This window comes from Kitasatospora phosalacinea (genome assembly GCF_030268885.1).
Taxonomy (GTDB): domain Bacteria; phylum Actinomycetota; class Actinomycetes; order Streptomycetales; family Streptomycetaceae; genus Kitasatospora; species Kitasatospora phosalacinea_C.
The window spans coordinates 339,053-395,861 of the sequence record NZ_BSSA01000001.1 but is presented as its reverse complement, the minus strand read 5'-3'; the positions used below and the strand labels follow the sequence as shown (position 1 = coordinate 395,861).

The window sequence follows — 56,809 nt, the reverse complement described above, 5'->3', positions numbered from 1 at the left end:
CACGGTGGCGTCGACCAGGACGGCCGCGGCCATGCCCACGCCGATCATCTTGACCGTGATGTCGGGGTCGATCGCGAAGCCGGTGAACACCGCCACCATGATCGCCGCCGCGCTGCTGATCACCCGCCCGGTGGAGGACAGGCCGCGCACCACGCTGCCGCGCGGGTCGCCGGTGGCCAGCCAGTCCTCGCGGACCCGGGAGAGCAGGAACACCTCGTAGTCCATCGACAGGCCGAACAGGACGGTGAACATCAGGATCGGCACCCAGCTGGAGACCGGCACCGCGTGCGGCAGCCCCATCAGCCGCGCGCCCGCGTCGTGCTGGAAGACCGCCGTCATCACCCCGTACGCGGCCGCCACCGACAGCAGGTTCATCAGCGCGGCCTTCACCGCGATCACCGGTGCCCGGAACAGCACCGTCAGCAGGATCAGCGAGAGCACCACCACGAACGGGACGACCACCCACAGCCGCTGCGAGAGCCGGTCGGAGATGTCGGAGAAGGCCGCGACCTGGCCGGTGACCTGCACCCCGGCCGGGAGTTCGGCCGCGCGCAGCCGCTTCAGCAGCTTCGCGGTGGCCGCGTCCTGCGGGCCGGTGCGGGGCTGGACGCTGATCACGGCGGCGTCGCCCGCCGCGTTGACCCGGGCCGGCTGCACCGCGGCGATCCCCGGATCGGCCGCCAACTTCTGCACCAGCGACGGGAGTTCGGACTTCGGTAGCCGGTCCAGGTCGACCGCCAGCAGCAGCGGCCCGTTCGCGCCGGGGCCGTACGCCTCGGCGACCAGGTCGTACGCCTTGCGGGTGGTGTTGCCGGACGCCTGGCTGCCCGCGTCCTGCGGCCAGGTCCGCATGCCCAGCACCGGGGCCGCCAGGCCCAGCAGCACCACCAGCGAGAGCACCGCGGCGGCGACCGGGCGGCGGCCCACCAGCCGGGCCCAGCGCTCGGTGCGGGTCGCGGCGGGCACCCGTGCGCGCTCGGGGGCTGCGGGTGCGGCGGCCGCACGGCGTTCGGCGCGGCGCAGCAGGCGCGGGCCGGAGAGCGCAGCCAGTGCGGGCACCAGGGTCAGGGCGGCCGCCATCACGGCGCCGACGGTGGCGAAGGTCGCGTAGCCGAACGAGGCGTAGGTGGACAGGCCCGCCAGCTTCAGGCCGAGCAGCGACACCAGCACCGTCGCCCCGGCGACCACCACCGAGGCGCCCGCGGTGGCGTTCGCCTCGGCCGCGGCGGCCCGGGCGTCCAGGCCCCGGCGCAGCCCCTCCACGTGCCGGGAGACCAGCAGCAGCGCGTAGTCGATGCCCACGCCCAGGCCGACCATCGAGGCCACCGTCGGCGCGATCCCGCTGATGTCGGTGACGGCCGACATCAGGGTGATCAGCCCCGTCCCGGCGCCGAGCCCGGCCAGCGCGACCAGCAGCGGCAGGCCGGCCGCGACGACCGAGCCCAGCGAGACCACCAGGATCACCAGCGCGGCGCCCATGCCGATCGCCTCGGCCGTCCCGTTCGGGGCGCTGAAGTGCTCCGGCAGCTCGCCGCCGAACTCGACCTGGTACCCGGCGTCGGTGGCGGCCCGGGTGGCGGCCTGCAGCGCGTCCATCCCCTCGACCCGCTTGATCGCGGTCACCTTGACGTCGTACCCGACCGTCAGCAGCGCGGTGTCCCCGGTCCGGGAGGGTATCGGCTCGCTCACCGACAGCGCGTGCGGCACCTTCGCCAGGCTCCCGCGCAGCGCGGCCAGCGCCTCGGCGGGCAGTGCCCGGCCCCCGCGGTCGTGGACCACCACCCGGGCGCTGGTGCCGGAGGTCTCCGGGAAGCGCGCGTTCAGCAGGTCCATGCCCGCGGTGGACGGGGTGCCGGGGATGCGGTAGTTGTCGCGCGGCTCGCCGCCGAACGCCTGCGCCAGGCCGAGGACGGCGACGATCAGCAGCACCCAGGCCGCGACGGTGCGCCAGGGCCGGGCCGCCGCGGCCCCGCCGAGGCGGCCGAGGAGTGTGGACATTGCAGAAGCCTTCCGTGCAGCGGTCGATCCGATGTCGAACCCCAGTGTGGGAGACGGCTCTTGGAGCCCACTTGGCGGCCCGCTCCGAGCCCGGGCCCGGGCGGCGCGGCAGGGACCGGAACGGCGGGAGACGGAACGGCGGGCGGGGCCAGGACCACGAGGCGGGGCCAGGACGGCGGGCGGGGCCAGGACGACGGGGCGGGGCCAGGACGGCGGGGCGGGGTCAGGACGACGGGGCGGGGTCAGGACGACGGGGGCGGAAGGCGGGAGCGGGGTCAGGACGGCGGGTGTCCGGCTCCGAGGGCGGCCAGGGCGGCGCGGGCCTCGGCCTCCCAGCCGGGGGCCTCCCAGCGGCGGGCGACCTCGGCGGCCTGCCGGAAGTGTCCGGCGGCCTCGTCGGTGCGGCCGAGGTGACGGGCGAGTTCGCCGAGGGTGAGGGCCACCGGGCGGATCGCCACCGAGGTGGAGGCCGCACCGGCCACCAGGTGCGCCAACGGGCGCATCTGCTCCAGGAGCCGGGCGGCCTCCTCGGTCTCGTCCAGGGCGATGACCAGGTCGGCGCGCAGTTGCAGGAACAGCGAGCGGAAGTAGTCGGCCTGGATGCCCTGGTACTCGCCGCGGGCCCGCCGGACCTCCGCCGGGTCGTGCCCGGCGGCGTGCAGGGCGAGCGCGGTGACGTCGGCGATCAGCGGCCCGTACTGGGCGTGGTGCTCCCGGATCAGCGGCAGCATCTCGCCGAGGCGGCCCTGCCGGTGCGCGACCACGATCCGGATCAGCGCGCCCAGGCCGTCCGCGTGCAGCGAGCCGCGTTCGCGCAGGCCGGTCAGGGCCTGCTCGTAGAGGGCGACGGCCTCCTCGACGCGGTCGGCGGCGAGCTCCAGCATGCCGCGCTGGAACAGCACCACGTCGACGAACTCGGCCAGCCCGTAGCGGCGGGCGATCTCCTCCCCGGCCGCCATGTGGCGGCGCAGCGCGGGCAGGTCGGCGCGCACGGCGGCGGCGGTGGCGGCCAGGTGCTCGGCGTGCCAGCGGTAGGCGGGCAGGTCGTGCTCGGCGGCGAGGGCGGCGAGTTCGGCGGCCAGCTCGGCCCGGTCGACGGGCGCCAGCTCGTGGTCGCAGGCCCGGGCCTCGGCGGCGAGGGCCAGGCACAGCAGCCGCGGGTCGCCCTCGGCACGGGCGATCGCGACGGCCTCCCGCCCGGCGGCGATCGCCTCGGTCGAGCCCGCGCAGTCGAGTTCCTGGGTCAGCGCGTCGAGCAGTCGGCAGCGGGTGGCGGGCGGCAGGTCGGTGCGGCGCAGCAGCCGGGTCAGCTGGTCGACGGCCTCCTGGTCGAGGGCGCCGTACGGGTGGGTGACCCACGGGGTGGGTTCGGTCCAGGCCGTCCAGGCGGCGACCAGGAGTTCCTCCCGGCCGCTCTCCCGGGCGAGTCGGAGCGCGCGGGCCTTGGTGCGGGTGGCGGCGGTGACCTGCCCGGCCCGGACCTGGGCGCGCAGCAGGGCGCCGAGCAGCTCGATCCGGCGGGCGGGCCGGTCCTCGCCTGGCTGTTCGGCGGCGCGCTCCAGGTTGTCGACGGCCTGCCGGAGCAGGTTGACGGCGCTGGCGTGGGCGTAGCGCCGTTCGGCGTCCTCGGCGGCGCGGACGCAGTGGTCGACCGCGAGGGCGGCCGTGGCGGTGGTCGCGGCCTGGGTGAAGTGGTGGGCCAGCGCGGTGAGTTCGCCGGGGCGCAGGTCGCGCAGGGCGTGCCCGATCCGGCCGTGCAGCCGGGCTCGGCGCAGTCCGCCGAGGTCCGCGTACAGGGTGTCGCGGACCAGCACGTGGGCGAACCGGACGGTGCCGGGCCGGGGTTCGAGCAGCAGGCCGCCCGCGACGGCCGCCTCGACCGCCTCGGTGGCGGTGTCCTCGTCCTGCTCCCCGGCCCGCAGCAGCAGGTCGACCTCGCTCTCCCGGCCCGCGACGGCAGCCAGCCGCAGCAGGTCGACGGCGGGCGCGGGCAGCCGCTCGAAGCGGCGGCGCAGCACCTCCCGGACGCCCTGCGGGACCTGCCGCAGGGCCGTCGACTCGTCGCCCAGCGCGAGGAGTTGGGCGCTCTCGGCGAGGTAGAACGGGTTGCCGCCGGTCCGCTCGGCCAGCGCCCGGACGGTCTCCGGCCGCACCGGGGCGGCGCACACCGCCTCGATCAGCTGCCCGGCCTCGGGTTCGGCGAGCCCGCCGAGCGGCATCCTGAGCGGCGACCTCCGGGCCAACTTGGCCAGCACGTCGGCGAGTTCGCCCTCGCCCGGGCGCAGCGCGGCCACCACCAGCAGTCCGCCGGACGCCTCCGGCACGGACTGGTCGGCGGCCAACTCGCCCAGCAGCTCCCGGGTTTCCGGGTCGGCGGCGTGCAGGTCGTCCAGCAGGACGGCGAGCGGTGCCGTCCGGGCGGCGGCGTGCAGCCGGGCGACCACCGCGCGGTGCATCCGGAACCGGCCCCACCCGGCCTCCTGACGGTCGGTCAGTTCCGGGTCGGCGAGCAGCGGGGCCAGCAGCGGATCGGCCGCGACGGCGGGCTCGTACCGGGCGAGGTCGCGCAGCGCCTCCGTCCACGCCCAGGCCGCCGGGGCCCCCGCGCTCTCCGGGCACCGCCCGGTCACCACCCGCCAGCCCCCGGCGCCCAGCTGCTCCCGCAACCGCCCCAGCAGGGTCGACTTCCCGGCCCCCGCCTCCCCGCTCACCAACGCGAACCCGGCCCCGCCCCGCGCCCGGCCGGCCGCTCCCGACAGCGCCGCCAGCTCGTCCTGCCGCCCCACGAACACCTGCACCCGCCCGGCGCCGGGGCGGCCGACCAGCGGGAGTACGGACCCGGCGGGGGCGGAGGGGGCGGCGTCCGGGGACGCGGGGTCGGCCGCCCCGCCGGGCACCCGGGCCCCGGCCGCGACAGCACCGGCCCCGACGGGCGGCGACACCGCCCCGGCGACCTCGCCGTCCCGGGGCGCGGACCTCCCGGGCGGCGGAGCGGCACCGGCGGCGGGGCCCGCCGGGTCTCCGGCGTCCCGGGGCGCGTTCCGGCCCCGGCGCCCGGGCGGCCCGCCGGTGGTGTCCGCCGCTCCCCCGCCGGTGGCGCCCGTCGGCCGGGGCGGGGTGCGGCGGGGGGCCAGCTCCTCGGTGCGCTGCTGCAGGATCGCGGATTCGACGGCGGTGAGCAGCGGGCCGGGGTCGAGGCCGAGTTCGGCGGCGAAGTAGCCGCGGGCGCGGCGGACGGCGGCCAGCGCCTCGGCCTGGCGGCCACCGTGCCAGAGGGCGAGGACGAGCAGCCGCCAGGCCTCCTCGCGCAGGGGGTGGTCCTCGACCAGGGCGGCGGCGTCCCGGGCGGCGGTGCGGGCGTCTCCGGCGGCGAGGTCGGCCTCGACGGCGGACTCCCGTGCGGCGGTGCGGAGTTCCTCCAGCCGGGCGACCTCGGGGGCGGCCCAGGGACGGTCGGCGAACTCGCCGTACGCCGGGCCCTGCCAGAGGCCGAGCGCCTGCCGCAGCCGCTCCGAGCCCTCCGGGTGCGGGTCGGCGAGGAGGTCCTCGAACTCCTGCGCGTCGGTGCGGACGCCGCGCAGCGCGTAACCGCCCGCCTCGCTGACCAGCAGGCGGGCCTCCTGCCGGGGGCCGCGTCCGGGCTCCAGCAGGCGGCGCAGGTTGGAGACGTACGCCTGGAGGGAGGTCGCGGCCTTGGCGGGCGGGCGGCCGTCCCACAGGTCCTCGATGAGCCGGTCGGCGGGGACGGCCGCCCCGCGGGCGACCAGGAGCTGGGCGAGCACGCCGCGCTGGCGCGGGCCTCCCAACCGGGTGGCGGCCCCCGCCACGTGCGCCGTCAGCGTCCCGAGCACAGTGATCCGCACCATCGTGGGGTCGAGCCTATGCGATGCCCGCGCGCAACCGCCGCCCACCTGCGTTCCAAGTGGATTCCAAGCGGACCGCAAACCGTTGGACGCACCGGGCGCGGCACTGCCAGCCTGGCCCTGTGGGAACCTACGTGTCGATCTGCGGCTGGGTGGACTGCTGCGAGGACGAGCAGCTGCGGCTGCTCCGGGGGATCGCCGCGGCGGAACGGGCCGGGGAACGCGACTACCGGGGCGGGTGGACCTTCCCGACCGAACAGCCGATGTGGGGCAGGGTGGCGTTCTTCGCCGCCGACGGGCGCGCCGGGTACGAGGACCGGGTCCGGGAGGTGCTGGAGCGGGTCGCGGCCCTCCCGGCGGTCGACCAGGACGACCGGGTGCGCGGCCTGTTCCGGGTCAGCCACGAGGTGGACGGCGCGACGGAGTGGCGGCTGCGCCGCGGCGAGCTGCTGTGCGTACCGGCCCCGCCGGAGTACGACTACCTGGACGAGTGAGGCCGCCCCCGGCCGCGGTCCCGGCGCCGACGGTCAGCCGACGGCGCTGCCGGAGGCCAGGCGGACGGCGCTGAGCGGGACGAAGCCGCCGGTGCCGCCGCCGGTGCCGCCGTCGCCGAGGCGGCGCAGCATGGCGACGGCGATGCGCTGGGACTGGGCCTTGGCGCGTTCGGTGACGGGCCCGGCGTGGCGGCCGTCGAGGGTGGCGCGCCAGAGCTGGACCCAGCGCCCGAAGTGGGCGGCGGTGAGCGGGGCGGCGGCGTGCAGCGCGGCGTGCGGGGCGAGCGCGTTGCCGCGGTAGGAGGCGGTGCGCAGCAGGGCGCTCTCCCAGAAGTCGGTGATCCGGGGGAGGTGGGCCTCCAGGTCGAGGCGGGCGACCTCGGTGAAGTGCGGGCCGATCAGCGGGTCGGCGAAGGCGGCGCGGTAGAAGAGCCGGAGGGCCCGCTCCAGGTCGGTCCGGCTGGTGATGTCCGGCAGTGCCACGGCGGTGTCCTCTCGTGCTGTCCGCTACGGTCGCCGCCCCGCTCCGTCACCTGCTGTCACGGCTGGTGTCGCGCTGCTGCGCCCGTCCGGCCAGGGTACGTCGGGGCGGGGTCCGCGGGCAGGGCCGTTGGTCCCGTCGGCGGGCCCCACCTGGCAGGATGCTGGTCATGAGCTTCCTCCCCGCAGAAGACCGCTACGCCTCGATGTCCTTCCGCCGCGCCGGACGCAGCGGCGTGCAGCTGCCCGCCGTCTCGCTCGGCCTGTGGCACAACTTCGGTGACACCCAGCCGCTGGAGGTGCAGCGCGCGGTGCTGCGCCGGGCCTTCGACCGGGGGGTGACGCACTTCGACCTGGCGAACAACTACGGCCCGCCGTACGGCAGCGCGGAGCGCAACTTCGGCTACCTGTTCGCCCAGGACTTCCGCCCGTTCCGGGACGAGCTGTTCATCGCCTCGAAGGCGGGCTGGGACATGTGGCCGGGCCCGTACGGGGACGGCGGCAGCCGCAAGTACCTGCTGGCCAGCCTGGACCAGTCGCTGAGCCGGATGGGCCTGGACTACGTCGACGTCTTCTACTCGCACCGGTGGGACCCGACCACCCCGCTGGAGGAGACGATGGGCGCGCTGGACACGGCGGTGCGCTCGGGCCGCGCGCTGTACGCGGCGATCTCCAACTACCCGGCGGAGCAGCACCGGGAGGCGGTGGCGATCCTGCGCGAGCTGGGCACGCCGTGCCTGCTGAACCAGGCGAGCTACTCGATCCTGAACCGGGAGCCGGAGCAGGGGCTGCTGGACGCGGTGGGCGAGACGCAGACCGCGCTGATCGCCTACTCGCCGCTGGCGCAGGGCCTGTTGACCGACCGCTACCTGTCGGGCGGTGTCCCGGCGGGTTCGCGGATGTCGGTGGGCCACTTCCTGAAGGAGGAGGCGCTGACGGAGGCGAAGCTGGAGCAGCTGCGGGCGCTGGCGAAGGTCGCGGAGGGCCGCGGGCAGAGCCTGGCGCAGCTGGCGCTGTCCTGGGTGCTGCGGGACGAGCGGGTGGTGTCGGTGATCATCGGCGCGTCGAGCGTGCAGCAGCTGGACCAGAACCTGGACGCGCTGGCGGCCGGTCCGCTGTCCGCGGAGGAGCTGGCGGAGATCGACCGGCTCAGCAAGTGACGCGGTAGCAGCCGGGAACGGGCGGGCGGCCGGGGAGGGTTCGGCCGCCCGCCCGGTCCCGGGGCGTCAGGGGTGCAGCTTCGGCAGGACGGTCTCGGCGACCCGGTACGCCTCCTCCAGCAGCGGGTTGCCGGAGAGGATGAAGGTGTCCACGCCCAACTCCTGGAACTCGCGCAGCCGTTCGACGACCTGGTCGGTGGAGCCGACCACCGCGGTGCCGGGGCCGGGACGGAACAGGCTCATCCCGGGCCACAGGTTGGGGTGGGTCTCCAACTCCCGTGCGCGGGCCGGTACGCGGCCGCCGTGCTGGCGGAACTGGCGCTGCCAGCCGATGCCGTCCTCCTCGGCCCGGCCGCCGAGCTGGCGGGCGTAGGTGGCCTCGCTGGTGACGTCGAGGAGGCGGTCGGCGGCGGCCCAGGCCTGCTCCTCGGTGTCGCGGACGATCAGGTGCAGGCGCAGCCCGAGCCGCAGGGTGCGGCCGTGGGCGGCGGCGCGTTCGCGGACGCGCTCCAGCTTCTCCTTGAGCAGGTGCGGGGGTTCGCCCCAGGTGAGGTAGACGTCGACGTGCTCGGCGGCGACCTCGATGCCCGCCGGGGAGGAGCCGCCGAACCAGAGCGGGATGTGGCCCTCGCGCAGCGGCGGCAGGTCGCGCAGCGAGGCCCCGGCGTTCTTCAGCTGGTAGAACTCGCCCTCGTGGTCGAAGACCTCGCCGCTGGTGAGGCGCTTGACCAGGCTCCAGTACTCGGCGGACAGCCGGTAGCGGTCGTCGTGCTCGACGTGCAGGCCGTACTCGCGCAGCTGGTTGGTGGAGCCGTTGACCACGTTGAAGCGGAGTCGGCCGGGGCCGTGCAGGTGCTCGAAGGAGAGCGCCATCTTGGCCAGCAGGGTGGGCGAGACCAGGCCGGGGTGGACGGCCAGCAGGGGCTGGAAGCCGGGGCCGGTGGCGGCGGCCAGTGCGGAGCCGAGCGTCCACACGTCGTACTGGTCGGTGGCGAGCAGCGCGCCGGTGTAGCCGAGCCGCTCCACGGTGGCGGCGAGGTGCTGGAGGTAGCCGAGGTCGACCGGGCGGCGGCCCTCGGGCTCCCAGGGGTAGTGGCCCTCGCGGGGGATCAGGTACCAGAGGACTTCGGTGGCCATGGTGCTCAGGCTTCCTTGCTGGCGCGGGAGATGGCGGCGGCGACCGGCTGCTCCAGCTCGGGCAGGTGGATGTCGGCGACGGTGACGGCGCGGTCGATGAAGCCGACCCGGTGGAAGATGTCGGCGGCTTCCTGCTGCTCGGCGACGAACTCGGCGGTGGCGGGCTCCAGTTGCCAGGGCAGGGCGGCCAGCGCGGTGTGCCAGTCGGCGGCCTCGCCGCCCTGGTCCTCGGCGGCGATGGCGGCGGCCTCGGCCGGGTGGGCGGCGGCCCAGTGGTCGGCGCGCTGCAGGGCGGTGACGATGGCGGCGACCACCTCGGGCCGCTGGACGGCGAGTTCGCGGCGGGTGAAGAACACCGAGCGGTCGGTGATGACGTCGCCGGTGCGGACCAGTTCGCGGAACTCGCCGGTGCGGCGGGCGGCGGCGAGTTCGGCGCCCTGGGCGATCCAGCCGGCGATGGCGCCGCTGCGCAGCCGCTCGGCCTCGTCCCCGGCGGGGCGTTCGGCGGTGATGTCGTCGCGGTAGGAGAGGCCGTGCCGGTCCAGGGCCTTGGCGAGCAGGTGGGTCTGCCAGGAGCCGATGCCGAGCACCACGGTGGTGCCCTTGAGGTCGGCGATCGAGTGCACCGGCCCGTCGGCGGCGACCAGCAGCGCGCCGTGGTCGGGGCGGGGCGCGGAGACGGCGGTGTAGACGATGTCGTGGCCCGCGGCCTGGGCGGTGATCGGCGGGGTGGAGCCGGTGCCGCCGAAGTCGATGGTGCCGTCGGCCAGGTAGGGGCCGGTCTTGGTGCCGTCCGTGTAGTGGTGGAACTCGGCGCTCTCGCCGAGCGGGGCCAACTCCTGCTGCAGGTAGTCGAGTCGGGCCAGGTGGTAGAGGGAGGGGTTGGAGCGGTGCACACCGACGGTGACGGTCATGGCGGTCGCTTTCCTTTCAGGGGTGGCTAGTTGACGTGCTGTGGTGCGGAGTCCCGGTGCACGCCGAGGTCGGCGAGCAGGCGGCGGCGCAGTGCGGCGAACTCGGGGTCGGCGGCGTCCCGGGGACGTTCGACGGTGACGGTCTCGTCGCGGACCAGCGCGCCGTCGCGCAGCACGGCGACCCGGTCGGCGAGCCGGATCGCCTCGTCCACGTCGTGGGTGACCAGCAGGACGGCGGGCCGGTGCTTGCGGCACAGTTCGCCGACCAGGTCCTGCATGCGCAGCCGGGTGAGGGCGTCCAGGGCGGCGAACGGCTCGTCCAGCAGCAGGAGTTCGGGCTCCCGGACGAGGGCGCGGGCCAGGGCGGCGCGCTGGGCCTCGCCGCCGGAGAGGGTGCCGGGCCAGGCGTCGGCGTGGTCGGCGAGGCCGACCTCGGCCAGCGCCCGGCGGCCGGTCTCCCGGGTGGCGGCACCGCGCGGCAGGCCGACGGTGACGTTGCCGAGGACGCGCTTGGACGGGATCAGCCGGGGTTCCTGGAAGACCACGGTCCGCGAGGGCGGGACGAGGACGGTGCCCTGGTCGGCGCGGTCGAGGGCGCCGAGGATCCGCAGCAGGGTGGTCTTGCCGGTGCCGGAGGCGCCGAGCAGGGCGAGGAACTCGCCGCGGGCGATGTCCAGGTCGATGCCGTCCAGGACGGCGCGGGTGCCGAACACCCGGCGCAGGCCGCGCAGGTGGACCGCGGGGGCGGTGGTGGCGGGGGCGGTGGTGGCGGGGGTGCTCATCGTCCGGCCACCTGCCGTCCGGTGACGGGCCGCCAGGGCATCAGGACGCGTTCCAGGACGCGGACCGCGCCGTCGGCGGCCAGGCCGAGCAGGCCGTAGATCAGGATGCAGACGGCGAGCACGTCGGTGCGGGAGAAGTTCTGCGCCTGGGCCATCAGGTAGCCGATCCCCTCGGTGGAGTTGATCTCCTCGGCGGCGATCAGCGCGATCACGCTGAGCGTCATCGACAGCCGCAGCCCGGAGAGCAGGGCGGGCAGCGCGCCGGGCAGCACGACCTCGCGGACCACCGCCCAGCGGGAGAGGCCGAAGCTGCGCATCGCCTCGACGAGCTTGCGGTCGGTGTTGCGGACGCCCCCGGAGGCGGAGACGTACATCGGGAAGGAGGTGGCCACGCCGATCAGCGCGATCTTCGCCGTCTCGGTGATGCCGAACCAGACCATGAACAGCGGTACCAGCGCCAGGAACGGGACGGTGCGCAGGACCTGGACCGCGGAGTCGAGCAGTTCCTCGCCGAGCCGGAAGAAGCCGGTGACCACGCCGAGCACCAGGCCGGTGCCGGCGCCGAACAGCAGGCCGAGGGCGGCCCGGGTCAGCGAGGTGGAGAGCGCGTCGGCGAGCTGCCCGTTGCCCCACAGCTCCTTCACCGCCTGCAGGACCTGGCCGGGCGAGGCGAGCACGTCGGGGGTGAGCGCGCCGGTCGCGGAGGAGACCTGCCAGGCGGCGAGCAGGGCGATCGGGCCCAGGGCGCGCAGGGCGAGCGAGAGGCCGCGCGGCCGGGCGGTGGTGGCGCGGGCCCGGGGGGCGACCAGTCCGGCCGCCCGGGCCGCCTCGGTGGTGGTGGTCACTGTCCGCTCCCGGGAAGGGAGTTGACGTCGATCAGGTAGGGCTTGACGTCGACCAGGGTCTTGGTGACGCCCTGGTCGGCGTAGAACTTGGCGACCACGGCGAACCGGGCGGCGTCGGCGTCGGTGATCGGGGAGTCGACGGCGCGCTGCTTGCCGAACTCGACGGCGATCTCCTTCTCCGCGGGGGTGACGGCGGTCGGCCCGGCGTCGGTGAACACGTTGAGGTAGGCGGCCGGGTCGGCCTTCTCCTTGGCGCCGTTCTCGTGCAGGTAGCCGTAGAACGCCTTCACCACCTCGGGGTGCTTCTCGGCGAAGGTCGAACGCACCGCCCATACCGCGTAGTTGTCGCTGCCGACGGCCTTGCCGTTGGCCAGGAAGTGGGAGTTCGCGTTGGCGATGGCGGGGATCGAGAAGGTGCCCCAGGTCGCCCAGGCGTCGACCTGCCCGGAGTTGAAGACGCCGGAGGTCTGGTCGGCCCGCAGGTAGACCCGCTGGACCTGGTCGGCCGGGATGCCGTTCTTCTCCAGCGCCTTCAGCAGCAGGTACTCGGAGGTGCCGCCCTGCGAGACGGCGACCTTCCTGCCGACCAGGTCCTTGATCTCCTTGATCGGCGAGTCGTTCTTCACCAGGATGCCCTCGCCCGCCTCGTCCGGCTCGGTCTGCGCGAACAGCTTGAAGCCGGGCTTCTGGGCGAGCGCGGCGACGGCCGAGGTGATCGAGCCCTGGGCGACGTCCAGCTGGTCGGCGTTGAGGGCCTGCGCGGCGGGGGCGAACGGGCCGGCGCTGCCCGTCCACACCACCTTGGCGTGCACGGCGGCCAGCGCCTTGTCCAGCGAGCCGTCCTTCTTGCCCCTGGCGAGGAAGCCGGAGTTGCCGGGGTCGGGCACCCGCAGCACCACCTCGGCGCCGCCCTTGCCGTCGGCGGAGGCCGCGGTCTCCTTAGCGGAGGAGCAGGCGGTCAGGGCGAGCGCGGCGACGGCGGTCAGTGCGGTGGCGGCGAGCAGCGGGCGGCGGACGGTGGTGCGCATGGGGTTCTCCAACAGTGGGGGTCGTCAGGAGCGGGCGGCGAGCAGGGCGCGGGCGGCGGCCAGCGGGGCGGGGTCGGCCCAGGCGTGGACGTCGACCCGGTCGGCGAGGAAGCCGTGGGCGTGCAGGAACTGCTCCTGCCGGGCGAGGAGTTCGAGGCGGTCGGCCGAGAGGTCCGGGTGCAGGGTGCGGTGGCTGCCCGCCGCGTACGCACCGGCGACGCCCTCCGGGCCGGCTCCGGTCTCGGCGCCGAGGATCCGGGCCACGTCCTCGGGCCGGTCGGCCGCCCAGTCGGCGGCGCGCAGCAGCACCGCCAGGAAGCGCGCCACCAACTCGGGCTGATCGTCGAGGAGTTGCTGGTGCACGGTGATCGGGCGGGGCGTCCCGTTGTTCACCCGGTGGCGGCGGTCCGCCAGGGCGTCCAACTCCACGGCGGGTACGGCCCCGTGGCGGCGCGCGGCCTCCACGGCGAGCGCCCCCTTCACGTACACGGCGTCCACCCGGCCCTCGGCCAGCGCGGCCAGTTCGGCCTCCCACTGGCCGCCGCCGGGGGCGGCCTCGATGTCCACCCACCGGACGTCGTCCGGGGTCAGCCCGGCGGAGGCCAGTGCGCCGTGGTGCCCGGCCAGGGCCATCGCCCGCCAGAAGTCGATCGCGATCGGGTGCCGGGGCACCGCGAGCCGCAGACCGCGCAGCTGCTCGGCGGCGGTGATGCCGCTGCCCTCCCGGACGAGCACCGTCTGGCGCTCCTCGATCCAGGTCAGGCCGATCAGCCTGGTCCGCTCGCCGCGCGAACGGGCCCACAGCGCCGGGACGTTGCCGCCCTCCCGGAACAGGCCGGTCAGCGCGTGCGTGTAGTGGTGGTCGGCGGCGACCTCCGGCGGGACGTCCTGCAGCGAGCGCACCGCGATGCCCTCGGCCGCGAACTCCTCGGCCAGCCAGCCGCGGTCGGCGGCGATGCCGGTCGCGGTCGGCACGGGGCAGCGGGTGAACCACAGGGTGTCGGGGTACGGGGGCGCGACGGGGGGCGTGCTCATGGCGGGGCTCCGGGAATCGGCAGGAGGCGCGCGGGCACCGTGCCACATGGTGGGAACGGCCGCGCGGGAGAAGGAGGTTCGCGAAGGGGTCAGCGACAACAGGAGGAGTGGCACCGGTGCGTCTTCACGGTGGACTCCCTCCTGCTCGAACCGGCTGACGGACCGAGCGTTCCACCTGACCGGGGGCCGAAGCAAGCCTTGCCAGATGATGGGATCACCTGTTCACGGCAGGTCGGACAGCCGCAACACTGCCGACACACTGCCGCAGCGATCACTCCCATATCCTGGAAACAGCACCGAAGTTGACCACCGAAGTCGACCACCGACGCCGACCCTCGACGAGCTGAACCGGAGAAGCGCGATGCCCGCCCCCGGAACCCTCCCCGCCCCGCCCGGCGGCGCCCAGGCGGTCCACCGGGCGCTCGGCCTGCTGCACTGCTTCCACGACAACGGGCCCGACCTCAGCGCCTCCGAACTCGCCCGCCGGATGGGCCTGTCCGTCTCCACCGCGCACCGCCTGGCCCGCACCCTGGTCGCCACCGGCTTCCTCGACCAGGACGAGCGCACCGCCCGCTACCGGCTCGGCCCGGCCGTCGCCGAACTCGGCCAACTCACCTTCCACCAGCGCGGACTGCACCTCGCCGCCCCCGAACTCGCCCAGCTCGCCCAGCGCACCGGCGCCACCGCCGACCTGGCCATCCGCTCCGGCCCGCACGCCGTCATCCTGGTCGGCGGCTCCGTCCTGCCCTCCACCGGCCTCGGCCTGCGCCGCCCGCTGCACTCCACGGCCCTCGGCAAGGTCCTGCTGACCTGGCCCTCCCCCACCGACCCGCCGCTGCAGGGGCCGCTGCCCGCCCACACCCCGCGCACCCTCACCGATCCGGCCGCCCTGGACGCCGAACTCGCCCTCACCCGCGAACGCGGCTACGCCCTCAACGACGGCGAGTCCGCCCCCGGCGTCCGCACCCTGGCCGTCCCCGTCCTCGACCGGACCCCCACCGCCCGCTTCGCCCTCGCCGTCCGCTCCACCCCGGCCCACCTCACCGACGGGGCCCTGCCCCGCGCCCTCGCCCACGCGCGGTCCTGCGCACGGGCCCTGGCGGTCCTGCTGCTGCCCCCGGACCAGCGCTGACGAGCCGCGGAGCGCACCGACGGGGGCGCGGGGAACCGCGCGAGCGGCCCCCACGCACGGCAAGGTCGCGACGGGGCGTCAACTGACCACCCTCGTCGCGACCTTGCCGGTGTTCATCCTCCGCTGCGCGCAGTTACCCGCGCCCCTGGCCTCACGCCGCGGGCGCGTACTTGTAGCCGACGCGGCGGACGGTGACGATCGTGTCGCGGTAGGCCGCGCCGAGCTTGCGGCGCAGGCGGGCGACGTGGACGTCGACGGTGCGGCCGTCACCGACGTGGCCGTAGCCCCAGACGGTGTGGACGAGCTGGTCGCGGGTGTGCACGCGGTGCGGGTGCTCGGTGAGGTGGGCGAGGAGTTCGAACTCGAGGTAGGTGAGGTCGAGCAGCGAGCCGTCGACGTACGCGTTGCGGCGGTCCAGGTCGACGGAGATGCCGCTGTCCGCGGGGCGGGTGAACGGCCGGGCGGCCGGGGCCTCGGCGACGGGCGCGACGGGCACGGCGGGGGCCGGGGCCTCGGCGGGCACCAGCACCAGGTAGCCGACCAGCGGGGAGTTGGCCGCCCCGAGCTGGGCGAGCAGCCCCTGCGGGAGGACGGAGTGCGGGAGGGCGGCGACCACGGCGGCGCCGTCCTGGAGCCCGGCGAGCAGGCTCTCCGGGGCCGGGGCGACGGACGCGACGGGCGCGGCGGCCGGAACGACCGGTCGGGGCGCGGCGGCCCGCCGGTGCTCGGCGGTGGCGGCGGTCGCGGGGGCGAGGTTGGGCAGGGAGCGGACCGCGCGCAGGTGCGGGGTCGCGGTGGCGGTGGCGGTGGCGTACGACATGTGAGGGCTCTTTCGCGCGTGACGGTCGGTGGGTGGTCGTCGTCTGCGCTTCCGGCGCACGGGGGTTGACGGTGGGTCAGATCCGGGGCCGGGAGGCGCGGGTCGCGCGCCGACAGGTCTGGTCGAAGTGGTGGTTCCGGCGCGAGGGCCAGAAGGGTTCGAGGAGGGTGCGGGTCTGCACGGTTGCTCTCCGGAGCGCGGGTCGACGGGGACGCACGGAGCCGCCGCCCTCCCGGCGGGTACGCGGGTACGGGGAGGGGTGGCGGTGCGTCAGCGACAGCAGGCGCTGTAGATCCGGCCGTGGTCGATGTACCGGCGGACGGTGAGCACGGGGAGGGCGGCGATGCGGACCGTGGCGGTCATGGTGCGGCTCCTCCCCCTGGGTTTCTCCGGCCCGCGGCGGAACGGCGGCGGGCACGGGTACGAGACTTCCACGCCCGGTGCCCGGAAGGCAACCCACTGGAGGGTCACATCCGCAGGCCGAGACAGAAAACGTCCACGATCCGGACGCCACCGCCCCGACCTGCGGAAACGGAAAAAATATCGGAGGCAGAACTACCGACAGAACGAGGGCAGAGCGAGGGCAGAGCGACGGCAGGACCGGCGGCGGAACCGTCCGGAGCGGAACTGCCGGGGCGTCAGAGCCGCACGCCCGCCCGGACGGCCGCGTGCTCGACCAGCCGGATCAGCAGCTCCTTGCCGTCCTCGCGCCGCCGGGCGTCGCACAGCAGCACCGGCACCGCGGCCGGCAGGTCCAGCGCGGCGCGGACGTCGTCGGGGGCGTACACCTCGGTGCCCTCGAAGCAGTTGACGGCGACCACGAACGGGATGCCGCGCTGCTCGAAGTAGTCGACCGAGGGGAAGGAGTCGGCGAGGCGGCGGGTGTCGGCGAGCACGACGGCGCCGAGGGTGCCGCGGGCGAGCTCGTCCCAGACGAACCAGAACCGGTCCTGGCCGGGGGTGCCGAACAGGTAGAGCGCGAGGCCGGGCCTGAGGTCGATCCGGCCGAAGTCCATGGCGACGGTGGTGGTGCGCTTGGCCTCCACCCCGGCGGTGTCGTCGACCGGCCGGCCGATCTCGCTGAGCGACTCCTCGGTGCGCAGCGGGCGGATCTCGCTGACCGCGCCGACCAGGGTGGTCTTGCCCGCGCCGAAGCCTCCGGCGATCAGGATCTTGACCGCACTGGAGCCCCAGGGGGCCTTGCGGAGAGGGGAGGTTGACGGTGCGTCAGAGTGCACGGAGGCCATTGATCACGTCTCGCAGCAGGCGCTCGTCCGGTTGGTGGGCGAGCTGGACGGGTCGGGTGACGCTGATCAGTTCGGCGTCGTGGAGGTCGCCGAGCAGGACCCGCACCACGCTCACCGGAAGGTCGGTGTAGGACCCCAGCTCGGCGACGCTGAGCGGCTCTTCGCGGCAGAGTTCGAGGATCGCGTGGTGTTCCGGGTCGAGCGCGAGGTCGGGGCCGCCGCCGGGGCCGGCCAGGGCCGGCACCGCGGCGGTGACGAGGGAGATGAGGTCGAAGAGGCCGTCGTCGACCGGGCGGGCGCGTCCCCTGGTCATCGAGAACAGCCGGACCACCGGCCCGGCGTCGTCGTCGAACCAGCGGTCGTCCACCGGGGTGCGGGGCGCGAACAGGTCGGCCGGCGGCTCGTCGGCCGGCTCGCCGTCCGCGGACGCACCGCTGAGGTCGGCCGGGGCGGGGGCCTCGGTCGGCTCGGTCGGATCGGGCTCGCTCATCGGATGGGTCATCTCCCGGGCAGGGTGGTATCGGTCCTCGGTTCGGCGGCCAGGTGCTCGCCGACGCGCTTGACCAACAGTGCCATTTCGTAGGCTATTTGGCCCACATCGGATTCGGCGTCGCTGAGCACGGCCAGGCAGCTGCCGTCACCGGCCGCGGTGATGAACAGGAAGGCCTCGTCCAGCTCGACCATGGTCTGCCGGACGCCGCCGACCTGGAAGTGCCGTCCGGCGCCCTTGGCGAGGCTGTGGAAGCCCGCGGCGACCGCGGCCAGGTGCTCGGCGTCCTCGCGGCCGAGGCCGCTGGAGACGCCGGTGGCGAGGCCGTCGCTGGACAGGATCACCGCATGCCGAAGGGTCGCCACCCGGCCGACCAGGTCGTTGAGGAGCCAGTCGAGGTCCCCGGACGGCGGTGTTGTTGCGGTCATGATTCGGTTCCTTCTGCTGGTGCGGGCGGTGCGGTCGGCGTCTGGTGCGCCGGCGGGACGGAGCGGGCGGGGGGCAGCGCGTGCGGCACCGGTGCGGAGGGCAGTGCGACCCGCAGTCGGGGCGACTGCCCGGGCAGCAACGGCCGTACGGGCGTGGGCCGTTCGGCGGCCTCGTCGGTGCCGGACGGGTCGGGCTCGGAGCGCACCACGGTGAGCGAGGCGGGCTGCAGCCGGTCGCCGCGGCCGCGGGCGAAGCCGCGCTGGAAGGAGGCGAACGCGGAACGGGCCTCCTCGGGGCTGCGTTCGCGGGCCGGTTCGGCGGGCTCCGGCTCGGCGCCGGGCCGCAGTTGGGGCGCCAGGCTGGCCTGCCGGACGCGCTTGGGCAGCAGCCCTCCGGCCACCGGGGTCAGCGCGGGCCCTGCGGCGGGCGTCCCGGCAGCGGCGGGCGTCCCGGCAGCGGCGGGCTCTGCGGCGGCCGGCAGCGCCGGGGCGGCGTCCTCCTCGGGGCGGCGGTGCCGTCCGGTGCCCCCGGTGCCCGTGGCGGGCTGCTGGGCGGCGCCGGGGCGGCGGCGGGGCAGGCCGCCGGGGGTGGCGGCGGGCTCGGCCGTGGCGGGGCGGGGCCCGCCGAGCGCGGCGGCGGCCGGTGCGGCCACGGCCGGTGCGGCGTGGGCGCCCTGGCGGCGGCCCGGTCCGGCGCCGGGGCGGGTGAGGCCGCCGCGGGCGATGCTGCTGGCGGGCGCGGCGGGCTGCCGGTGGCTGCCGGTGTCCTCGCCGCTCTGCCGGGGGGCGTCGGGGGCGGTCTCGACGGTCTCGGCGAGCAGTTCGCGCGGGATCAGCACGACGGCGGAGGTGCCGCCGTAGGGGCTGGGCCGCAGGTGCACCCGGATGCCGTGGCGGCGGGCGAGCCGGGAGACCACGAACAGGCCGAGCCGGTCGGTGTCGGCGAGGTCGAACTCCTGCTCGACGGCGAGGCGTTGGTTGATCTCCTCCAGGTGCTGCTCGCTCAGGCCCAGGCCGCGGTCGTCGATCTCCAGGCAGAAGCCGTGCGCGACCACCTCGCCCTGGACGGTGACCTGGGTCTGCGGCGGGGAGAACACCGTGGCGTTCTCGACGAGTTCGGCGATCAGGTGGGTGACGTCGGCGACGGCGGAGCCGAGCAGGCCGGTGCCGGGGAAGGGCCGCACCTGCACCCGGGCGTAGTCCTCGACCTCGCCGACGGCGGCGCGCACCACGTCGACCATCCGGACCGGCTTGCGCCAGGCGCGGCCGGGCGAGCCGCCGGAGAGGATGATCAGGCCCTCGGCGTGGCGGCGCATGCGGGTGGTGAGGTGGTCGAGCCGGAAGAGGTCCTCCAGCTCGCGGGGGTTCTCGGTGCGGCGCTCCATGGTGTCGAGCAGGGTGAGCTGGCGGTGCAGCAGGACCTGGCTGCGGCGGGCGAGGTTGACGAAGACGGCGGAGACGCCGCGGCGCAGTTCGGCCTGTTCGACGGCGGCCTCGACGGCGACCCGCTGGACCTCGTTGAAGGCCCGGCCGACCTGGCCGATCTCCCCGGCGCCGAAGTCGAGTTGGGGCACTTCGGCGACCACGTCGACGGCCTCGCCGCGGCGCAGCCGGAGCATCACGGAGGGCAGCCGGGTGGCGGACAGGTCGGCGGCGGCGTTGCGCAGGCCGACGAGTTCGCGCACCAGGCGGCGGCCGGTGCGGTAGGAGATGACGATCGACAGGATGACGGCGGCGAGGCCGATCAGACCGGCGGTGCCGCCGCGGACCAGCGCGTCGACCGCGTTGTCGCGGGCCTGCTTGCCGAGGTTGTCGGCGAGCCGGGAGTTGACGGCGTCGATGTCGGCGAGGACCTTGTCGGCGGTCTCGCCCCAGGAGTCGACCGGTCCGCCGCGCACCTCCAGGGCCCGGTCGGCGGCCTTGTCGAAGCCGTTCTCGGCGGCGGTGAGCCAGCTCCAGTCCTGGCCCATCCGCAGCGCGTTGTAGGTCTCCCGGTCCTCGCCGTCGAGTTCGGCGACGTAGATCCGGAACAGGGCCTGCTGGGCGTTCATGGCGTCCAGTGCGACCTGCTGCTTGCGGGGGTCCCGGGCGCCGGCCTCGGTGCCGGCGCGCAGGGCGCGCATCGCGGCGGTCTCCTGGGAGAGGTACTCGCCGGCCCGGGAGAGCTCGACCAGGATGGTGCCCTGGCGGGGCAGCGAGCCGGACTGCTTGGCGATGAAGGAGGAGCGGAACGCGAACACCGGGGTGATCAGGTCGCTGTAGTCCCGGAGCGCGCCGTCCCAGCTCTGCTTCTGCTGGCCGATCTGGCTGCGGATGGCGCCGAGCTGGTCGGCGACGGAGAGCAGGTCCTGGTAGCGGGCGCGCTGGTCGGCGTCGAGCTTGTCGGCGTCGTGGCTGGCGCCCTGGTAGCGCAGCAGTTGCAGGTCGCGGTCGGTGGTGGTGCGGGCCTTGGCGTAGGCGGCGGCGTAGTCGGCGTCGGCGGGGGCGGCCAGCCGCAGGACGGCGGCGGTGCGCTCCTGCTGGAGGTCGTAGGCGTACTGGTCGGCCGGGTTGCCGAAGGCAGTGTACGTGGAGCTGAGGTCGAGCTGTCCCCACACGTCGCCGGTGGTGACGAGGGTGGCGTAGACCCACAGACCGCTGAGCGCCGCGATGGGCACCAGGAGCAGCGCGACGATCCTCGCGCGGATCGAGCTGCGGCGCAGGCGCATACGGGTCCTTAGTGGTCCTCGGGGGAGGGGCCCCGGGACGCGGGTGGGCGGGCGCGGGTGGGTGCGCGTGGGCAGGGGAGGGTAGGGGCAGGGGCGGGCACGGCGGGGGTCGAGATCCGCGAGCCTACTACTTCCTGACCACCCGTTCGTAGGGTGAAAGTGCATCGTGATCGGCTGTTGTCCGGATCGTCCTTTAATTTCCGGGCCGGGTTCTGTCATGGCCCCGACCTGCGGCACTGCGGCCGGTGCGGGGCGTCGCCGCTCGGTGACTCTGGGCAGCGCCGCGCCGATCGGGTAGCTTCGCCGGTACCGCTCCGGCCGTGCGGGCCGGAGACGGGGAACGGCGGGATCGGGGGGACCGTGCGAGAGTTCAGCAGCCCCGCGCTGGTCGGTGCGCCGACCGGCGGGCTGGCCGACTCGGTGTTCGACCGGGCGGAGCGGGAGCCGCAGCTGGTGCAGTTGTCCCGGCGGACGGGCGACGGCGGCTGGGAGCCGGTGACGGCGCTCCGGTTCCGGGACGAGGTGCTCGCCCTGGCGAAGGGCCTGCTGACCCGCGGGGTGCGCTACGGCGACCGGGTCGCGGTGATGTCGGCGACCCGCTGGGAGTGGACGCTGTTCGACTACGCGCTCTGGGCGGTCGGCGCCGTCCCGGTGCCGGTGTACCCGACCGCCGCGCCGGACCAGGTGCGCTGGATCCTGGCGGAGACCTCGGCGGTGGCCTGCGTGGTCGAGGACGAGGACCAGGCGATGACGGTGGGCGCGGTGTGCGACGCGCTGCCGGAGCTCACCGGCATCTGGCAGCTGGACCGGGGCTGCGTGGCGCAGTTGGCCGCGGACGGCGCGGGCGTGCCGGACGCGCTGGTGCACCGTCAGCGGCTGGGGGTGTCGCCGGACTCGCTGGCGAGCATCGTCTACACCTCGGGCACCACCGGCCGCCCCAAGGGCTGCCTGCTGACGCACGGGAACCTCGCCGCGGTGGCGGACGCCATGCTGGCGGGCTGGGACGAGGCGTTCCGCGACACCGGCGGCGGGCAGCCCGCGACGCTGCTGTTCCTGCCGCTGGCGCACGTGTTCGGACGGATCACCCAGGTCGCGGCGGTGCGCGGCGGCATCCGGGTCGGCCACCACCCGAAGGTGTCGGCGGAGAGCCTGCTGCCCGCGCTGGCCTCGTTCGAACCGACCTTCCTGCACGCGGTGCCGTACGTCTTCGAGCGGATCCACCGCCGGGCCCGGGAGGCCGCGGAGGCGGCGGGGCGGCTGGAGCTGTTCGAGCAGGCCGAGCAGGTCGCGGTGGAGTGGGCGGCGGCCCGCGAGCGCCGGGCCCACCGCCGCGGCCCGGGCCCCTCGCCCGCGCTGCGGCTGCGGCACGCGGCGTACGAGCGGATGGTGTACCAGCGGGTCCGGGCGGTGCTGGGCGGCCGGGTGCGGACGGTGATGTCGGGCGGGTCGGTGCTGGCGCGGGAGCTGGGACTGTTCTTCGCGGGCGCGGGCGTGACGGTGTACGAGGGCTACGGGCTGACCGAGTCGTCCGCGCCGGTGACCGCGAACCCGCTGCGGCGGGCGAAGTTCGGCACGGTGGGCCGGCCGCTGCCGGGCTCGACGGTGGCGATCGCCGAGGACGGCGAGGTGTGGGTGAAGGGGCCGGGGGTGTTCTCCGGGTACCTCAACCACCCGCGCTGCTCGGACGAGGCGCTGTGCCGGGGCTGGCTGGCCACCGGCGACCTGGGCGAGCTGGACGAGGACGGCTACCTGGTGCTGACCGGCCGCAAGAAGGAGGTGATCGTCACCTCCAGCGGCAAGAACCTGGCCCCGGCGGTGCTGGAGGAGCGGGTGCGCAGGCACCCGCTGGTCGCCCAGTGCCTGGTGGTGGGCGACGACCGGCCGTACCTGGCGGCACTGATCACGCTGGACCCGGTGGCGCTGGCGCACTGGCTGCGGGCCCGCGGGCGGCCGCCGCTGGACGTGTGGCAGGCGCTGTCGGACCCGGAGCTGCACCAGGAGGTGCAGCGGGCGGTGGGGGCGGCGAACACCACGGTGTCGCGGGCCGAGTCGATCCGGGCGTTCCGCCTGCTGCCGCGCGAGTTCTCGGTGGAGGACGGACTGCTGACGCCCTCGTTGAAGATCCGCCGCTCGGCGGTGGCGGAGCGCTACGCGCAGGACATCGAGGAGCTCTACGCCGGTTGACCGATCTCGCCCGCCGGTTGGGCCGTTCCGCTTGACCGCCGCGATTGGTCCAGTCCATTGTGTGCTGCGGCCTGGTGCGGCAGGGCCCCCACCGACCCCCGCCCCCTCCGGGAGTCACTCCTCCGCCCGTCCCCCACACTGGAGTTGACCCGTGATCGGTTCCGCCCGCCGCCGCCTCGCGGCCCTCGCCGCCACCGCCGCGCTGGCCGGCCTCGGCACCGCCCCGGCCGCGCACGCGGACGCCGCGGCCCCCGCGCCGAACCTGGCGACCAACCCCGGCTTCGAGATCCCCGCCCTGCCGCTGGCCGACTGGGGCTCGATCCCCGGCTGGCACTGCGCGGCGGGCGAGGGCGCGGTCACCGCCGCGGCCCGCACCGGCGGCTCCGCCCTGGTGGTCACCCCCGCCTCGGCCGACTCCACCGGACAGTGCACCCAGACCCTCGCGGTGCGTCCGAACACCACCTACACCTACCGCGCCTGGGTGCGCGGCTCGTACGCCTTCCTCGGCGCCACCGGCACCGGCCACGACGTCTCCCCCGCCTGGACGGCCGCCACCGGCGACGGCTGGCAGCAGCTGACCACCTCCTTCACCACCGGGGCGGCCACCACCTCGGTGCAGCTGTACGTGCACGGCTGGTACGGCCAGGGTCCGATCGCGGTGGACGACGTCGAGGTGAGCGGCGACAGCCCGGCGCCCGCGCCGGCGGCCACCAGCGTGCCGACCGCCGATCCGGTCGTCTTCGTCACCGTCGACGACGGCTGGACGCGCGACCCGGCGGCCGCGCAGCTGATCGCCGACCGGAAGGTCCCGGTCACCGCGTTCCCGCTGCCGATGCCGGAGGGCTTCGAGCCCGACTTCTTCGCCCGGGCCACCGCCGTGCCCGGTTCCGCGATCGAGGACCACAGCGTCTCGCACCGCGACCTGACCACCCTGTCGCTCGCCGAGCAGCAGGCCGAGATCTGCGACGCCCGGGACGCGGTCACCGCCCACTACGGCACCGTCCCGACACTGTTCCGCCCGCCGTACTTCGCCTGGAACGCCGACACCCGGCAGGCCGCCGCCAACTGCGGCATGACGCACCTGGTCACCGCGAACGCCGACTTCGGCTGGGGCGCCTCGAACACCTCCCACCCCGGCGGCGCGCTGCAGGCCGGCGACATCGTCATCCTGCACTTCACCGACACCCTGACCGGCGACCTGCAGCGCACCCTGGACGCGGCCGCCCGGGCGGGCCTGCGGCCCGCGGCGCTCACCGACTACCTGCACTGAGCCCCGCGACACCGGTGGCCGGGCCCGAACGACGGGCCCGGCCACCGGTGTTCGTCCCCCACGGACGCCTCGCGGTCTACCGCACGGATCAGGCCGCGGCGCTGAACAGCGGCAGGTAACCGTTGGCCTGGCCGGTCGAGTTCGGGTGGTAGCTGTCGCTGATCGGCAGCGTGGTGCTGTTCAGCCACTGGGTGGAGGAACCGCAGATCTCGTGCCCGGAGAAGGCCGTCCGGACGTCCTTGAAGGTGAACCCGGCGTTCGCCGCCTGCTTGGCGATCACCGTGTCCAGGGTGTCTGCCGCGCCGTTGATCGCGGTCCGCTTGGTGTTCGAGATGCCGAAGATGCAGGTGCCGGGCACCTGGTAGAGGTGCGGGTAGCCGAGCACCACCACGTGCGCGTTGGGCGCCTTCGCCTTGATCTGCCCGTAGAGGCTGGTGAGCTTGCCCGGCAGCGTGTTGGTGGCGTAGCTCTGGGCCGCGCTGACGGCGCTCAGGCAGGCGCTCTCGCTGTCCAGCACGCAGGTCTGCATGGTGGAGGCGAAGCCCGCGTCGTTGCCGCCGATGGTGATCGACACCAGCGTGGTCGAACTGCTCAGCGCGCTCAGCTGGTTGGCCACCACGTCGTCGGTCCGCGCGCCCGAACAGGCCACGAAGGAGAACGAGGTCGGCGCGTGCGCGGTCTTCCACAGGTACGGGTACGCCTTGGTGCTGCGGCTGCAACTGCCGCTGTCGCTGGTGTAGCTGCCGGAGCCGACGCCGGCCGAGTACGAGTCGCCGAGGGCGACGTAGTTGACCCCGGCGGCGCTCGCCTGGGTGGCGGCGACGAGGGTGGTGACGGAGAGGGCCGCCGCGGTGAGCGCGACGGTGACGGCACGGACGCGAGACATCTGATCCTCCAGGAGTGACGCAGGCCACACTTGGATACCAGTCGGTAGCCCCCCGCGGAAGCGGTCATGCCAAAGAAATTGACGAACACTCACCGAACGGGGCCCCAACGTCCGCTACGCGCGCAGACCCACCCCTGACCTGGGCTGCAGAAATCCCCCCGACGACCCTCCGGAGCGCCGTTCCGACGGAACGGGAGCGTCCGCCTCCTCAGCGGAACCGGCAGCCCGCGAACGGCACTTCCTCGATCGTCTCGTCCGCCCGCACCGGCACGCCCCAGCGCGCGGCCGCCGCCGCGACCGCCGCCCGCGCCTGCCGCAGCCCCGGCATCCCCCAGCCGAGCAGCTCCACCGCCAGCCCCGGCGCCACCAGCAGCCGCCGGTAGTGCCGCCCCGAGGCCGGGTCCGGCGCCGACGGGCCCACCGCGCGCAGCGCCGCGGCCATCCGCACCCGGGCGCACTCGTGGCCGCCGTTGGCCGAGCCGACCCGGTCGTACAGGTAGCCGAGGTACACCGGCCCCTCGATGACCGCCTGGGCCTCCTCGCCCGCCTCCCGGGCCAGCGCGCTGCCCGGGTCGCCGCCGTCCTCCGGCTCCAGCGACCCGCCCGGCAGGCTGACCACGCCGTCCCGCGGGTTGACCAGCGTCAGCACCCGCCCGTCCGGCGCGAACAGCCACCCCCAGGACTGCTTGACCGTCAGCCCGGCCGGCACCTGCTCCCCCGGCCGCCACGGCCAGCCCGCGTTGGGGCGGCGGCGCACCCGTCCGAGCAGGTCGGAGATCTCCGGGCTGTACTCGATGCCCATCGCCACTCCCTCCGCTCTCCGGCCGGCCCGCCGCACCACCTGATGATCTTCCCCGAACACCCGACCGATGAACAGCCCCGACCGCCACCCGGGTCACCGCGTCTGCTAAGGCGGTCCCGGAGCGGTGTCCGGGACCTGTGATACTCGTACCTGAGCACCGGACGGACGAGGGGCGGCAGGGCGATGCGGCGGGGAGCGGGCGAGTGAGGCTGCTGCACACCTCGGACTGGCACCTGGGCCGGTCCTTCCACCGGGAGAGCCTGCACGCCGCGCAGCAGGTCTTCCTGGACCACCTGGTGGCGACCGTCGCCGCCGAGCGGGTCGACGCGGTGCTGGTCGCGGGGGACGTCTACGACCGGGCGCTGCCCGGCCTGGAGGCGGTCGCGCTGTTCGACGAGGCGCTGTGGCGGCTGTCCGAACTGGGCGTGCCCGCGGTCTTCATCTCCGGCAACCACGACTCGGCCCGCCGCCTGGGCACCGCCTCCCGGCTGCTCGACCGCTCCGGCATCCACCTGCGCACCGACCCGGGCGCCCTGGCCGAGCCCGTCCTGCTCGCCGACGAGCACGGCCCGGTCGCCGTGTACGGGCTGCCGTACCTGGAGCCCGCCCTGGTCCGCGAGCGCCTGGGCCTGGCCGGGGGCGGCCACGAGCAGGTGCTGGCCGCGGCGATGGACGGCGTCCGCGCCGACCTGGCCGCCCGCCCCGCGGGCACCCGGGCCGTGGTGCTGGCGCACGCCTTCGTCACCGGCGGCGCCCCCAGCGACAGCGAGCGGGACATCGCGGTCGGCGGCGTGCAGTCCGTCCCCGCCGCGGTCTTCGACGGCGTGCACTACGTGGCGCTCGGCCACCTGCACGGCTGCCAGACCCTGGCCCCGCACCTGCGCTACTCCGGCTCCCCGCTGGCGTACTCCTTCTCGGAGACGGCGCACCGCAAGTCGATGTGGCTGGTCGACCTGGACGCGGCGGGCGCCGTCGAGGCCCGGCGGGTGTACTGCCCGGTGCCGCGCGAACTGGCCCGGCTGCGGGGCCGCCTGGCGGAGCTGCTGGACGACGAGGAGCACGAGTACGCCGTCGACCGCTGGGTGCAGGCCACCCTGACCGACCCGGTCCGCCCGGCCGACGCGATGGAGCGGCTGCGCGCCCGCTTCCCGCACACCCTGCAGCTGCTCTTCGACCCGGAGGGCGGCGAGCGCACCGACCGGGCCTCGTACGCCCAGCGGGTCAGCGGGCGCACCGACCGGGAGGTGGTGGAGGGCTTCGTCGCGCACGTCCGCCCCGGCCGCGCGCTCGACGGCGGCGAGCGGGCCTGGCTGCTGGAGGGCCTGGAGGCGGTGCGCCGCACCGCCGCCGCCCGGGCCGAGGAGAACGCCCGGTGAGGCCCCGCCCCCGCCCCCTGGAGGACGCCCGATGAGGCTGCACCGGCTCACCGTCACCGCCTTCGGCCCGTTCGCGGGCACCGAGCGGGTCGACTTCGACCGGCTCTCCGCGGCCGGCCTGTTCCTGCTGCGCGGCGCCACCGGCGCGGGCAAGAGCAGCGTCCTGGACGCGGTCTGCTACGCCCTGTACGGCGAACTGCCCGGCACCCGCCGCAGCAACGGGGTGCGCAGCGACCACGCCGCCCCCGGCGTGCGCACCGAGGTGGTGCTGGAGGTGACGCTCGGCGGGCGGCGGCTGGAGGTCACCCGCAGCCCCGAGCAGTGGCGCCCCAAGAAGCGCGGCACCGGCCTGACCCCGGAGAAGGCGCAGACCCTGCTGCGCGAGTGGGCCGCCGACGCCGGGGAGGGCGCGCCCGGCTGGGTCGCGGTCAGCCGCTCGCACCAGGAGGCGGGCGAGGAGCTGACCAGGCTGCTGGGCATGAACCGCGAGCAGTTCTGCCAGGTGGTGCTGCTCCCGCAGGGCGACTTCGCCCGCTTCCTGCGGGCCGACTCCAAGCAGCGCGCCGAACTCCTCGGCCGGCTCTTCGACACCAGCCGCTTCGAGCAGCTGGAACGCTGGACGGCCGAGCTGCGGCTGCGCCACGAGCGCGAGGTGCTCGGCGGACGGCAGCGGGTGCACGCCCTGCTGGCCCGCGCCGAGGAGGCCGCCGGGCCGCTGGCCGCCGACGCGGCCGCCCACCACCCCGGCGAGGACGCCCCGGTCACCGAGGCCCTCGGCTGGGCCGCGATGCTGCGCGCCGCCGCCGTCGAACGGGCCGACGCCGCGGCTCTGCACCTGGCCGCCGCCGAGGCCGAACGGACCGCCGCCCGCGAGCAGTCGGAGCGGCAGAGCGCCCTCGCCGAACGGCAGCACCGCCACCAGCAGGCCCAGCAGGAACGGCTGCGGCTCACCGACCTGGCCGCCCGCTGCGCCCCGGAACGGGCCCGGTTGGAGGCCGCGCTGGCGGCCGAGGCCCCCGCCCCGCTGCGCGCCCCGCACCGCGCCGCGCAGGCCGCGCTGGCCGCCGCCACCGCCGAGGAGGAGGCCCGCCGCACCGACCTGGCCGCCCGCGCGGCCGCCGCCGGGTGGGGCGCCCCGCTCGGCAGCGTCGAGGAACTGCAGGCCGCCGAGGGGCTGTTGCGCGCCGAGACCGGCCGCCTGGAGGCCGCCGCGGCCGACGAGGCCCGCCACGGCGCGCTGCTCGCCGACCGTGCCCGGCTGCAGCGCAGGCACGAGGAGGCGGAGGCCCTGGCCGAGGACTCCCGCCGCTGGCTGGAGGACTTCGAGGAGAGGCTGAAGCGGCTCCAGCAGGAGCGCGAGGGCGCCCGGGAGGCCCGCGCCGAACTGGAGCAACTCGACGCCCGGCAAGAGGAGTTGACGCAGCAGCTGCACTCCGCCGAACGGCACCTGCGACTGCTGGGCGAGCTCGCCGCCGCCGAGGACGTCGTCCGCGCCCGCACCGACGCCGCACAGGACGCCCGGCAGCACACCCTGGACCTCCAGGAGCGCCGACTCGCGGGCATGGCCGCCGAGTTGGCCGCCGCCCTGACCCCCGGCGCCCCGTGCCGGGTGTGCGGCTCCCCCGCGCACCCGGCCCCCGCCGAGCCCGCGGCCGGGCAGGTCACCGCCGAGGACGAACGCCGCGCCCGCGCCGCCCAGCACGCCGCCGAGGCCGAACTCGCCGCCGCCGCCCAGCAGGTGAGCACCGTCACCGCGGCCGCCGCAGCCGCCGAGGCCGCCGCCGGAGGCCGCACCGCCGCCGAACTCACCGCCTCTCTCTCCGAGTTGGCGGAGCGTCAGCAGCAGCTCCGGCACGCGGCGGAACGCTGGCTGCCGCTGGGCCAGCAACTCGAGCGGCTGGAACGGGACGGCGCGGCCCACCGCGAGCAGCTCCGCCAGGCGGGCGAGCAGAGCGCCCGCCTGACCGGCCAACTCGGCGCCCTGGCCGCCGAACTCACCACTCTCGACGCCCGGCTCTCCGCCGCCCGCGGCGACGCCCCGTCCGTCGCCGCCCGCGCCGCCGCCGTCACCGCGCTCGCCACCGCCACCACCGCCGCCCTGAACGCGACCCGCACCACCGCCGCGGCCACCGCCCACCACCGGGAGACCGCCGAGGCCCTGCTGCGCGCCGCCCGCGACGCCGGCTTCCCCGACCTGGCCGCGCTGGCCTCGGCAGCCCTGCCGCCGTACGAACTCGACGCGCTGCGAAGGAAGTTCAAGCAGCTCGACGCCGACCTCGAACTGGCCGCCGCCCAACTCGCCGACCCCGCCCTGCTGGCCGCCGCCGAACTCCCGCCCGCGGAGACCGGCCCGGCCCGCGCCGCGGCCGCCCGCGCCGACGAACGCCTCGCCCGTGCCCGCTCGGCCCACGACCAGGCCCGCGCCCGGGTCGCCGACCTGGCCCGGATCGGCCGCGACCTGGCCGCGCTGGCCGCCGAACTCGCCCCCGTCCTGGACGCCCACGCCCGGATCAGCCGCCTGGCCGCCCTGCTCGCGGGCGCCCCCGCGGAGAACGCGCTGCGGATGCGCCTGGAGTCCTACGTCCTCGCCGCCCGCCTGGAGCAGGTCGCAGCGGCCGCCAGCCGGCGCCTGCTGAAGATGTCCGGCGGCCGCTACACCCTGGTCCACAGCGACGGCCTGGTCTCCGGCACCAAGCGCTCCGGCCTCTCCCTGCACGTCGTCGACGCCTGGACCGGCCGCGAACGCGACACCGCCACCCTCTCCGGCGGCGAGTCCTTCTTCGCCTCCCTCGCCCTGGCCCTCGGCCTCGCCGACGTGGTCACCGACGAGACCGGCGGCATGCCCCTGGACACCCTCTTCATCGACGAGGGCTTCGGCACCCTCGACGAGAACGCCCTCGAGGAGGTCATGGACGTCCTCGACTCCCTCCGCGAACGCGACCGCGCCGTCGGCATCGTCAGCCACGTCGCCGACCTCCGCACCCGCATCCCCGCCCAGCTCCTGGTCCGCAAGCACCGCACCGGCTCCACCGTCCACCACACCACCCGCGAGAACGCCTGACCGCCACCCCGCCTCCGGGGTCCGCTCAGCCGGTCCAGCCGTTGCAGGGCTCGAGGCCGTCCTCGCCGGCGCCCTCCCGGTCCGGCTCAGGCCCCGGCACCTCGGTCGTCGCCACCGCGCTGCTGCTCCCCCTCCGCCAGGAACGCGGCCGCCAGGCGGCCCCAACTCCGCACCTCGGCAAGGGTGTGCGAGACGTGCAGGCGGGCGTCGGGGAGGTGGGCGGCCAGGGTGCGGGCGGTGGCGAGGGGGTGCAGGGGGTCGGTGTCCCAGGCGAGCAGCAGGACGGGGTGGGTGAGGCCGCGCAGGCTCTCGGGGGCGGGCAGGTCGGAGGCGGCGGCGGCCCGCAGCGCGGCCGGCAGGAGCGGCTCGGCGAGGTCGAACTCGGTGGTGTACTGCGGGGCCCCGGCCAGGACGGCGGGCGGCCCGGTCAGGCGCGCCGCGGCGTGCAGCGCGCCCCGGCCGCGGCGTTCGACCAGGGACGCGGCGGCGAGCAGGCTGCTGCGGCGGGGCTCCCGGGCCGCCCAGGCGACCGCCGGGATCGCCAGCACCAGCCGCTCGAACCGCTCGGGCCGGGCCAGCGCGGCCCACAGCACGGTGGCGCTGCCCATCGAGGCGCCGAACCCGCTGACCGGCGCGCCGGGCGAGAGGTGGTCGCAGAGCGCGAGCAGGTCGGCCGCGAGCGAGGCGTGGCGGTAGTCGTCCGGCACCGCCCGTCCGGTGGACTCGCCGTGCCCGCGCGCGTCGTACCGGGCCAGCCGGTGCGTGGCCGTGACGGGCGCCCAGTCGAACAGCCCGGCCCGCCGCTCGTGCGCCCGGCTGGACAGCGCCCCGTGCGCGTGCACCACGAGCGGCCCGCGCCCGGTGGTGCTGTACGCGAGGCTGGCGTGCGGTCGCTCCAACCGGCCCTCGACGGCCCCGGCGTCCGGCTCGGCGTCCGGCCTGGTGACGGTCACCGGGCGGTCAGCCGGAGCAGGCGGCGCGCTGGGCCTGCTGCCAGGTGCAGACGGGGCACAGCGGACTGCCGGGGGCGTCGGCCGGGTACTCGGTCGGCTCGCCGCACAGCACGCACGCGGCCCGCTCCCCCGCCCCGCCGGGCTGCAACCCGCGCAGCGCCTGCTCGGGGTCGGCGGACACCTCGCAGACCTGCTCGGCAACGGTCTCGGCCCCGGCCCCGTTCTCCGCGTGCTCTCCCATGCCGGACAGGGTACGCCGCTCACCCGGCGGCCGGTGCCGCCTCCGCCCACGACGGTGCCCGCCGCACCGCCGCACCGCCGTGCCCCGCGGGCGCCCGCCGGGCGGTCAGCCGAGGAAGGAGAGGCGGAGCTTGCGCTGCGGGTTGTCGCGGTTGGTGTCGATCAGGACGACGGACTGCCAGGTGCCGAGGGCGATCCGGCCGCCGACCACGGGCAGGGTGGCGTGCGGGGCGACCAGGCCGGGCAGGACGTGGTCGCGGCCGTGGCCGCGGCTGCCGTGGCGGTGGCTCCAGCGGTCGTCGGCGGGCAGCAGGTCGCGCAGGGCGGCGAGCAGGTCGTCGTCGCTGCCCGCGCCGGTCTCGATCACGGCGATGCCCGCGGTGGCGTGCGGGACGAAGACGTTGAGCAGTCCGTCGCGGCCGTCCGCGACCTCGCGCAGGAAGGCGTGGCAGCGGTCGGTGACGTCGAGGGCGACCTCGTCGCGGCCGGTGGCGACGTCGAACGTCTGGGTGTGGAAGGTGTCGGACATGGGGCCATCCTGGCCGATCTTGGGCCGCACCTCGTAGGGGCCACGGCCGAACGCCACCCGACCGCCAGGGTGCCCGCCAGGGCGCGCCAGCGTGCCGCCACCGTCCGCCGGGGCCGGAAGGGGCCGGAGGAGGGGCCGCCGGAGGAGGGGCCGGAAGGGGCCTGAGGAGGGGCTGGAGCGAGCCGGGGGACGGACCGGGGGACGGACCGCGGGGCGAGCCCGGGAACGGGCCCACGACCCCGCCGGGGGACGCCGAAAGCCCGACGGACTCCCCGTCCGTCGGGTCGTGGCAGTGGGCGGCGGAGGCCGCCCGAGCCGGTGCGCCGGGCCGCCGGAGCGGCTGCGCCCCGGCCCCGGGGTCAGCCCCGGCTGCCGAAGAGGCTCCGCTTGAGGCGGCGCAGCGGGGCCATCAGGGAGACCCGGGCGCTGCGGCGCGGCGCGGCGGCCGGGGTGGCGGCGCCGGGGCCGCGGGGAGTGAGTTCCCTTATCAGGCCGAGCGCTTCTGCCGTGTCCACCGTCGGGAGCGCGGGCGCGCCGAGGACGGCCAGGTGTCGGTCGATCCGGCGGCCGGTCGTACCGACACCGCACTGGATCGCGGGCACCCGGGGCCGCGGTCGCACTTGCATCTGTTCCATCTGTTTCCCACCCCTACGAGGCGCCAGGGCCGTGAGGCGAAGACTATCCGGCTATGACGGCCTTCACACAACCGTCCTGGTGTTCTGCCACCGTATCGTGCGAACGGAACTGACGCCTCACCAGGGCTCGGTGGTCTCGGTCACGACTACGCATCGGTTGATGGTGCACCATCCAAGCACTGACCGGCCGTCAGGTTCTGCGGCGGTCCGGGGCGTTGCCGGAGCGCACCGGGGGCGGCGGGCGCGCCGGGCGCGCGGCCGTCCGTCCGGAGCGCGGCGGCCGCCCTCGGCGCACCCCCGCCAGTGAGACGCGGTGTCAACGAAGGAGCGGGCCGCGGGCCGGGCCGCGCCCTGCGCACGCCACCCCCGCCGACATGACACCTTGAGTTCAGAAATTGAACACGCGCGAGGGATTGACGTGGCCGAAACCTCCAAGCAATATCTGTATCGACACGGGATAGCGGGGAACACCCACCCATCCCCGGTCGGGTGATTTCAAGTATGAACAAATCACCCGACCATCCCGTTATACTTCCGACACCACGGTGAGTCACTGTCAGGCCGTCTCGACGCTGCGGCGGCCCGACTCCGATGTGGTGGACGGACCGGCGGTCGATCGTTGAGGGTCGGTCGGACCGCCAACCGGACTGCCGGTGCCGCCGCTGGTACGGCGCGGCACCGGCGGTCGCGTTTCCCCGCCGTCCGCGACACCCCGGTCCACCCCGACCACCTGCGCCCGGGGTGCCGCGGCCCGGCCGGACGCCGCCCCTCCCCCTCTCCGCTCCCAGGGTCCCCCCAGGCCCGCTCGGTAGAGTGTCCCCACCGGGCGCCCAGGCGTCAGCCACCCCATCCCTTCGCGGAGTGAACGCACGTGCCACCCCTGCTCAGCATCGTCCTCCCCGTTCACGGCGTGGAACGCTTCCTGCCGCAGTGCCTCGGCTCGCTCCGGGCCGGCGGGGCCGCTCCCGGCGAGGTCGAGCTGATCGCGGTGGACGACCGCTCCCCCGACGGCTGCGGGGCCCTGCTCGACGCGCACGCCGCCACCGACCCGCGGATGCGGGTGCTGCACCTGACCGAGAACCGGGGCCTCGGCGGCGCCCGCACGGCCGGGCTGGCCGAGGCCACCGGCAGCTACGTCTGGTTCGTCGACAGCGACGACTGGCTGCCCGAGGGCACCGTCGACGCCGTGCTGGCCGAGCTGCGCGCCGAGACGGCCCGCGAGGTGCCCGCCGACGTGCTGATCACCGACTTCACGCACGTCTACCCCGACGGCGGCACCGAGCCGAACCCGTGGCGCAAGGTGCTGGCCGGCTCCCCGCTGGTCTCCGGCTGCACCGCCGCCGAGCACCCGGCGCTGTTCAACTCCGTCCTCGCGGTGTGGAACAAGGTGGTGCGCCGCGCGTACCTGCTCGGCCTGGACGTGCACTTCGGCCGCGGCCACTACGAGGACATCTCGGTCACCTACCCGCTGCTGCTCGCCGCCGACCGGCTGCTCTACCTCGACCGCCCCTGCTACAACTACCGGCGCGGCCGCCCCGGCGCGATCACCGCCACCGCCTCCGCCAAGCACGCCGACGTCTTCGCCCAGTACGACGCGATCTTCGCCTTCCTGGACCGCAACGAGCGCGCGGACCGGCTGCGCACCCTGGTCTTCGACCGCACCGTCAAGCAGGCGCTCACCCTCTACGACACCCCCGGGCTCGTCCCGGTCGAGCTGCGCCCGGAGTTCTTCGCCCGGATCGCCGACCACTTCGCGAAGCACCGCCCGGACGGCTACCGCTACCCGTCCGGCGTGCGCGGCGTCCAGTACCGGCTGGCCGCCCGCGGCTCCCGGCGGGCCTACGCCGAGCTGCGCCGCGGCGGCCGGCTGCCCGGCGCGGTCAGGCGCAGCACGAAGGCGGTCGCGCCCGGCGTGAAGAAGGCCGTCCGCAGCGGGGCCCGGTTCACCGCGTACAACGCCTTCAAGCGGCTGCCGATCGACGAGAACCTGGCGGTCTACGCGGCGTACTGGCACCGCGGGTACGCCTGCAACCCGGCGGCGATCTACGCCAAGGCCAGGGAGCTGGCCCCGCAGGTGCGCGGGGTGTGGGTGGTGGAGAACGCCGAGCGGGCCGCCACGCTGCCCCCCGGGGTGCCGTACGTGGTCGTCAACACGCCCGCCTACCTGAAGGCGATGGCCACCGCCAAGTACTTCGTCAACAACGTCAACTTCCCGCACGCCATGACCAAGCGGACCGGCACCGTGCACGTGCAGACCCAGCACGGCACGCCGCTGAAGGCGATGGGCATGGACCTGGTGGACCGGCCGCTGGCCGCGGACGGGATGGACTTCGAGCGGCTGCGCGAGGTGGTCGGGCGCTGGGACTACCTGGTCTCGCCCAACCCGCACACCAGCGAGCACTTCGCCCGCGCCTTCCCCGGCACCTACCAGATCCTCGACACCGGCTACCCGCGCAACGACCGCCTCGCCCTGGCCACCCTGGAGGAGTGCGTGGACGCCCGCCGCGCCCTGGGCATCGCCGACGGGCAGCGCACCGTGCTGTACGCGCCGACCCACCGCGAGTCGCGCGGCGGCTACCTGCCGCTGCTGGACCTGCCCGCGCTGGCCGAGCGGCTGGGCCCCGGCTGGACGGTCATGGTGCGCACCCACTACTTCCACGACGGCGGCGCGGGCGACCTGACCGCCGCCCCCGGCGCGGCGACCCTGCTGGACGTCTCCGACCACCCCGTCGTCGAGGACCTCTACCTGGCCGCGGACGTCCTGGTCACCGACTACTCCTCGATGATGTTCGACTACGCGGTGCTGGACCGCCCGATCGCCGTGTACGCCCCCGACTGGGAGGAGTACCGGGAGGTCCGCGGCGTCTACTTCGACCTGATGAAGGAGCCGCCCGGCGCGGTCGCCACCGAGCAGGAGGCGCTGGTCGGGGCCCTGCTGGCGGGCGACCCGGAGCCGGAGGCCCGGCAGCGCTTCCGGGAGCGGTTCTGCCCCTGGGACGACGGGCGGGCCGCCGAGCGGGTGGTCAGCCGGGTCTTCCCGGTCCGGGCCTGACCCGCCGCCGTCTCAGCATGCGAGAGGCGATCCGTCCGCCAGCCGGGCGTGACAAGGATCGCAGCCCCGCGACGGCGGTGGATGTGGACGGACCGCGGGGTGCATGTCGTAGTCTGCGATCCGTTGCCCAGTGGTCCGGCCCAGTCCGAGCCGCGCGCCTCGCCCCTCGGGGGCGGGACCCCGGCCGGGGACGTCCTCCGGCCGGAACCGTTCGTTCGGCCAGGGAGGGCCACACCGTGATCGACCTCGTCACCAAGCTCGTGCTCAAGCCGCTCGCGAAGGCCCTGTACCGGCCGACGATCGAGGGCCTGGAGAACGTGCCGCGCAAGGGCGGGGTGATCCTGGCGAGCAACCACCTGTCGTTCGTCGACAGCGTGGTGATCCCGCTGGCCGCGCCGCGCCAGGTGTTCTTCCTGGCCAAGGCCGAGTACTTCACCGGCACCGGCTTCAAGGGCGCGGTCTCCCGGTTCTTCTTCACCCACGTGATCAACGCCGTCCCGGTGGAGCGCGGCAGCGTCCGGGCCGCCACCGCCTCGCTGGACGAGGGCCTGGAGATCCTGAACTCCGGCCGGGCCTTCGGCATCTACCCCGAGGGCACCCGCTCGCTGGACGGCCGCCTGTACCGCGGCAAGACCGGCGTGGCCTGGCTGGCGCTGACCGCGGGCGTCCCGGTGGTGCCGGTGGCGCTGGAGGGCCCGCAGCACATCCTGCCGGTCGGCAAGCGGATCCCCCGGCTGCACCGGATCAGCGTGAAGTTCGGCGAGCCGCTGCGCTTCGACGAGCTGCACGGCCAGGCCCGCTCGGCCAAGGCCCGCCGCCAGGTCACCGACGAGGTGATGGCCGCCATCCAGGCGCTCTCCGGCCAGGAGCCGGCCGAGCAGTACAACGAGGCCCCCAAGGCCGCCTGACGCCCCGTCAGCCGTTCGGGTCCCGCTCCCCGCCGCCGGGAACAACCGCGCGGGCCCGCCGGTTCGGAATCCCCGTGGGCGCCCCTCCCGGCGCCCGCGACACCGACCCGACAGGCTACGGAGCGCACCCATGAAGATCGGCATCATCGGAGCGGGCAACATCGGCGGCAACCTGACCCGCCGCCTCACCGCCCTCGGCCACCAGGTCGCGGTGGCCAACTCGCGCGGTCCCGAGACGCTGGCCGAGCTGGCCGCGGAGACCGGCGCGACCCCCGTCCCGGCCGCCGAGGCGGCGAACGGCGCGGAGCTGGTCGTGGTGACCGTCCCGCTGAAGAACGTCCCCGACCTGCCGGAGGACCTGCTCGCGGGCGCGGCCGAGGGCTTCGTCCTGGTCGACACCAACAACTACTACCCGCAGCAGCGGGACGGCCGGATCGACGCCATCGAGGACGGCGGCCTGACCGAGAGCCGCTGGGTCGAGCAGCAGCTCGGCCACCCCGTGGTCAAGGCCTTCAACGGCACCTACGCCCAGGACCTCCTGGACGCCCCGCGCCCCGCGGGCGACCCCGGGCGGATCGCCCTCCCGGTGGCGGGCGACGACCCGGCCGCCAAGCAGCTGGTGCGCGAGCTGATCGACGCCCTCGGCTTCGACACCGTCGACGCGGGCGGCATCGACGACTCCTGGCGCCAGCAGCCCGACACCCCCGTCTACGGCCTGCGGGCCGGCGTCGAGGCCGTCACCGAGGCCCTGGCGAAGGCCTCCCCGGAGCGCCCGGCCGCCTTCCGCGGCTGAGCGCCGCCCGCCGCCCCGTCCCGCTGCCGCTCAGTAGCCGACGGCCTCCCGCAGCAGCAGGACGGTGCCGCGGGCGAAGCGGGGCGGGGCGTGCAGCACCAGGAGCTGGTTGACGGCACTGGGCTGCCCGTACGCGGCCTCGGTGCGGGCGCTCTCCAGCGGGAGGGCGTGCTCCTGGACGCGCCGCAGCGCGGCGGGCAGGTCGGGGACGAGCTTCTGGGCGCCGACCACCCAGACGGCGTGGCCCGCGCCGCCGCCGTGGGCGGGCAGTTGGCTGCCGGAGCCGGAGGCGAGGACGAGGGCGCCGGTCTCGACGAGGGCGTTGACGCTGCCGAGGACGACGTCGGGGGCGGCGAGCAGGCGGCGCAGTTCGTCGGCCTCGCGCTCCCGGTCCATGGCCAGCAGCCGGGGCCTGACCGCGCCGGGGCGGGCGTCGACGTCCTCCTCGATGCCGGAGAGCCGGAGCGTCTCGCTGGCGGTGGTGAGCACGCTCGCGCCGTCGGGGAGCAGGGCGCGGACGCGCTCGCGGGCCGCCTTCGCGTCGTCCAGGACCTCGACGGTGAAGCCGTGCGCGGCGAGGGCGGCGGCGGCCCGCTGGAGCCGGTCCTCGGTGGCGGGGGCGGTGGGGTCGGGGCGGGCGGTGCCGGGGGCGGTGCCGCCGAGCGGGGTGGTGTCCAGGTAGCGGATCTCGTAGACCCGTTCGGCGAACCGCCAGCCGTCCGGGGTGCGCCGGTAACGGTCGTGGTAGATGGCGTGGTTGACGCCCTGCCGGCCGTCGCGCAGCCGGACCAGCTCGTACATGTGGGCCCGTCCGGTGGCGGTGTCGCCGTCGATCCGGACGGTGCCGGGGTGGGTGTTCTGCACGAAGAACTCCCACTGCTCCTGGAGTTCCTCGCCGCCGGCCCGGATCTGCTCGGGGCCGGTCAGTTCGACCGGGACGTCGGGCATCCGCAGCACCCCGTCGGGGGTGAACAGGGCGGCGAGCCGGGGGCGGTCGCGCATCATCACCGCGTCGGTGAACTCGGCCTGCAGGGCCTGGATCTCGACCCGGTCCGCGACCGGCTGGAAGGTGTCCATCGTCTTCTCCGTCCGTCTGGTGCCGGTTCCCCGGCTGCTGCCGGTACGACGAAACGGCCCGCCGAAGTGTGAGGCGCGGGGCGGATGTCACGTTCCGGGGCGCTGTCCGGTCTTGTGATGCGACGGATGCGACGGAACGGCGGCGAGGAGGCGCGTGGTGGAGGACGGCGTGGACGGACGGCGGGACGAGGTGCTGCGCGCGGTGGCGGCCGAGCGGCGGCAGTTGACCAACGTGGCCTACCGGCTGCTGGGGTCGCTGGCCGACGCCGAGGACGTGGTGCAGGAGGCGTACGCCCGCTGGTACGCGATGGCGCCGCAGCGGCGGGCCGAGGTGGCGGCGCCGGGCGGCTGGCTGACCACGGTGGTCGGGCGGATCTGCCTGGACCTGCTGGGCTCGGCCCGGGTGCGGCGGGAGCGGTACGTGGGCGAGTGGCTGCCCGAGCCGGTGCCGGGGGACGGCGCGGGGCGGGGCCCGGACGGGGACCCGGCGGACCGGATCACCCTGGACGAGTCGGTGCACATGGCGTTCCTGGTGGTGCTGGAGTCGATGACCCCGGCCGAGCGGGTGGCCTTCGTGCTGCACGACGTGTTCGGCTACCCGTTCCCCGAGGTGGCGGAGGTGGTGGGCCGTTCGGCGGCGGCCTGCCGCCAGCTGGCCGCCTCGGGCCGCCGCCGGGTGCGCGGGGCGCGGCCGGCGGTCGCCCCGGCCCGGGGGCAGGACGCGCTGGTGCGGGAGTTCAAGCGGGCCTGGGAGGCGAAGGACGTCCGCTCGCTGGTCGCCCTGCTGGACCCGGACGCGACCGTGGTCGCGGACGGCGGCGGCCTGGTCGGCGCGCTGCTGGAGCCGCTGGCGGGCGGGGAGCGGATCGCCCGCGCGATGGTCGCCTTCACCGGCGTGCCGGCCGGCACGGTGCTGCTGGAGCGCCCGGTCAACGGCCTGCCGGGGCTGGTCGCGCAGCTGGACGGGGTCACCGAGGGCGTGTTCGCCTTCCACAGCGCCGGGGGCCGGATCACCCACGTCTGGGCGGTGCGCAACCCGGAGAAGCTCCGGCCCTGGCAGTGAGCCCCGCCCCGGTCCCGCCCGGCCGCGCCCCGTCCTCCCGCCGTTCAGGCCGCGGGCACCGGCGCCTCGCGGCCCAGCAGCGCGGCGTAGCGGCCGCCGCGGGCCACCAGCTCGTCGTGGGTGCCGAGTTCGGCGATCTCGCCGCGGTCCAGGACGGCGATCTGGTCGGCCTCCCGGACGGTGGAGAGCCGGTGCGCGATGGTGAGGGTGGTGCGGCCCGCGGCGAGCGCGTCCAGGGCCTGCTGGACGGCGTGCTCGGTCTGGTTGTCGAGGGCGCTGGTGGCCTCGTCCAGGACCAGGATCGGCGGGTTGCGCAGGACGGTGCGGGCGATCGCCAGGCGCTGCTTCTCGCCGCCGGAGAAGCGGTAGCCGCGCTCGCCGACCACGGTGTCGTAGCCCTCGGGCAGGGCGGCCACCATGTCGTGGATCTGGGCGGCCCTGGCGGCCTCGACCAGTTCGGCGTCGGTGGCGTCGGGCTTGGCGAAGCGCAGGTTGTCGGCGACCGAGGCGTGGAACAGGTAGGTCTCCTGGGAGACCACGCCGACCGCCCGGGCCAGCGTCTCGAAGGACAGCTCGCGCACGTCCACCCCGTCGATCAGCACCCGGCCGCCGGTGGCGTCGTACAGCCGCGGCACCAGGTAGGACAGCGTGGACTTGCCGGAGCCGGTCTCGCCGACCAGGGCGAGCGAGCCGCCCGCCGGGACGGTCAGGTCGATGCCGGACAGGGTGGGGCGGTCCTGGTCGGGGCGGTAGCGGAACTCGACGCCCTCGAAGCGGACGTCGCCGCGGACGTGCTCCAGGTGGACGGGGTGCTCGGGCTCGTCGATCTCCACCGGCAGGTCGAGGTACTCGAAGATCCGCTGGAACAGGGCGAGCGAGGTCTGCACGTCCACGCCGGTGGAGAGCAGGCCGACGGTCGGCCGGAACAGGCCCTGCTGGAGCGAGACGAACGCGACCAGGGTGCCCAGCGAGACGATCGGCGCCCCGGCGGCGGAGGTCAGGCCCGCCGCCCAGTAGATCAGCGCGGGCATCGCGGCCATCACGATCCCGATCGTGGACATCCGCCACCGCCCGGCCATGCTGGAGCGCACCTCCAGCTCGGCGAGCCGGTCCGAGCGGTCGGCGAACTCGCGGGTCAGCGAACCGGAGCGGCCCATGGTCCGGCCCAGCAGGATGCCGCTGACCGACAGCGACTCCTGGACGGCCGAGGACAGCTCGGCCAGTTGGCGCTGCCGCTCGCCGGTGATCTTCTTCCGCTCCCGGCCGACCCGGCGGCTGATCCACACGAACACCGGGAGCAGCAGCAGCGAGACGATCGTCAGCCGCCAGTCGAGCGCGACCATCGCGACCACGCTGGCGACCACCGCGGTCAGGTTCGACACCAGGGAGGTCGCGGTGCCGGTGACGGTGGCCTGCATGCCGCCGATGTCGTTGGCGATCCTGGACTGCACCTCGCCGGTGCGGGTGCGGGTGAAGAACGCCAGCGACATCCGCTGCAGGTGCCGGTAGACGGAGGTCCGCAGGTCGTGCATGACGCGCTGGCCGACGGTGGTGGAGATCAGCGTCTGCAGCACGTTCAGCACGCTGGTGACCACCGCGGCGGCGATCATCCCCAGCGCGAGCAGGCTCAGCAGCCCCGTCCGCCCCTGCGGTATCGCGGTGTCCAGCACCGCCCGCAGCAGGAACGGCGTCACCACCGACACGACGGCGGACGCCGCGACCAGCAGCCCCACCACCGTCAGCCGCCCCGCGTACGGCCGGAACAGCCGCAGGATCCGTCGCACCTGCGCGGGCTGCTTCCCCTCCCCCTCGGGCGGGGTCCAGTCGATCCGGCTCAACTGCACGGGGACCTCCCGGGGGTCGGTGGACACGATGACGCGCCGAGCTTAACGAGTCTTGCTCACCATTAGCAAACCTAAGCTTCTGGGCATTCCGCGGAACCGGGGGCGCGGGGAACTGCGCGGGCCGCGCCCCTGTCGGTGCGCTGCCCGCTCAGGGCTTGCGGTAGTCGCGCCCCGCCGTGTTGGAGACCTTGCCGAGGCCGCCGGGCGGCAGGAGCCTCGCCGCGGCGACGGCGGCCTTGTAGCGCTTGCTGGGGACGCAGAGCGGGCGGTTGCGGGCGAGGTCGCGCAGGGAGTCGTCGACGACGCGGTCGGCGGTGAGCCAGCCCCAGGAGGGGATGGAGGAGGTGCCCATGCCGGCCCGCTGGTGGAACTCGGTGCGGGTGAAGCCGGGGCACAGGACCTGCAGGCGGACACCGCTGCCGGCCAGGTCGCGGGCGATGCCGAGGGTGAAGTTGACCACCCAGGCCTTGGTCGCGCCGTAGGTGCCGCGGGGCAGGAACGCGGCGACGGAGGCGACGTTGACGATCGCGCCGAAGCCGCGCTCCCGCATGCCGGGGACGGCCGCGGTGGTGAGCCGCAGCACGGCTTCGACGTGCACCTTGAGCATGTCGAGCTCGTCCTGCACCGGGACGTCCAGGTAGGTGCCGCGGTGGCCGAAGCCCGCGTTGTTGACGAGCAGGTCGACGGGGCGGGCGGGGTCGCGCAGCCGGTCCTCGACGGTCTCGATGCCGGTCTCGGTGGCGAGGTCGGCGGTGAGCGTCTCGACCCGGACGCCGTAGCGGCCGGAGAGTTCGGCCGCGGCGGCGGCGAGGCGTTCGGTGTCCCGGGCGACCAGCACCAGGTCGCGGCCGTCGCGGGCGAGGCGGTTCGCGTAGGCGGCGCCGATGCCGGCGGTGGCGCCGGTGATGAGAGCGGTGGTCATGGACCCGACCGTACCGGGCGGTAGTCGGGTGCCGCATCGACCGACCGGACCACGGACGCCTCGGCCCTTCGGGCGACCCGCGGGGCGTCGGCGGCGCGCCCCGCACCGGCGTTCTTCGGATCACCCTACGGTTTCGGGCAGCACCGCCGTCCCACGCGGTGCCCCATCCCTTCCAGGAGAACCGATGTCCGTCCAGTTCCACCTGCGCTCCATAGAAGTCGCACCGCCGGCCCGCTCCCGCCCCTCGCGGCACTGACGGCCCGGCACCGCTTCCGCACGCCCGGGCCCGCCCCTCCCCACGGGGCCGGGCCCGACGCGCGTCCGGGGCCGGTGCGGCGGACGGCCGGTCACTCCACCCGGTCCGCCCTGTCCTCCCGGGCCCGCCGGTCGGCCAGGCCGCCCGCGCCGACCGGGTTCAGGCGGCTGGCGGCGGTGGCCTTCAGCTCGGGGGCGAGCCGGGCCACGTCGCGGGAGCCGACCGCGGCGATCAGACCGGGCAGGAAGCCGCGGACCGACTGCATGCCGCGCAGCCAGGGCTGGGCGTAGACGTGCGCGGAGCGGCGGGCCAGGCCCGCCACCAGGCGGTCGACGGCGGGGCCGATCGGGTAGGTCTTGTTCGCGGGCCAGGGCAGCTTGGCCCGCATCTGCCGCAGCACGGCGTCCTGGTCGGCGCCGCGCACCATGTCGGTGTCGGTCCAACTCAGGTACCCGACGCCGACCTTGACGCCCTGGTGGGCGACCTCGGCGCGCAGCGCGTGGGCGAAGGACTCGACGCCCGCCTTGGAGGCGCAGTACGCGGACATCAGCGGGGCGGGGGTCAGCGCGGCCAGCGAGGCGATCTGCAGCAGGTAGCCGCGGCTCTCGGCGAGCGCGGGCAGGAAGGCCCGGGCGGTGGCGACGGAGCCGAGCAGGTTGACCTCGACCACCCGGGTCCAGGCCCGGTGGTCGCTGTCCTGCAGCGGGCCGCCGAGCGCGATGCCCGCGTTGGCGACGACGGCGTCGATCCGCCCGTACCGGTCCTTGATCCGGTTCGCGGCCTCGGTGAGCGCGTCCAGGTCGGTGACGTCGGCCTCCCAGGCGGAGGCGTGCTCGCCGCACCGGGCAGCCACCGCCTTGAGCTCGGCGGGCTCCAGGCCGACCAGGGCGACCTTGGCGCCGCGTTCGGAGAGCTTCTGGGCCATCAGGGCGCCCAGGCCGCGGGCGGCCCCGGTGATGACGACGACCTGCGAGGACAGCGGCGGGGTCATGCGGTCTCCTCAAGGGGCGTGGCGGCCGGGGCGGCGATCCGGCGGATCTCGGCGGCGACCTCGGCGGGGCGTTCGACGGGGCTCATGTGGCCGGTGCCGGGCAGTTCGAGCAGGCCGCGCGGGTCGGCGAGGGCGGCGGCGATCCGGCGGGCGTGGACGGGCGGGGTGAGCCTGTCGCGGCTTCCCGCGACGACGGCGGTGGGGGCGGCGATCCGGGCCAGCCCGCCTCGCACGTCGAGGGTGTCGAGCACGCCCGCCCAGTGGAAGCGGACCTTCGCCGGGCAGGCGTGCACCACCTGCGCGCAGGCCTCGACCCGGTCGGGGGGCGTGGCCGGGCCCATGGTGGCGTACTTGAGGGCGGCCCGGCTGAGCGCCGTGACGGGGCCCAGCGGCAGCCGGGAGCGCAGGATCTGCCGGTGCAGGAAGCGGCGCAGGCCCCCGGGCCGGACGGCGGGCGGCAGCACGGCCAGTTCGTCGACCAGCGCGCCCGGGCCGGTGTTGACCAGCAGGTTGGCGGCGGTGCGGTCGGCGACGCCGGGCCGTCCGCCGGCCGCCATGATCGTCATGCCTCCCATGCTGTGCCCGACGACCACGGCGCGCCGCCCGGCGGGGACGGTCGCGGCGAGCACCGCCTCCAGGTCGTCGGCGAGCTTCTCGGTGGAGTAGCCGTCGGCGGTGGCGGGGGCGGGGCTGCGGCCGTGGCCGCGCTGGTCGTAGGCGACGACCCGGAAGTCGGCGACCAGCCGGTTGACCACCGGCGCCCAGAACGCGGTGGAGCACGTCCAGCCGTGGGCGAGCACGACCAGCGGGGCGTCCGCGGGGCCGTACTCCTCGACGTTCAGTGCGGCGCCGTCGGCGGAGCGGACGGTGTGCACGGCCGCCGGGTCGGGCAGCACGCAGTCGGCGGGGATGCGGCGGCTCACGCGGTCACCGCCTCGGCGCCGACCGGCGCGGGTGCGGTGCGCTTGACCAGCTCGTACTCGGCGAGGTCGACGTGCCGGGTGGCGCGGCGGAAGGCGCTGGTGGAGGCGGGCCACAGCACGGTGTTCTTGCCGTCCTGGTCGAGGTACCAGCTGCGGCAGCCGCCGGTGGTCCACACGGTGCGGCTCATCCGGTGCTGGAGCTCCAGGTTCCACTGGCGCTGGGCGCGTTCGGTGGGCTGCATGGCGGCGGCGCCGACCGCGTCGAGGGTGGTGAGGGCGTCGACCAGGTAGTTCAGCTGCGACTCGATCATCAGGATCATCGAGTTGTTGCCGAGGCCGGTGTTCGGGCCGATCAGGAAGAACAGGTTGGGGAAGCCGCGCACGGTGGAGCCGCGCAGCGCCTCCATGCCGTCCTTCCAGGTCTCGGCGAGCGAGGTGCCGCCGATGCCGAAGACCCGCTCGGCGATCGGCAGGTCGGTGACGTGGAAGCCGGTGCCGAACACGATCGCGTCGACCTCGTGCTCGCTGCCGTCCGCGCCGACCAGGGTGGAGCCGCGCAGTTCGCGCAGGCCGCCCGCGACCACCTCGGTGTTGGGGGCGGCGAGCGCCGGGTAGTACGTGTTGCTGAGCAGGATGCGCTTGCAGCCGATCCGGTAGTCGGGGGTCAGCCTGGCGCGCAGCGCCGGGTCGGCGACGGCCTTGTGCAGGTGCCGCAGCGCGACCTGCTGGACGAGCTTGAGCAGCTGCGGGCGGCGGACGAAGGCGTCGACCTGCAGCTCGCGCATCGCGAACAGCCCGGCCCGGCGCAGCAGCCCGGTCGGCGGGAGCTTGGCGTGCAGCCACCGCTCGACGCCGGTGACCTCGCGGTCGGCCCGCGGCAGGACCCAGGCGGGGGTGCGCTGGAAGACGGTCAGCCTGCCGACGGTCGGCTGGATGGCCGGGATGATCTGGGCGGCGGAGGCGCCGGTGCCGACCACGGCGACGCGCTTGCCCGCCAGGTCGTAGTCGTGGTCCCAGCGGGAGGAGTGGAACACCTTGCCGGGGAAGGAGTCCAGGCCGGGCAGGTCGGGGATCTGCGGGTCGGCGAGCGGCCCGGCGGCGGAGACCACCGCGTCCGCGGTCCAGCTCCCGGCCCGCGAGGTGACCCGCCAGCGGGTGTGCTCCTCCTCCCAGCGCAGCTCGGTGACCTCGGCGCCGAAGCGCAGGTGCGGGCGCAGCCCGAAGGTGTCGGCGACCCGCTCCAGGTAGGCGCGGATGTCGGGCTGGCCGGAGAACACCCGGGGCCACTCGGGGTTCGGCGCGAACGAGAACGAGTACAGGTGCGAGGGCACGTCGCAGGCGCAGCCCGGGTACGAGTTGTCGCGCCACGTCCCGCCGACGGAGTCCGCGCGTTCCAGGATCACGAAGTCGGTGATCCCGGCCCGGCGCAGCCGGACGCCGGCGCCGAGGCCGCCGAAGCCGGAGCCGACGACGGCGACCCGCACGTGCGGGACGGGCGCGTCCGGCTGCGGGTCGGTGGCGGTGGCGGGCGCGGGGGGCTTCTTGGTGCGGGGTGCCATGGGCGGGCCTCCTGGCGAGGGTGGGGGGCGCTGGCGGGTGGCTGGTCGCGCGGCGAACGCTGCCAGTAATCACTGGCGCGTTTGGCAGAGTAGCCCTTGTTGACACTCAGTGGAATAGCGCGGGGCGCCGCTGTTTGCGCGACGCCCGGGAGCCCTATGCTGACCGGCGTGGCGAAGACCCAGCAGGAAGACGAGCACCCCCGCGCCTACCGGGTCGCCGAACTCGCCGAGGCGGCCGGCATCAGCGTGCGCACCGTCCGCTTCTACCGCGAACGCCGCCTGCTCCAGCCGCCCCGCAAGGAGGGCCGGATCGCCTGGTACGGGGACGAGCACCTGGCCCGGCTCCGGCTGATCGCCGAACTCCTGGAGCGCGGCCACGCCCTGGGCGGCATCGCCGAACTCATCGACGCCGGCCAGGACGGCCGCGACGTCGCCGAACTCATCGGCCTGCAGGCCGCCCTGGTCGCCCCCTGGTCGGACGAGACCCCGGTCCACCTCGACTGGGACGAGCTGCGCGCCGCGTTCGGCGACCAGCTCACCCCCGCCAACACCGCCGAGTCCGTCGCCCAGGGCTACGTCACCGTCCACCCCGACGGCATCACCCACGTCAGCCGCCGCCTGATGGACGCCACCGTCGCCCTGGTCGGCGAGGGCGTCCCGCTGGCCGCCGTCCTGGACGTCAGCCGCCGCGCCGCCGAGTACGCCGACGCCATGGCCGACCTCTTCGTCGCCCTGGTCCGCGACCACCTGCTCGACGGGCTCACCCGCGTCCAGGACCTCACCCCCGCCGAGGCCGCCCGGCTCACCGAGCGGATCCAGCGCGTCCGCCCGCTCGCCCGGGCCGTCAACGACGCCCAGTTCGCCCTCGCGATGGACCGCCGGGTGCGCGCCGAGTACGAGGACCTCACCGGCCGGTGACCCGCCCCCGACCCCGCCGTCCGCCCCACCCGTCACCTGCGCACCGTCCGTACCGCCCCGGCATGGGAGAGTGGGAGGCGGTGAAGGGAGCACGGGCGTGTTGATGGAGAAGGTCGCCGAGATCCTGGTCGAAGCCTCGGCCGAAGCGGTGGAGCCGCGGTTCCGGTCGCTGGCCGAGGGCGAGGTGATGGAGAAGGCCCCCGGCGAGATCGTCACCGTCGCCGACCGCGAGGCCGAACGGATCATCGCCCGCCGCCTGCGCGAACTGCTCCCCGTGCCCGTCGTCGGCGAGGAGGCCGTCGCCGCCGACCCCGACCTCGCCCTCGCCCTGCGCGACGAACCCGCCGCCTGGCTGGTCGACCCCGTCGACGGCACCCGCAACTTCGTCGCCGGGCACCCCTCGTACGCGGTGATGGCCTCCCTGGTCCGCTGCGGCGAGACCGTCGCCTCCTGGATCTGGCAGCCCTGCACCCGCACCGCCTACAGCGCCGAACTCGGCGCGGGCGCCTGGCGCAACGGCGAACGGCTCACCCTGCCGAAGGTCACCACCGCCCCCGAGAAGTGGACCGGCATCGTCAAGACCCGCTACTTCGCCCCGCCCACCGGCCACCGGCTCCTCGCCAACACCCTCGCCCTCGGCCCGCTCGACCCCGGCCGCGGCGCCGCGGGCATCGAGTACCCCCTGGTCGCCACCGGCGCCCACGACTTCCTCCTCTACTGGCGCACCCTCCCCTGGGACCACGCCCCCGGCTCCCTCCTCGTCACCGAAGCGGGGGGCCGCAGCGCCCGCTTCGACGGCACCCCCTACCACCCCGAACCCCTCGCCGGCACCAACGGCCTCCTGGTCGCCGCCGACCCCGACCAGTGGGACACCCTCCGGGGCATCCTGCTCGAAGGCGTGTAGGGAACGAAGGGCGCACCATCGGGGAGCGCACCGCCGGGGAGCGCACCGCCAGGGGCGCGGGGAACTGCGCGCAGCGGGAGTCGCACGTCAGCAAGATCGCCGCACAGTGCAAGCTGTCACCCCACATCGCGACCTCGCTGACGTTCACGTGGCTGGGCGCGCAGTTCCTCGCGCCCCCGTTCTCCCGCTCTCGACCACGGCGTCGAGCAGGGACGCCAGTTCGGCCTCCGTGGTGTGCGGGTTGAGCAGCGTGAGCTTGAGGCGGACGCGGCCCGGCCCCCGGCCGGGGAGTTCGGTGCGGCCGATGACGGCCCGGCCGGTGCGCAGCAGGTGGCGGCGGAGTTCGGCGTTGACCCGGTCGCTCCCGGCCGGGTCCGGCACGGCGTAGCGGAAGACCACGGTGGTCAGGACCGGGTCGCAGTGGAGTTCCAACTCGGGTGCGGCGCGGATGAGTTCGGCCGCCCGCAGGGCGTTCTCGTGGCAGCGGTCGACCAGCGCGCCGAGGCCGTCGCGGCCGAGGACCCGCAGGGTGGTGGCGAGTTTGAAGGCGTCGGGTCGGCGGGTGGTGCGCAGGGACTGGCCGAGCAGGCTGGGGTAGCCGGCTTCTTCGTCGTCGGCGGGGTTGAGGTAGACCGCGCGGCGGGCGAGCGAGGCGTAGGTGCGGGCTTCGCGGGCCAGGAAGACTCCGGCGGCGGCGGGCTGCCAGCCGAGTTTGTGCCAGTCGAGGGAGACGGAGTCGGCGCGGTCGAGGCCGTCGAGGAGCGGGGCGAGCCGCTTCGAGAAGAGGGCGCCGCCCCCGTAGGCGGCGTCGACGTGCAGCCAGGCGCCGTGGCGGGCGGCGAGGTCGGCGACGGCGGGCAGCGGGTCGATCGCGCCGGTGTCGGTGGTTCCGGCGGTGGCGACGACGGCGATGGTGGTGGCGCCCTCCCAGCCCGCTTCGGCGAAGGCTTCGGCCAACGCGGCGGTGTCCATCCGGAGTTGGCGGTCGACGGGCACGGTGCGGACGGCGCGTTCGCCGAGGCCGAGCAGGGCGGCGGCGCGCTGGACGGAGAAGTGGGCGGCCTCGGAGGCCAGGATGCGGGGGCGGACGCCGCTCGGCAGGCCGTTCAACTCGACGTCGGGACCGAGGCGTTGGTCGCGGGCGAGCATCAGCCCCATCAGGTTGGACTCGGTGCCGCCGGTGGTCAGCACCCCGGCCGCCCGGTCCGGGCGGAAGCCGACCGACTCGGCCAGTTCGGCGAGCAGTTCGCTCTCCAGGGCGGTGGCGGCGGGTGCCTGGTCCCAGGAGTCCTGGGAGGGGTTGAGCGCGCTGACGGCGAGGTCGGCGGCGACCGCGACGGCCAGCGGCGGGCAGTGGAGGTGGGCGGCGCAGTGCGGGTCGGCCGGGTCGGCCGCCCCGTACGCCAGCAGTTCCGCCAACCGGCCCAGCGCGGCGGGGCCTTGGGCCTCGGCGAGGGCCACCCGCACCGCGGCGGCGACCTCGGCCGGTTCGCCCGGCACGATCGGCCCGCCGCGGCGCCGCGCCCCGGCACCGAGCCCGGCCAGCACCTCGTCGATCAGCGGCCGCAGGGCCTCCGTGCCGGCGACCCCGCCGGAGAGTCCGGCCACCCCGTTGCCCATGCCCTGTCCGTCCATCGCCCCGCCCTCACCCGTATCCGACCGTCCGTCACTTCCCTTTCTGTAGCTCCTACTTGCCGCCCTCCGGCTGCCGCATCGCGAACTCGATGGCCTCGCAGAGGCGTTCGAGGACGGCTTCGGTCTGCTCGTCGGTGATGGTGAGCGGCGGCAGCAGGCGCAGGACGGCGTCGTGGCGGCCGCCGAGTTCGACGATCAGGCCGCGGGCGAGGCAGGCTTCGCGGACCCGGACGGCGAGGCGCGGGTCGGCGGGGCGGGCGCCGCAGCTGTCGGGTTCGCCCGCGGGGTCGACGAGTTCGACGCCGAGCATCAGGCCGCGGCCGCGGACGTCGCCGATCACCGGGAGGCGGTCGCGGGCGCCGTCGAGGCGGGCGGTGATCCGGGCGCCGACGGTTTCGGCACGGGCGGCCAGGCCGTTGGCGGCGACGTGGCGGAGGGTGGCGGCGCCGGCGGCCATGGCGAGGGTGTTGCCGCGGAAGGTGCCGGTGTGGGCGCCGGGCTGCCAGCCGTCGTACTCGTCGCGGTAGACCACGACGGCGAGCGGGAGGCTGCCGCCGATGGCCTTGGAGAGCACCATCGCGTCGGGTTCGACCCCGCTGTGCTCGACGGCCCACATCCGTCCGGTGCGGCCGACGCCGGTCTGCACCTCGTCGAGGATCAGCGGGATGCCGCGCTCGGCGGTGATCCGGCGCATCTCGCGCAGCCAGGCGTCGGGGGCGGGGACGACGCCGCCCTCGCCCTGCACCGGCTCCAGGATCATCGCGGCGGGCGGCAGCACCCCGCCGGACGGGTCGTCGAGGAGGCGTTCGGTGTAGGCGGCGGCGAGTTCGGCACCGCGCTCGCCACCGACGCCGAACGGGCAGCGGTAGGCGTACGGGTAGGGCAGCCGGGTGACCTCGCCGCCGCTGGGCAGCGGGGCCTTGACGGCGGTGTTGCCGGTGACGGCGAGGGCCCCCGCGGTCATGCCGTGGTACGCGCCGGTGAAGGCGAGGGCGCCGCGGCGGCCGGTGGCGGTCTGCATGAGCTTGAGGGCGGCCTCGACGGCGTCCGTCCCGGCCGGTCCGCAGAAGTGGACCCGGGACCTGGCGGCGAACTTCTCCGGGAGGCTCTCCAGCAGGGCGGTGGTGAAGTCGTCCTTCTCGGCGGTGGCGAGGTCGAGCAGGTGCAGCGGGGCGCCGCTGTCCAGGGTGCGGCGGATCGCGTCGAGCACCACGGGGTGGTTGTGGCCGAGGGCGAGGGTGCCCGCGCCGGAGAGGCAGTCGAGGTAGCGGCGGCCGTCGGCGCCCTCCACGGTCATGCCGTTCGCGCGCACCGGGACGATCGGGAAGGACCGGGCGTAGGTGCGGGCGGCCGATTCGCGGATGCGCTGGCGGCGCAGGATCGCGTCGCCGGTCGGTGCGGCGGGGGTGCCGACGGTGAGGGTCACAGCAGGAGCTCCCTTGAAAAGTTAGGTGAGCCTAACCTTATCTTCGGGGGTTCGACGGCTGCCGCCACCAGGCCCTTCGATCACCCGTCCGGGTGAGCGGATTCCCCCGCCCGCTCCCCGCCCGGCCCCCGGTGGACACCCCCAGCCCTCCAACGAGCCGGACCGCAACGGGTCACGGCCCGCCCCCGAGTAGCCTCCCGTCCATGGACGACACCACTGCCCACTCCCGCGAACTGGCCGAGACCCGGGCCTTCTTCGCCGAGCGCGCCGCCACCTGGGACAGCAAGTACCCGGACGACAGCCCGCGTTACGCCGCCGCGATCGCCGACACCGGCCTGGCCCCCGGCCGGTTCGTGATCGACGCGGGCTGCGGCACCGGCCGCGCCCTCCCGCTGCTGCGCGCCGCCGTCGGGCCCCGGGGCACCGTCCTCGGCGTCGACCTGACGCCCGAGATGCTGGCGCAGGCCGCCGCGCACCGCGCCGACGCCGCCCTGGTGCAGGCCGACTGCACCCGGCTGCCGCTGCCCGACGCGGTCGCCGACCTGGTCTTCGGCGCGGGCCTGGTCTCCCACCTGCCCGGCCCGGCCGCGGGCCTGCGCGAACTGGCCCGGGTCACCCGCCCCGGCGGCCGCCTCGCCCTCTACCACCCGCTCGGCCGCGCCGCCCTCGCCGCCCGCAAGGGCCGTCCGATCACCCCGGACGACCTGCGCGCCCGCGAGCACCTGTTCCCGCTGCTCGCCGCCAACGGCTGGACCCCGCTGTCGTACACCGACGAGCCGACCCGCTACCTGGTGCTGGCCGAGCGTCCCTGAGCGGGGCGGGCCTCAGGCGTCCTTCCAGCGGTAGCCGAGTTCGGGGCGGCCGACCTGGCCGTAGCGGGGTTCGCGGGTGGCGCGGCCGGTGGTGACCAGGTGTTCGAGGTAGCGGCGGGCGGTGATCCGGGAGACGCCGGTGGCCTCGGCGGCGGCCGCCGCGGAGAGCCCGTCGGGGGCGGTGCGCAGGGCGGTGGCGAGGGTGTCGAGGGTGTCGGCGGCCAGGCCCTTGGGGAGGCTGCTGCGGTCGGCGCCGCGGAGCAGGGCCAGGGCCCGGTCGACCTCGTCCTGGCCGAGCGCCTGGCCGGGGCGGTCGAGGTTGGCCCGGTAGCGGGCGTACTGGCGCAGGCGGTCGCCGAGGGCGGCGGCGCCGAAGGGTTTCAGCAGGTACTGGACGACGCCCGCGCTGACCGCCCGGCGGACCACGGCGAGGTCGCGGGCGGAGGTGACGGCGATGACGTCGGCGCCGTGCCCGGCGGCGCGCAGCGCGGCGCACAGCTGCAGGCCGTGGCCGTCGGGGAGGTAGAGGTCGAGCAGCAGCAGGTCGACCGGGGCGTGGGCGTCCAGGGCGCGCAGCGCGGCGGCGCGGGAGTGCGCGACGGCGGCGACGGCGAAGCCGGGGGTGCGGGCGACGTAGCGGGCGTGGGCGTCGGCGGCGACGGGGTCGTCCTCGACGACCAGGACGCGGATGGGCCGGTCGGTCACGGGGCGGTGTCCGTTTCGGTGCGCGGGAACTCGGCGTGCGGGAGCTCGGCGCGCGGGGGCCCGGCGGGCCGGAGCTCGACGGGCCGGAGCTCGGCGGGCCGGCGCTCGGTGCGCTGGAGCGGGAGGCGGACGGTGAGCACGGCGCCGGGCCCGTCCGCCCGGTCGATCCGGACCTCGCCGCCGTTGCGGCGGGCGGTCTGGGCGACCAGGGCGAGGCCGAGGCCGCGGCCGTGCTGCTTGGTGGTCCAGCCGCGGCGGAAGACGTCCTCGGCGGCGGCGGGGTCGAGGCCCGGGCCGGTGTCGGCGACCCGCAGCAGCAGGTGGCCGTCCTCGGTGCGGGCGGTGACCGCGACCGCGGGGGCGGCATGGGCGGCGTTCTCGATCGCGGCGTCCATGGCGTTGTCGAGCAGGTTGCCGAGCAGGGTGACCAGGTCGCGCGGGGTGAGGCGGTCGGGGAGCACGCCGTCGTCGATCCGGCTGTCCTCGGTGAGCGCGAGGTCGACGCCGCGTTCGGCGGCCTGGGCGGCCTTGCCCAGCAGCAGGGCGGCGAGCACGGGTTCGGCGACGGCGCCGACGACCTGGTCGGTGAGCCGCTGGGCGAGGGCGAGTTCGGCGGTGGCGAACTCCACGGCCTCGCGGTGGCGGCCGAGTTCGATCAGCGAGACGACGGCGTGCAACCGGTTGGCGGCCTCGTGGGCCTGCGCGTCGAGGGCTGCGGCGATGCCCCGGACGTTGTCCAACTCGCCGGTGAGCCCCTGCAGTTCGGTGTGGTCGCGGAGGGTGACCACACTGCCGAGGCCGGGCCCGACCGGGGAGGTGTTGAGCAGCACGACGCGCTCGGCGGTCAGGTGCACCTCGTCCCGGACGGGCTCGTCGCTCTCCAGCGCCCGGGTGAGCGATCCCGGCAGACCGAGCTGACGTACCGTCAGCCCGTTGGCTTCCGAAGGGAGTCGGAGCAGCTCACGGGCGGCGTCGTTGCACAGCAGGACGCGGTGCTCGCGGTCGAGCAGCACCAGCCCCTCGCGGACGGAGTGCAGCGTCGCCTGGTGGTAGTCGTACAGGTGGGCGAGCTGTTCGGCGTCCATCCCGTGGGTGTGCCGCCGCAGCCGGGCGGCCAGCAGGTAGCTGGCGGTGGCGCCGAGGGCGAGCGCGGCGGCGGCGACGCCGGTGAGGGCGAGCAGCGGGGTGCGCAGCCGGGCGGTGATGTTGTCGACGGTGATGCCCGCGCTGACCAGGGCGACCACGCGGTGCCGGTCGTCCAGGACGGGGGTGACCACCCGGACGGACGGGCCGAGGGTTCCGGTGTACGTCTCGTGCTGGGTCTGCCCGGCGCGGGCCCGGTCGGTGTGGCCGAGGAAGGGCCGGCCGATCCTGGCCGGGTCGGGGTGGGTCCAGCGGGTGCCGTCGGGGGCCATCACGGTGACGAAGTCGACGCCGGTGTCGGTGCGGACCTGCTCGGCGTACGGCTGCAGGACGGTGCTGGGGTCGGGCCGGGCGGCGGCCTCCCGGACGGTGGGGGTGTCGGCGACGGCGAGGGCGACGGCGGTGGCCTGCCGCAGGGCGGCGTCCTCGGCGCGGTGGGCGGTGAACAGGTACGCCAGCACGGCGCCGCCCGCGACCACGGCGGCGACGATCACCACCTGGACGGCGAACAGCCGCCCGGCCAGGCTGCGCCGACGGCGGTGCGGGGGCGGCGCGCCGGTCGGGTCCATGCCGACCAGTGTGCACGTCCGGGGCCGGGCGCGGAGGGGCCGGGGCGGCGGCGTGAACGCTATGACCGCAAGCGTGCCCCGGCCGCGACCGGGCCGGATAGTCGGGCCGCGGCCCGCCACCCATCGGGCCCGACCCCCACGAGCCTACGGCGAAGGAGCCGCGAGCATGGAGCCGACCCAGCACGGAGCGCCGCCCGGCGCGAGGAAGTCCGGGACCGGGAGGTCCGACCGGACCCACTACCTGTACCTGGCGGTGATCGCCGCGGTGGTCGCGGGCGTGGTGGTGGGCCTGGCGGCCCCGGGGTTCGCGGTGGAGCTGAAGCCGGTGGGCACCGGGTTCGTCAACCTGATCAAGATGATGATCTCCCCGGTGATCTTCTGCACGATCGTGCTGGGCGTCGGCTCGGTCACCAGGGCCGCGAAGGTCGGCCGGGTCGGCGGCCTGGCCCTGGGCTACTTCCTGCTGACCTCGACGGTCGCGCTCGGCATCGGCCTGCTGGTCGGCAACCTGCTGGAGCCCGGCAGCGGGCTGCACCTGACCGCGGCCCTCGCCAAGTCCGGCCACGCGCAGGCCGCGGCGGGCGCGGAGTCGACCACCGAGTTCCTGCTCGGGATCGTCCCGACCACCCTGGTGTCGGCGCTGACCTCCGGCCAGGTGCTGCAGACCCTGCTGGTGGCGCTGCTGGTCGGGTTCGCGCTGCAGGCGATGGGCGCCGCCGGGGCGCCGGTGCTGCGCGGGGTGGAGCACCTGCAGAAGCTGGTGTTCAAGGTGATGTCGATGATCATGTGGGTGGCGCCGGTCGGCGCGTTCGGCGCGATGGCGGCGGTGGTCGGGGCCACCGGCACGGCGGCGCTGAAGAGCCTCGCCGTGATCATGGTCGGCTTCTACGTCACCTGCGTGCTGTTCGTGGTCGTGGTGCTGGGCCTGCTGCTGCGGCTGGCCGCCGGGGTGAACGTGTTCGCCCTGCTGCGCTACCTCGGGCGGGAGTTCCTGCTGATCCTCTCCACCTCCTCCTCGGAGAGCGCGCTGCCCCGGCTGATCGCCAAGATGGAGCACCTCGGGGTGAGCCGCCCGGTGGTCGGCATCACCGTGCCGACCGGCTACAGCTTCAACCTGGACGGCACCGCGATCTACCTCACCATGGCGTCCATCTTCGTCTCCGAGGCGATGGACAAGCCGATGTCGCTGGGCGAGCAGCTCTCCCTGCTGCTGTTCATGGTGCTCGCCTCCAAGGGCGCGGCGGGCGTCACCGGCGCGGGCCTGGCCACCCTGGCGGGCGGCCTGCAGTCGCACAAGCCGGAACTCGTCGACGGTGTCGGCCTGATCGTCGGCATCGACCGCTTCATGTCGGAGGCCCGGGCGCTCACCAACTTCGCGGGCAACGCGGTCGCCACCGTCCTGATCGGACACTGGACCGGCGAGCTCGACCGCGACCGGCTGGCGTCCGTGCTGTCCGGCGCGCTCCCCTACGACGAGGGCGCCACCGCGGCGGCCGTCGACCTGCCCGCGCAGTCCGGCGCGCCGGCCGCGGAGCAGCCCGTCACCGGCTCCTGAGCCACTCGAAGTACGACGGGCCGAACGGCCAGCGCGGCATCGGGTCGCAGTCCGGCTCCACCCCCGCCGGGACGTCGGCCGGGGCGCCCATCCCGTACGCGTACAGCGCGGCCAGGGCGTACCCGGCCAGCAGCAGCACCGGCCACAGCCACCAGGCGCTGCCCCGCAGCCGGGCCAGCGGGGCGGCGAGCAGCAGCAGCGCCAGCACGCAGACGCCCATCACCGCCGCCTTCGGCCAGAACCGGCCGGGCAGCCCCTCGGCGTCCTGCGTCAGGCACCAGTGCCAGGCCCCGTCGGCCCGGCCGCTGCCGCGGAGCGCCGCCCACACCCCGAACGCCACCGTCAGCGGCACCCAGGCGCACCCGTTCGCCGGCACCCGCCAGCCCTTCCACCCCAGCACCGTCGTTCCCATCCGGCCTCCGCTCGCGTGATCAACCACCTCCACGCGAGCGGGGGTTCGCCGGTTCCCGGCAGTCGTGTTCAGGGGCCCGGGGAACGGCGGGTCCGGGCTGCTGACGGCCGGAGCCCATCGGAGGTCCGTGCTGCTCCGGGCCGCGGTAACGGAACCCGAAGCCACGGCGCGCAACGGCAGTGCACCGGGAGCAGCCCCGTGCTCGCCGTTCCCCGGGCCCCTGAATGCGCGCCCGCTCAGGCCGGGTCGGGGGTGGTGCCGGAGAGGGCCCAGGCGAGGCCGGTGGCCGGGTCCTCGAGGGCGAGGTGGAGGTGGCGGAGGTCGTCGGCGGGTTCGGTCCAGGTGAGGCAGCGCAGGCGGGCGACCAGGGCGTCGGCGGCGGTGCGGTCGGGGGCGGGGGTGCCGTCCATCGCGGCGAGCACCTGCCAGACGGCGAGGCGTCCTTGGGCGGCTCCGCGGTCGGGGCGGGCGGAGGCGAGGTGGACCAGGGCGGGGTAGAGCGCGGCGAACGGCAGGTGGCCGCCGGTGACGTCGGGGCCCGCGGCGAGTTGGGCGACGGCGTCGGCGGCGCGGCCGCGGACGCACACGGCGGTGGTCCAGTCGGAGAGGGCGGCCAGCGCGCCGGTGGCCGCGACCCCGGTCAACCGGCTTCCCGGGTTGGGGAGTTCGAGGACGGCGAGCCCTTCGCGGGTGGGCGGGGCCAGGTGCAGGGCGCGGCGGGCGCCGCCGCCGGGCAGGTACTCGCGGACCCGGGTGTCGCGCTCCCAGCCGCCGTCCTCCCAGGGCCGCAGCCGGTACGGCACGCCGCCCTCGTCGGTCGCGCTCCCAGCGGGGCCGTCGCCGGG

General features: G+C 75.5%; 46 protein-coding genes and 1 pseudogene (2 of these 47 cut by a window edge). 15 read left to right on the top strand and 32 right to left on the bottom strand.

The annotated features are described in order from the left end of the window. Positions 1-1,998 carry the 5' portion of an MMPL family transporter gene (locus QSK52_RS01670; RefSeq protein ID WP_285732640.1) on the bottom strand. 150 nt of this gene lie to the left of the window's left edge, so 1,998 of the gene's 2,148 nt are visible here — the first part of the coding sequence; its start codon is at positions 1,996-1,998; its stop codon lies beyond the left edge, outside the window. 275 nt (positions 1,999-2,273) lie between these two features. Further along, positions 2,274-5,864: a BTAD domain-containing putative transcriptional regulator gene (locus QSK52_RS01665; protein ID WP_285732638.1), complete on the bottom strand. Its 3,591-nt coding sequence runs from the start codon at positions 5,862-5,864 to the stop codon at positions 2,274-2,276. 119 nt (positions 5,865-5,983) lie between these two features. On the opposite strand from QSK52_RS01665, the gene QSK52_RS01660 reads away from it, so the two are divergent. Then, positions 5,984-6,355 (top strand): hypothetical protein, encoded by a 372-nt coding sequence (locus QSK52_RS01660; protein ID WP_285732636.1) that lies wholly within the window; start codon positions 5,984-5,986, stop codon positions 6,353-6,355. 33 nt (positions 6,356-6,388) lie between these two features. Here QSK52_RS01660 and QSK52_RS01655 read toward each other — a convergent pair whose 3' ends face one another. Next, entirely contained in the window at positions 6,389-6,838 is a 450-nt protein-coding gene (locus tag QSK52_RS01655) for a group III truncated hemoglobin (RefSeq protein ID WP_285732629.1), read from the bottom strand. Between the two features lie 167 nt (positions 6,839-7,005). Between QSK52_RS01655 and QSK52_RS01650 the strand changes: the two genes are divergently transcribed. After that, positions 7,006-7,995: an aldo/keto reductase gene (locus tag QSK52_RS01650; protein WP_285732627.1), complete on the top strand. Its 990-nt coding sequence runs from the start codon at positions 7,006-7,008 to the stop codon at positions 7,993-7,995. Between the two features lie 66 nt (positions 7,996-8,061). Here the strand turns inward: QSK52_RS01650 and QSK52_RS01645 are convergent, their stop codons facing one another. The 6 genes from QSK52_RS01645 to QSK52_RS01620 are packed head-to-tail and all read right to left on the bottom strand — an operon-like array spanning position 8,062 to position 13,736. Continuing rightward, positions 8,062-9,132 carry an LLM class flavin-dependent oxidoreductase gene (locus QSK52_RS01645; protein WP_285732625.1) on the bottom strand — a complete coding sequence of 357 codons (1,071 nt, stop codon included), beginning with the start codon at positions 9,130-9,132 and terminating at the stop codon, positions 8,062-8,064. A 5-nt stretch (positions 9,133-9,137) separates the two neighbouring features. After that, positions 9,138-10,046, bottom strand: coding sequence for an ABC transporter substrate-binding protein (locus tag QSK52_RS01640; RefSeq protein ID WP_285732623.1), 909 nt, complete (start codon positions 10,044-10,046; stop codon positions 9,138-9,140). 26 nt (positions 10,047-10,072) lie between these two features. Then, entirely contained in the window at positions 10,073-10,828 is a 756-nt protein-coding gene (locus tag QSK52_RS01635) for an ABC transporter ATP-binding protein (RefSeq protein ID WP_285732621.1), read from the bottom strand. Beyond that, complete coding sequence (locus QSK52_RS01630) at positions 10,825-11,673, bottom strand: ABC transporter permease (protein ID WP_285732619.1); 849 nt, start codon at positions 11,671-11,673, stop codon at positions 10,825-10,827. Before QSK52_RS01630 ends, QSK52_RS01635 begins: the two co-directional genes overlap by 4 nt. Next, positions 11,670-12,701, bottom strand: a complete 1,032-nt coding sequence (locus QSK52_RS01625; RefSeq protein ID WP_285732618.1) for an NrtA/SsuA/CpmA family ABC transporter substrate-binding protein — start codon at positions 12,699-12,701, stop codon at positions 11,670-11,672. The genes QSK52_RS01630 and QSK52_RS01625 overlap by 4 nt, the downstream gene beginning before the upstream one ends. Before the next feature lie 24 nt (positions 12,702-12,725). Next, the gene (locus QSK52_RS01620) at positions 12,726-13,736 is read right to left on the bottom strand and encodes an ABC transporter substrate-binding protein (RefSeq protein WP_285732615.1); all 1,011 of its coding nucleotides are present in this window, start codon (positions 13,734-13,736) and stop codon (positions 12,726-12,728) included. Positions 13,737-14,097: 361 nt separating this feature from the next. On the opposite strand from QSK52_RS01620, the gene QSK52_RS01615 reads away from it, so the two are divergent. Then, entirely contained in the window at positions 14,098-14,868 is a 771-nt protein-coding gene (locus QSK52_RS01615; protein WP_285732613.1) for an IclR family transcriptional regulator, read from the top strand. A gap of 151 nt (positions 14,869-15,019) precedes the next feature. Here QSK52_RS01615 and QSK52_RS01610 read toward each other — a convergent pair whose 3' ends face one another. The 5 genes from QSK52_RS01610 to QSK52_RS01590 form a co-directional block, all read right to left on the bottom strand. Next, a complete protein-coding gene (locus QSK52_RS01610; RefSeq protein ID WP_285732611.1) occupies positions 15,020-15,688 on the bottom strand; it encodes a winged helix-turn-helix domain-containing protein in 669 nt (222 codons plus the stop codon). Between the two features lie 638 nt (positions 15,689-16,326). Continuing rightward, positions 16,327-16,935 carry a GTP-binding protein gene (locus QSK52_RS01605; protein ID WP_285732609.1) on the bottom strand — a complete coding sequence of 203 codons (609 nt, stop codon included), beginning with the start codon at positions 16,933-16,935 and terminating at the stop codon, positions 16,327-16,329. Further along, a complete protein-coding gene (locus QSK52_RS01600; protein WP_352230253.1) occupies positions 16,916-17,425 on the bottom strand; it encodes a DUF742 domain-containing protein in 510 nt (169 codons plus the stop codon). Before QSK52_RS01600 ends, QSK52_RS01605 begins: the two co-directional genes overlap by 20 nt. Positions 17,426-17,433: 8 nt before the next feature. Next, positions 17,434-17,853: a roadblock/LC7 domain-containing protein gene (locus QSK52_RS01595; protein WP_033212275.1), complete on the bottom strand. Its 420-nt coding sequence runs from the start codon at positions 17,851-17,853 to the stop codon at positions 17,434-17,436. Then, positions 17,850-20,561: a sensor histidine kinase gene (locus tag QSK52_RS01590; RefSeq protein ID WP_285732607.1), complete on the bottom strand. Its 2,712-nt coding sequence runs from the start codon at positions 20,559-20,561 to the stop codon at positions 17,850-17,852. Before QSK52_RS01590 ends, QSK52_RS01595 begins: the two co-directional genes overlap by 4 nt. 360 nt (positions 20,562-20,921) lie before the next feature. Between QSK52_RS01590 and QSK52_RS01585 the strand changes: the two genes are divergently transcribed. Then, on the top strand, positions 20,922-22,745 hold the full coding sequence (locus QSK52_RS01585) for an AMP-dependent synthetase/ligase (RefSeq protein WP_285732605.1): 1,824 nt from the start codon (positions 20,922-20,924) through the stop codon (positions 22,743-22,745). A 151-nt stretch (positions 22,746-22,896) separates the two neighbouring features. Next, a complete protein-coding gene (locus tag QSK52_RS01580) occupies positions 22,897-24,015 on the top strand; it encodes a polysaccharide deacetylase family protein (RefSeq protein ID WP_285732603.1) in 1,119 nt (372 codons plus the stop codon). An 88-nt stretch (positions 24,016-24,103) separates the two neighbouring features. On the opposite strand, the gene QSK52_RS01575 is transcribed toward QSK52_RS01580, so the two are convergent. Beyond that, a complete protein-coding gene (locus QSK52_RS01575) occupies positions 24,104-24,901 on the bottom strand; it encodes an SGNH/GDSL hydrolase family protein (protein WP_285732601.1) in 798 nt (265 codons plus the stop codon). Positions 24,902-25,109: 208 nt separating this feature from the next. Beyond that, entirely contained in the window at positions 25,110-25,703 is a 594-nt protein-coding gene (locus tag QSK52_RS01570) for a hypothetical protein (RefSeq protein ID WP_285732599.1), read from the bottom strand. A 203-nt stretch (positions 25,704-25,906) separates the two neighbouring features. Between QSK52_RS01570 and QSK52_RS01565 the strand changes: the two genes are divergently transcribed. Both QSK52_RS01565 and QSK52_RS01560 read left to right on the top strand, forming a co-directional pair. Next, positions 25,907-27,079 (top strand): exonuclease SbcCD subunit D, encoded by a 1,173-nt coding sequence (locus tag QSK52_RS01565; protein ID WP_285732596.1) that lies wholly within the window; start codon positions 25,907-25,909, stop codon positions 27,077-27,079. Positions 27,080-27,110: 31 nt separating this feature from the next. Further along, positions 27,111-30,140 carry an AAA family ATPase gene (locus QSK52_RS01560; protein WP_285732594.1) on the top strand — a complete coding sequence of 1,010 codons (3,030 nt, stop codon included), beginning with the start codon at positions 27,111-27,113 and terminating at the stop codon, positions 30,138-30,140. Positions 30,141-30,226: 86 nt separating this feature from the next. Here the strand turns inward: QSK52_RS01560 and QSK52_RS01555 are convergent, their stop codons facing one another. The 4 genes from QSK52_RS01555 to QSK52_RS01540 form a co-directional block, all read right to left on the bottom strand. Further along, complete coding sequence (locus QSK52_RS01555; RefSeq protein ID WP_285732592.1) at positions 30,227-31,093, bottom strand: alpha/beta fold hydrolase; 867 nt, start codon at positions 31,091-31,093, stop codon at positions 30,227-30,229. 7 nt (positions 31,094-31,100) lie between these two features. Continuing rightward, entirely contained in the window at positions 31,101-31,334 is a 234-nt protein-coding gene (locus QSK52_RS01550; RefSeq protein ID WP_285732590.1) for a hypothetical protein, read from the bottom strand. A 105-nt stretch (positions 31,335-31,439) separates the two neighbouring features. Further along, on the bottom strand, positions 31,440-31,862 hold the full coding sequence (locus QSK52_RS01545) for a YjbQ family protein (protein WP_285732588.1): 423 nt from the start codon (positions 31,860-31,862) through the stop codon (positions 31,440-31,442). A 359-nt stretch (positions 31,863-32,221) separates the two neighbouring features. Beyond that, positions 32,222-32,497 (bottom strand): hypothetical protein, encoded by a 276-nt coding sequence (locus QSK52_RS01540; RefSeq protein WP_285732585.1) that lies wholly within the window; start codon positions 32,495-32,497, stop codon positions 32,222-32,224. An 871-nt stretch (positions 32,498-33,368) separates the two neighbouring features. On the opposite strand from QSK52_RS01540, the gene QSK52_RS01535 reads away from it, so the two are divergent. The 3 genes and pseudogenes from QSK52_RS01535 to QSK52_RS01525 all read left to right on the top strand — a co-directional run. Further along, positions 33,369-35,549, top strand: a complete 2,181-nt coding sequence (locus QSK52_RS01535) for a bifunctional glycosyltransferase/CDP-glycerol:glycerophosphate glycerophosphotransferase (protein WP_285732583.1) — start codon at positions 33,369-33,371, stop codon at positions 35,547-35,549. A 236-nt stretch (positions 35,550-35,785) separates the two neighbouring features. After that, a complete protein-coding gene (locus QSK52_RS01530; protein WP_285732582.1) occupies positions 35,786-36,457 on the top strand; it encodes a lysophospholipid acyltransferase family protein in 672 nt (223 codons plus the stop codon). A gap of 124 nt (positions 36,458-36,581) precedes the next feature. After that, positions 36,582-37,250: pseudogene (locus QSK52_RS01525) on the top strand (NADPH-dependent F420 reductase); the annotation flags it as partial. 30 nt (positions 37,251-37,280) lie between these two features. On the opposite strand, the gene QSK52_RS01520 reads toward QSK52_RS01525, so the two are convergent. Further along, entirely contained in the window at positions 37,281-38,327 is a 1,047-nt protein-coding gene (locus QSK52_RS01520) for a nuclear transport factor 2 family protein (protein WP_285732581.1), read from the bottom strand. A gap of 154 nt (positions 38,328-38,481) precedes the next feature. Here QSK52_RS01520 and sigJ point away from each other — a divergent pair, with 154 nt between their 5' ends. Next, positions 38,482-39,390, top strand: coding sequence for an RNA polymerase sigma factor SigJ (gene sigJ / locus QSK52_RS01515; RefSeq protein WP_285732578.1), 909 nt, complete (start codon positions 38,482-38,484; stop codon positions 39,388-39,390). A gap of 44 nt (positions 39,391-39,434) precedes the next feature. Here the strand turns inward: sigJ and QSK52_RS01510 are convergent, their stop codons facing one another. The 5 genes from QSK52_RS01510 to QSK52_RS01490 form a co-directional block, all read right to left on the bottom strand. Next, entirely contained in the window at positions 39,435-41,234 is a 1,800-nt protein-coding gene (locus QSK52_RS01510) for an ABC transporter ATP-binding protein (RefSeq protein WP_285733406.1), read from the bottom strand. Positions 41,235-41,382: 148 nt separating this feature from the next. Then, positions 41,383-42,156: an SDR family NAD(P)-dependent oxidoreductase gene (locus QSK52_RS01505; protein WP_285732575.1), complete on the bottom strand. Its 774-nt coding sequence runs from the start codon at positions 42,154-42,156 to the stop codon at positions 41,383-41,385. 347 nt (positions 42,157-42,503) lie between these two features. Beyond that, positions 42,504-43,403 carry an SDR family oxidoreductase gene (locus QSK52_RS01500; RefSeq protein WP_285732574.1) on the bottom strand — a complete coding sequence of 300 codons (900 nt, stop codon included), beginning with the start codon at positions 43,401-43,403 and terminating at the stop codon, positions 42,504-42,506. After that, a complete protein-coding gene (locus QSK52_RS01495; protein ID WP_435053141.1) occupies positions 43,400-44,326 on the bottom strand; it encodes an alpha/beta fold hydrolase in 927 nt (308 codons plus the stop codon). The genes QSK52_RS01500 and QSK52_RS01495 overlap by 4 nt, the downstream gene beginning before the upstream one ends. Continuing rightward, positions 44,323-45,885 carry a flavin-containing monooxygenase gene (locus QSK52_RS01490; RefSeq protein WP_285732571.1) on the bottom strand — a complete coding sequence of 521 codons (1,563 nt, stop codon included), beginning with the start codon at positions 45,883-45,885 and terminating at the stop codon, positions 44,323-44,325. The genes QSK52_RS01495 and QSK52_RS01490 overlap by 4 nt, the downstream gene beginning before the upstream one ends. A gap of 156 nt (positions 45,886-46,041) precedes the next feature. Between QSK52_RS01490 and QSK52_RS01485 the strand changes: the two genes are divergently transcribed. Together QSK52_RS01485 and QSK52_RS01480 are read left to right on the top strand one after the other, a co-directional pair. After that, the gene (locus tag QSK52_RS01485) at positions 46,042-46,803 is read left to right on the top strand and encodes a MerR family transcriptional regulator (protein WP_285732569.1); all 762 of its coding nucleotides are present in this window, start codon (positions 46,042-46,044) and stop codon (positions 46,801-46,803) included. 103 nt (positions 46,804-46,906) lie between these two features. After that, on the top strand, positions 46,907-47,707 hold the full coding sequence (locus QSK52_RS01480) for an inositol monophosphatase family protein (protein ID WP_285733402.1): 801 nt from the start codon (positions 46,907-46,909) through the stop codon (positions 47,705-47,707). 144 nt (positions 47,708-47,851) lie between these two features. Here the strand turns inward: QSK52_RS01480 and QSK52_RS01475 are convergent, their stop codons facing one another. Both QSK52_RS01475 and QSK52_RS01470 read right to left on the bottom strand, forming a co-directional pair. Beyond that, a complete protein-coding gene (locus tag QSK52_RS01475; RefSeq protein WP_285732567.1) occupies positions 47,852-49,342 on the bottom strand; it encodes a pyridoxal phosphate-dependent decarboxylase family protein in 1,491 nt (496 codons plus the stop codon). A 52-nt stretch (positions 49,343-49,394) separates the two neighbouring features. Then, entirely contained in the window at positions 49,395-50,768 is a 1,374-nt protein-coding gene (locus QSK52_RS01470) for a diaminobutyrate--2-oxoglutarate transaminase family protein (RefSeq protein ID WP_285732565.1), read from the bottom strand. A 203-nt stretch (positions 50,769-50,971) separates the two neighbouring features. Here QSK52_RS01470 and QSK52_RS01465 point away from each other — a divergent pair, with 203 nt between their 5' ends. Next, on the top strand, positions 50,972-51,580 hold the full coding sequence (locus QSK52_RS01465; protein WP_285732563.1) for a class I SAM-dependent methyltransferase: 609 nt from the start codon (positions 50,972-50,974) through the stop codon (positions 51,578-51,580). Positions 51,581-51,592: 12 nt separating this feature from the next. On the opposite strand, the gene QSK52_RS01460 is transcribed toward QSK52_RS01465, so the two are convergent. Together QSK52_RS01460 and QSK52_RS01455 are read right to left on the bottom strand one after the other, a co-directional pair. Next, complete coding sequence (locus QSK52_RS01460) at positions 51,593-52,285, bottom strand: response regulator (protein WP_285732561.1); 693 nt, start codon at positions 52,283-52,285, stop codon at positions 51,593-51,595. Next, a complete protein-coding gene (locus QSK52_RS01455; protein WP_285732559.1) occupies positions 52,282-53,997 on the bottom strand; it encodes an ATP-binding protein in 1,716 nt (571 codons plus the stop codon). Before QSK52_RS01455 ends, QSK52_RS01460 begins: the two co-directional genes overlap by 4 nt. A gap of 166 nt (positions 53,998-54,163) precedes the next feature. On the opposite strand from QSK52_RS01455, the gene QSK52_RS01450 reads away from it, so the two are divergent. Further along, complete coding sequence (locus QSK52_RS01450; protein WP_285732558.1) at positions 54,164-55,552, top strand: cation:dicarboxylate symporter family transporter; 1,389 nt, start codon at positions 54,164-54,166, stop codon at positions 55,550-55,552. Here QSK52_RS01450 and QSK52_RS01445 read toward each other — a convergent pair. After that, the gene (locus tag QSK52_RS01445; RefSeq protein WP_285732557.1) at positions 55,539-55,964 is read right to left on the bottom strand and encodes a hypothetical protein; all 426 of its coding nucleotides are present in this window, start codon (positions 55,962-55,964) and stop codon (positions 55,539-55,541) included. The genes QSK52_RS01450 and QSK52_RS01445 overlap by 14 nt on opposite strands. 236 nt (positions 55,965-56,200) lie before the next feature. Then, positions 56,201-56,809 carry the 3' portion of a hypothetical protein gene (locus tag QSK52_RS01440; protein WP_285732556.1) on the bottom strand. Its footprint extends 372 nt past the window's final position, so only the last 609 of its 981 coding nucleotides appear in the window; its start codon lies beyond the right edge, outside the window; it ends in the stop codon at positions 56,201-56,203.

Excerpts from the sequence above, each read along its gene's own strand:
- QSK52_RS01640 (WP_285732623.1), bottom strand. The coding sequence starts at position 10,046 with ATGACCGTCACCGTCGGTGTGCACCGCTCCAACCCCTCCCTCTACCAC.
- QSK52_RS01560 (WP_285732594.1), top strand. The coding sequence starts at position 27,111 with ATGAGGCTGCACCGGCTCACCGTCACCGCCTTCGGCCCGTTCGCGGGC.
- QSK52_RS01600 (WP_352230253.1), bottom strand. The coding sequence starts at position 17,425 with ATGAGCGAGCCCGATCCGACCGAGCCGACCGAGGCCCCCGCCCCGGCC.
- QSK52_RS01505 (WP_285732575.1), bottom strand. The coding sequence starts at position 42,156 with ATGACCACCGCTCTCATCACCGGCGCCACCGCCGGCATCGGCGCCGCC.
- QSK52_RS01575 (WP_285732601.1), bottom strand. The coding sequence starts at position 24,901 with ATGTCTCGCGTCCGTGCCGTCACCGTCGCGCTCACCGCGGCGGCCCTC.
- QSK52_RS01570 (WP_285732599.1), bottom strand. The coding sequence starts at position 25,703 with ATGGGCATCGAGTACAGCCCGGAGATCTCCGACCTGCTCGGACGGGTG.
- QSK52_RS01475 (WP_285732567.1), bottom strand. The coding sequence starts at position 49,342 with ATGGACGGACAGGGCATGGGCAACGGGGTGGCCGGACTCTCCGGCGGG.
- QSK52_RS01500 (WP_285732574.1), bottom strand. The coding sequence starts at position 43,403 with ATGACCCCGCCGCTGTCCTCGCAGGTCGTCGTCATCACCGGGGCCGCC.
- QSK52_RS01665 (WP_285732638.1), bottom strand. The coding sequence starts at position 5,864 with ATGGTGCGGATCACTGTGCTCGGGACGCTGACGGCGCACGTGGCGGGG.
- QSK52_RS01650 (WP_285732627.1), top strand. The coding sequence starts at position 7,006 with ATGAGCTTCCTCCCCGCAGAAGACCGCTACGCCTCGATGTCCTTCCGC.
- QSK52_RS01625 (WP_285732618.1), bottom strand. The coding sequence starts at position 12,701 with ATGCGCACCACCGTCCGCCGCCCGCTGCTCGCCGCCACCGCACTGACC.
- QSK52_RS01615 (WP_285732613.1), top strand. The coding sequence starts at position 14,098 with ATGCCCGCCCCCGGAACCCTCCCCGCCCCGCCCGGCGGCGCCCAGGCG.
- QSK52_RS01550 (WP_285732590.1), bottom strand. The coding sequence starts at position 31,334 with ATGGGAGAGCACGCGGAGAACGGGGCCGGGGCCGAGACCGTTGCCGAG.
- QSK52_RS01455 (WP_285732559.1), bottom strand. The coding sequence starts at position 53,997 with ATGGACCCGACCGGCGCGCCGCCCCCGCACCGCCGTCGGCGCAGCCTG.
- QSK52_RS01605 (WP_285732609.1), bottom strand. The coding sequence starts at position 16,935 with ATGGCCTCCGTGCACTCTGACGCACCGTCAACCTCCCCTCTCCGCAAG.
- QSK52_RS01645 (WP_285732625.1), bottom strand. The coding sequence starts at position 9,132 with ATGGCCACCGAAGTCCTCTGGTACCTGATCCCCCGCGAGGGCCACTAC.
- QSK52_RS01620 (WP_285732615.1), bottom strand. The coding sequence starts at position 13,736 with ATGAGCACGCCCCCCGTCGCGCCCCCGTACCCCGACACCCTGTGGTTC.
- QSK52_RS01465 (WP_285732563.1), top strand. The coding sequence starts at position 50,972 with ATGGACGACACCACTGCCCACTCCCGCGAACTGGCCGAGACCCGGGCC.
- QSK52_RS01595 (WP_033212275.1), bottom strand. The coding sequence starts at position 17,853 with ATGACCGCAACAACACCGCCGTCCGGGGACCTCGACTGGCTCCTCAAC.
- QSK52_RS01480 (WP_285733402.1), top strand. The coding sequence starts at position 46,907 with ATGGAGAAGGTCGCCGAGATCCTGGTCGAAGCCTCGGCCGAAGCGGTG.
- QSK52_RS01485 (WP_285732569.1), top strand. The coding sequence starts at position 46,042 with ATGCTGACCGGCGTGGCGAAGACCCAGCAGGAAGACGAGCACCCCCGC.
- QSK52_RS01545 (WP_285732588.1), bottom strand. The coding sequence starts at position 31,862 with ATGTCCGACACCTTCCACACCCAGACGTTCGACGTCGCCACCGGCCGC.
- QSK52_RS01450 (WP_285732558.1), top strand. The coding sequence starts at position 54,164 with ATGGAGCCGACCCAGCACGGAGCGCCGCCCGGCGCGAGGAAGTCCGGG.
- QSK52_RS01635 (WP_285732621.1), bottom strand. The coding sequence starts at position 10,828 with ATGAGCACCCCCGCCACCACCGCCCCCGCCACCACCGCCCCCGCGGTC.
- QSK52_RS01590 (WP_285732607.1), bottom strand. The coding sequence starts at position 20,561 with ATGCGCCTGCGCCGCAGCTCGATCCGCGCGAGGATCGTCGCGCTGCTC.
- QSK52_RS01490 (WP_285732571.1), bottom strand. The coding sequence starts at position 45,885 with ATGGCACCCCGCACCAAGAAGCCCCCCGCGCCCGCCACCGCCACCGAC.
- QSK52_RS01445 (WP_285732557.1), bottom strand. The coding sequence starts at position 55,964 with ATGGGAACGACGGTGCTGGGGTGGAAGGGCTGGCGGGTGCCGGCGAAC.
- QSK52_RS01540 (WP_285732585.1), bottom strand. The coding sequence starts at position 32,497 with ATGGAACAGATGCAAGTGCGACCGCGGCCCCGGGTGCCCGCGATCCAG.
- QSK52_RS01610 (WP_285732611.1), bottom strand. The coding sequence starts at position 15,688 with ATGTCGTACGCCACCGCCACCGCCACCGCGACCCCGCACCTGCGCGCG.
- QSK52_RS01520 (WP_285732581.1), bottom strand. The coding sequence starts at position 38,327 with ATGGACACCTTCCAGCCGGTCGCGGACCGGGTCGAGATCCAGGCCCTG.